The sequence below is a fragment of the Rhodanobacter sp. G1 genome (assembly GCF_055397855.1).
This window is the reverse complement of record NZ_AP039674.1, coordinates 743,806-800,241: the sequence shown is the minus strand read 5'-3', so window position 1 is coordinate 800,241 and position 56,436 is coordinate 743,806. Positions and strand designations below refer to the sequence as shown.

The 56,436-nt window shown below is 64.9% G+C and carries 48 protein-coding genes (1 of these 48 only partly in view); 28 read left to right on the top strand and 20 right to left on the bottom strand.

Going from position 1 to position 56,436, the window contains the following annotated elements; genetic code table 11:
* Positions 1-31: 31 nt before the first annotated feature.
* The 5 genes from ACZ5Z2_RS03360 to ACZ5Z2_RS03340 all read left to right on the top strand — a co-directional run bounded on the left by ACZ5Z2_RS03360 (position 32) and on the right by ACZ5Z2_RS03340 (position 4,579).
* Positions 32-610, top strand: a complete 579-nt coding sequence (locus tag ACZ5Z2_RS03360; RefSeq protein ID WP_464760567.1) for a TetR/AcrR family transcriptional regulator — start codon at positions 32-34, stop codon at positions 608-610.
* 156 nt (positions 611-766) lie between these two features.
* The gene (locus tag ACZ5Z2_RS03355) at positions 767-2,539 is read left to right on the top strand and encodes a phosphoenolpyruvate carboxykinase (GTP) (protein ID WP_464760566.1); all 1,773 of its coding nucleotides are present in this window, start codon (positions 767-769) and stop codon (positions 2,537-2,539) included.
* 129 nt (positions 2,540-2,668) lie between these two features.
* A complete protein-coding gene (locus ACZ5Z2_RS03350; protein WP_464761657.1) occupies positions 2,669-3,217 on the top strand; it encodes an RNA polymerase sigma factor in 549 nt (182 codons plus the stop codon).
* Positions 3,214-3,657: a hypothetical protein gene (locus tag ACZ5Z2_RS03345; RefSeq protein ID WP_464760565.1), complete on the top strand. Its 444-nt coding sequence runs from the start codon at positions 3,214-3,216 to the stop codon at positions 3,655-3,657. The genes ACZ5Z2_RS03350 and ACZ5Z2_RS03345 overlap by 4 nt, the downstream gene beginning before the upstream one ends.
* A gap of 16 nt (positions 3,658-3,673) precedes the next feature.
* Positions 3,674-4,579, top strand: a complete 906-nt coding sequence (locus ACZ5Z2_RS03340; protein WP_464760564.1) for a DUF4097 family beta strand repeat-containing protein — start codon at positions 3,674-3,676, stop codon at positions 4,577-4,579.
* 206 nt (positions 4,580-4,785) lie between these two features.
* On the opposite strand, the gene ACZ5Z2_RS03335 is transcribed toward ACZ5Z2_RS03340, so the two are convergent.
* Positions 4,786-5,697, bottom strand: coding sequence for a hypothetical protein (locus ACZ5Z2_RS03335; RefSeq protein WP_464760563.1), 912 nt, complete (start codon positions 5,695-5,697; stop codon positions 4,786-4,788).
* Between the two features lie 270 nt (positions 5,698-5,967).
* Here ACZ5Z2_RS03335 and ACZ5Z2_RS03330 point away from each other — a divergent pair, with 270 nt between their 5' ends.
* Positions 5,968-8,826: a bifunctional diguanylate cyclase/phosphodiesterase gene (locus tag ACZ5Z2_RS03330; RefSeq protein ID WP_464760562.1), complete on the top strand. Its 2,859-nt coding sequence runs from the start codon at positions 5,968-5,970 to the stop codon at positions 8,824-8,826.
* 76 nt (positions 8,827-8,902) lie between these two features.
* Here the strand turns inward: ACZ5Z2_RS03330 and hslO are convergent, their stop codons facing one another.
* Positions 8,903-9,793 (bottom strand): Hsp33 family molecular chaperone HslO, encoded by an 891-nt coding sequence (hslO, locus tag ACZ5Z2_RS03325; RefSeq protein ID WP_464760561.1) that lies wholly within the window; start codon positions 9,791-9,793, stop codon positions 8,903-8,905.
* Between the two features lie 99 nt (positions 9,794-9,892).
* On the opposite strand from hslO, the gene mtgA reads away from it, so the two are divergent.
* Positions 9,893-10,603, top strand: coding sequence for a monofunctional biosynthetic peptidoglycan transglycosylase (gene mtgA, locus ACZ5Z2_RS03320; RefSeq protein ID WP_464760560.1), 711 nt, complete (start codon positions 9,893-9,895; stop codon positions 10,601-10,603).
* Positions 10,604-10,774: 171 nt separating this feature from the next.
* Positions 10,775-11,203, top strand: a complete 429-nt coding sequence (locus tag ACZ5Z2_RS03315; RefSeq protein ID WP_464760559.1) for a CBS domain-containing protein — start codon at positions 10,775-10,777, stop codon at positions 11,201-11,203.
* 16 nt (positions 11,204-11,219) lie between these two features.
* Here the strand turns inward: ACZ5Z2_RS03315 and ACZ5Z2_RS03310 are convergent, their stop codons facing one another.
* Positions 11,220-12,494: an NTP/NDP exchange transporter gene (locus ACZ5Z2_RS03310; RefSeq protein ID WP_464760558.1), complete on the bottom strand. Its 1,275-nt coding sequence runs from the start codon at positions 12,492-12,494 to the stop codon at positions 11,220-11,222.
* Between the two features lie 193 nt (positions 12,495-12,687).
* Here ACZ5Z2_RS03310 and ACZ5Z2_RS03305 point away from each other — a divergent pair, with 193 nt between their 5' ends.
* Entirely contained in the window at positions 12,688-13,965 is a 1,278-nt protein-coding gene (locus tag ACZ5Z2_RS03305) for a serine hydrolase domain-containing protein (protein ID WP_464761656.1), read from the top strand.
* A gap of 72 nt (positions 13,966-14,037) precedes the next feature.
* On the opposite strand, the gene ACZ5Z2_RS03300 is transcribed toward ACZ5Z2_RS03305, so the two are convergent.
* From ACZ5Z2_RS03300 to ACZ5Z2_RS03265, 8 genes are all read right to left on the bottom strand, one after another.
* A complete protein-coding gene (locus ACZ5Z2_RS03300) occupies positions 14,038-15,069 on the bottom strand; it encodes an energy transducer TonB (RefSeq protein WP_464760557.1) in 1,032 nt (343 codons plus the stop codon).
* Between the two features lie 292 nt (positions 15,070-15,361).
* Positions 15,362-15,883: a met regulon transcriptional regulator MetJ gene (gene metJ, locus ACZ5Z2_RS03295; RefSeq protein ID WP_464760556.1), complete on the bottom strand. Its 522-nt coding sequence runs from the start codon at positions 15,881-15,883 to the stop codon at positions 15,362-15,364.
* A gap of 582 nt (positions 15,884-16,465) precedes the next feature.
* On the bottom strand, positions 16,466-16,861 hold the full coding sequence (gcvH, locus tag ACZ5Z2_RS03290; protein ID WP_464760555.1) for a glycine cleavage system protein GcvH: 396 nt from the start codon (positions 16,859-16,861) through the stop codon (positions 16,466-16,468).
* Positions 16,862-17,061: 200 nt separating this feature from the next.
* Positions 17,062-18,162: a glycine cleavage system aminomethyltransferase GcvT gene (gene gcvT, locus ACZ5Z2_RS03285; protein WP_464760554.1), complete on the bottom strand. Its 1,101-nt coding sequence runs from the start codon at positions 18,160-18,162 to the stop codon at positions 17,062-17,064.
* A gap of 74 nt (positions 18,163-18,236) precedes the next feature.
* Positions 18,237-18,854 carry an alpha-ketoglutarate-dependent dioxygenase AlkB family protein gene (locus tag ACZ5Z2_RS03280; RefSeq protein WP_464760553.1) on the bottom strand — a complete coding sequence of 206 codons (618 nt, stop codon included), beginning with the start codon at positions 18,852-18,854 and terminating at the stop codon, positions 18,237-18,239.
* 3 nt (positions 18,855-18,857) lie between these two features.
* The gene (gene cysC, locus ACZ5Z2_RS03275; protein ID WP_464760552.1) at positions 18,858-20,741 is read right to left on the bottom strand and encodes an adenylyl-sulfate kinase; all 1,884 of its coding nucleotides are present in this window, start codon (positions 20,739-20,741) and stop codon (positions 18,858-18,860) included.
* Complete coding sequence (gene cysD, locus ACZ5Z2_RS03270) at positions 20,741-21,658, bottom strand: sulfate adenylyltransferase subunit CysD (protein ID WP_464760551.1); 918 nt, start codon at positions 21,656-21,658, stop codon at positions 20,741-20,743. Before cysD ends, cysC begins: the two co-directional genes overlap by 1 nt.
* 235 nt (positions 21,659-21,893) lie before the next feature.
* Positions 21,894-23,291 carry an amidase gene (locus tag ACZ5Z2_RS03265; RefSeq protein WP_464760550.1) on the bottom strand — a complete coding sequence of 466 codons (1,398 nt, stop codon included), beginning with the start codon at positions 23,289-23,291 and terminating at the stop codon, positions 21,894-21,896.
* Positions 23,292-23,511: 220 nt separating this feature from the next.
* On the opposite strand from ACZ5Z2_RS03265, the gene ACZ5Z2_RS03260 reads away from it, so the two are divergent.
* A complete protein-coding gene (locus tag ACZ5Z2_RS03260; RefSeq protein ID WP_464760549.1) occupies positions 23,512-25,125 on the top strand; it encodes an electron transfer flavoprotein-ubiquinone oxidoreductase in 1,614 nt (537 codons plus the stop codon).
* 5 nt (positions 25,126-25,130) lie between these two features.
* Here ACZ5Z2_RS03260 and ACZ5Z2_RS03255 read toward each other — a convergent pair whose 3' ends face one another.
* Positions 25,131-26,057 carry a glycosyltransferase family 2 protein gene (locus tag ACZ5Z2_RS03255; protein WP_464760548.1) on the bottom strand — a complete coding sequence of 309 codons (927 nt, stop codon included), beginning with the start codon at positions 26,055-26,057 and terminating at the stop codon, positions 25,131-25,133.
* Between the two features lie 256 nt (positions 26,058-26,313).
* Here ACZ5Z2_RS03255 and ACZ5Z2_RS03250 point away from each other — a divergent pair, with 256 nt between their 5' ends.
* From ACZ5Z2_RS03250 to ACZ5Z2_RS03220, 7 genes are all read left to right on the top strand, one after another.
* Entirely contained in the window at positions 26,314-27,060 is a 747-nt protein-coding gene (locus tag ACZ5Z2_RS03250; RefSeq protein WP_464760547.1) for an electron transfer flavoprotein subunit beta/FixA family protein, read from the top strand.
* Positions 27,061-27,166: 106 nt separating this feature from the next.
* The gene (locus tag ACZ5Z2_RS03245; RefSeq protein WP_464760546.1) at positions 27,167-28,108 is read left to right on the top strand and encodes an electron transfer flavoprotein subunit alpha/FixB family protein; all 942 of its coding nucleotides are present in this window, start codon (positions 27,167-27,169) and stop codon (positions 28,106-28,108) included.
* Positions 28,105-29,085: a glycosyltransferase family 2 protein gene (locus tag ACZ5Z2_RS03240; RefSeq protein ID WP_464760545.1), complete on the top strand. Its 981-nt coding sequence runs from the start codon at positions 28,105-28,107 to the stop codon at positions 29,083-29,085. Before ACZ5Z2_RS03245 ends, ACZ5Z2_RS03240 begins: the two co-directional genes overlap by 4 nt.
* 1 nt (position 29,086) lies before the next feature.
* On the top strand, positions 29,087-29,851 hold the full coding sequence (locus tag ACZ5Z2_RS03235) for an N-acetyltransferase family protein (protein ID WP_464760544.1): 765 nt from the start codon (positions 29,087-29,089) through the stop codon (positions 29,849-29,851).
* Complete coding sequence (locus ACZ5Z2_RS03230; protein WP_464760543.1) at positions 29,848-30,222, top strand: DMT family transporter; 375 nt, start codon at positions 29,848-29,850, stop codon at positions 30,220-30,222. The genes ACZ5Z2_RS03235 and ACZ5Z2_RS03230 overlap by 4 nt, the downstream gene beginning before the upstream one ends.
* 29 nt (positions 30,223-30,251) lie before the next feature.
* Positions 30,252-31,382: a dTDP-4-amino-4,6-dideoxygalactose transaminase gene (rffA, locus tag ACZ5Z2_RS03225; RefSeq protein ID WP_464760542.1), complete on the top strand. Its 1,131-nt coding sequence runs from the start codon at positions 30,252-30,254 to the stop codon at positions 31,380-31,382.
* 35 nt (positions 31,383-31,417) lie between these two features.
* The gene (locus tag ACZ5Z2_RS03220) at positions 31,418-32,974 is read left to right on the top strand and encodes a hypothetical protein (RefSeq protein WP_464760541.1); all 1,557 of its coding nucleotides are present in this window, start codon (positions 31,418-31,420) and stop codon (positions 32,972-32,974) included.
* Positions 32,975-33,530: 556 nt separating this feature from the next.
* On the opposite strand, the gene ACZ5Z2_RS03215 is transcribed toward ACZ5Z2_RS03220, so the two are convergent.
* Positions 33,531-34,055 (bottom strand): hypothetical protein, encoded by a 525-nt coding sequence (locus tag ACZ5Z2_RS03215; protein WP_464760540.1) that lies wholly within the window; start codon positions 34,053-34,055, stop codon positions 33,531-33,533.
* Between the two features lie 359 nt (positions 34,056-34,414).
* Here ACZ5Z2_RS03215 and galE point away from each other — a divergent pair, with 359 nt between their 5' ends.
* Genes galE through ACZ5Z2_RS03200 form a run of 3 tightly spaced genes read left to right on the top strand, consistent with a single transcriptional unit; the run spans position 34,415 to position 37,606 of the window.
* On the top strand, positions 34,415-35,425 hold the full coding sequence (gene galE, locus ACZ5Z2_RS03210) for a UDP-glucose 4-epimerase GalE (RefSeq protein WP_464760539.1): 1,011 nt from the start codon (positions 34,415-34,417) through the stop codon (positions 35,423-35,425).
* A 1-nt stretch (position 35,426) separates the two neighbouring features.
* Positions 35,427-36,161: a glycosyltransferase family A protein gene (locus tag ACZ5Z2_RS03205; RefSeq protein ID WP_464760538.1), complete on the top strand. Its 735-nt coding sequence runs from the start codon at positions 35,427-35,429 to the stop codon at positions 36,159-36,161.
* The gene (locus ACZ5Z2_RS03200; protein WP_464760537.1) at positions 36,158-37,606 is read left to right on the top strand and encodes a glycosyltransferase family 4 protein; all 1,449 of its coding nucleotides are present in this window, start codon (positions 36,158-36,160) and stop codon (positions 37,604-37,606) included. Before ACZ5Z2_RS03205 ends, ACZ5Z2_RS03200 begins: the two co-directional genes overlap by 4 nt.
* 7 nt (positions 37,607-37,613) lie before the next feature.
* On the opposite strand, the gene ACZ5Z2_RS03195 is transcribed toward ACZ5Z2_RS03200, so the two are convergent.
* The 5 genes from ACZ5Z2_RS03195 to ACZ5Z2_RS03175 all read right to left on the bottom strand — a co-directional run bounded on the left by ACZ5Z2_RS03195 (position 37,614) and on the right by ACZ5Z2_RS03175 (position 45,646).
* Complete coding sequence (locus ACZ5Z2_RS03195) at positions 37,614-40,025, bottom strand: hypothetical protein (RefSeq protein ID WP_464760536.1); 2,412 nt, start codon at positions 40,023-40,025, stop codon at positions 37,614-37,616.
* A gap of 5 nt (positions 40,026-40,030) precedes the next feature.
* The gene (locus tag ACZ5Z2_RS03190) at positions 40,031-42,178 is read right to left on the bottom strand and encodes a glycosyltransferase (protein ID WP_464760535.1); all 2,148 of its coding nucleotides are present in this window, start codon (positions 42,176-42,178) and stop codon (positions 40,031-40,033) included.
* On the bottom strand, positions 42,175-43,590 hold the full coding sequence (locus tag ACZ5Z2_RS03185; RefSeq protein ID WP_464760534.1) for an ABC transporter ATP-binding protein: 1,416 nt from the start codon (positions 43,588-43,590) through the stop codon (positions 42,175-42,177). The genes ACZ5Z2_RS03190 and ACZ5Z2_RS03185 overlap by 4 nt, the downstream gene beginning before the upstream one ends.
* Entirely contained in the window at positions 43,580-44,326 is a 747-nt protein-coding gene (locus ACZ5Z2_RS03180; RefSeq protein ID WP_464760533.1) for an ABC transporter permease, read from the bottom strand. Before ACZ5Z2_RS03180 ends, ACZ5Z2_RS03185 begins: the two co-directional genes overlap by 11 nt.
* A 150-nt stretch (positions 44,327-44,476) precedes the next feature.
* Entirely contained in the window at positions 44,477-45,646 is a 1,170-nt protein-coding gene (locus tag ACZ5Z2_RS03175; protein ID WP_464760532.1) for a trans-sulfuration enzyme family protein, read from the bottom strand.
* Between the two features lie 196 nt (positions 45,647-45,842).
* Here ACZ5Z2_RS03175 and rfbB point away from each other — a divergent pair, with 196 nt between their 5' ends.
* Genes rfbB through ACZ5Z2_RS03150 form a run of 5 tightly spaced genes read left to right on the top strand, consistent with a single transcriptional unit; the run spans position 45,843 to position 50,679 of the window.
* Complete coding sequence (rfbB, locus tag ACZ5Z2_RS03170) at positions 45,843-46,892, top strand: dTDP-glucose 4,6-dehydratase (protein ID WP_464760531.1); 1,050 nt, start codon at positions 45,843-45,845, stop codon at positions 46,890-46,892.
* On the top strand, positions 46,889-47,773 hold the full coding sequence (gene rfbA, locus ACZ5Z2_RS03165; protein WP_464760530.1) for a glucose-1-phosphate thymidylyltransferase RfbA: 885 nt from the start codon (positions 46,889-46,891) through the stop codon (positions 47,771-47,773). Before rfbB ends, rfbA begins: the two co-directional genes overlap by 4 nt.
* Positions 47,770-48,327 (top strand): dTDP-4-dehydrorhamnose 3,5-epimerase, encoded by a 558-nt coding sequence (rfbC, locus tag ACZ5Z2_RS03160; protein WP_464760529.1) that lies wholly within the window; start codon positions 47,770-47,772, stop codon positions 48,325-48,327. The genes rfbA and rfbC overlap by 4 nt, the downstream gene beginning before the upstream one ends.
* Positions 48,324-49,253: a dTDP-4-dehydrorhamnose reductase gene (gene rfbD / locus ACZ5Z2_RS03155; RefSeq protein WP_464760528.1), complete on the top strand. Its 930-nt coding sequence runs from the start codon at positions 48,324-48,326 to the stop codon at positions 49,251-49,253. The genes rfbC and rfbD overlap by 4 nt, the downstream gene beginning before the upstream one ends.
* A 13-nt stretch (positions 49,254-49,266) precedes the next feature.
* Positions 49,267-50,679: a mannose-1-phosphate guanylyltransferase/mannose-6-phosphate isomerase gene (locus ACZ5Z2_RS03150; protein WP_464760527.1), complete on the top strand. Its 1,413-nt coding sequence runs from the start codon at positions 49,267-49,269 to the stop codon at positions 50,677-50,679.
* Positions 50,680-50,692: 13 nt separating this feature from the next.
* On the opposite strand, the gene ACZ5Z2_RS03145 is transcribed toward ACZ5Z2_RS03150, so the two are convergent.
* A complete protein-coding gene (locus ACZ5Z2_RS03145; protein ID WP_464760526.1) occupies positions 50,693-51,475 on the bottom strand; it encodes an SURF1 family protein in 783 nt (260 codons plus the stop codon).
* Between the two features lie 58 nt (positions 51,476-51,533).
* Complete coding sequence (locus ACZ5Z2_RS03140; protein WP_464760525.1) at positions 51,534-52,859, bottom strand: MFS transporter; 1,326 nt, start codon at positions 52,857-52,859, stop codon at positions 51,534-51,536.
* A gap of 200 nt (positions 52,860-53,059) precedes the next feature.
* Here ACZ5Z2_RS03140 and cyoA point away from each other — a divergent pair, with 200 nt between their 5' ends.
* From cyoA to cyoC, 3 genes are all read left to right on the top strand, one after another.
* Positions 53,060-54,058: a ubiquinol oxidase subunit II gene (cyoA, locus tag ACZ5Z2_RS03135; RefSeq protein ID WP_464760524.1), complete on the top strand. Its 999-nt coding sequence runs from the start codon at positions 53,060-53,062 to the stop codon at positions 54,056-54,058.
* Between the two features lie 75 nt (positions 54,059-54,133).
* Positions 54,134-56,122, top strand: a complete 1,989-nt coding sequence (gene cyoB / locus ACZ5Z2_RS03130; protein ID WP_464761655.1) for a cytochrome o ubiquinol oxidase subunit I — start codon at positions 54,134-54,136, stop codon at positions 56,120-56,122.
* A protein-coding gene (cyoC, locus tag ACZ5Z2_RS03125; RefSeq protein WP_464760523.1) for a cytochrome o ubiquinol oxidase subunit III crosses the window boundary here: on the top strand, positions 56,119-56,436 show its 5' portion. The gene runs 300 nt beyond the window's last position; 318 of the gene's 618 nt are visible here — the first part of the coding sequence; the start codon lies at positions 56,119-56,121; its stop codon lies beyond the right edge, outside the window. Before cyoB ends, cyoC begins: the two co-directional genes overlap by 4 nt.

Sequence of the window (56,436 nt, the reverse complement as noted above, 5' to 3'; positions counted from 1 at the left end):
CAAAGCCCGGCGCAACGGCTACCATACGCGTATGGATTCAAGCCAGAAACCCGAACGTACCCGCCTCACCGCGGAGGACTGGGAAGTCGCCGCCCTGCAGATGATCGCCGACCAGGGCGTGGGCGCACTGGCCGTCGAGGCCCTGGCCCGCCAGTTGGGCGTCACCAAGGGCAGCTTCTACTGGCATTTCCGCACCCGCGAAGCCCTGCTGCAGGCCGCGCTGGAGCGCTGGGAGCAGTACGGCGAAAACGAAGTGCTGGGCCGGATCGAGCAGATCGCCGACCCGCACCAGCGCCTGCCCGAACTGTTCCGCCGCGCAGCGCACGAAGTGCAGCCGCACCGCGTCTACGCCGCCCTGCTCAAGGCGCTGGATCACCCGCTGGTGGTGCCGGTGATGGCTCGCGTGTCGCAGCGGCGCACCGAGTTCCTCAACACCGCCTACCGCGAGGCTGGCCTGTCGCCGCGCGAGGCGCTGAACCGCGCGCGGCTCACCTACGCCGCCTACGTCGGCTTCCTGCAGCTCAACTTCACCCTGGGCCTGCCGCGCCTGAACCACGAGGAGTTCGACGCCTACGTGGAGCACATGATCGCCACCCTGATCCCGGCCTGACCCCGCCGCGCCAGTCGCTCCGCACGGCGCCTTTTGGCGCCGTTTTTCGTTGCGGAACAAGGCTCCAGGCTATTCATGCTGCGCCCATCCTTGCAATGCCAGTGCCCGCAAACTACGGTTCTTCCACCTTTTTTCCTGAAGACCAGTGAGGACACGATGGCAAGCAACCTGGAAGCGCTCAAACGCTGGGTGGACGACGTGGCGGCGCTGACCCGCCCCGCGGCGATCCACTGGTGCGACGGCTCGGACGCCGAATACCAGTCCCTGGTGCGGCAGATGCTGGCCGACGGCACCCTGATCGAGCTGAACCAGCAGACCCACCCGGGCTGCTACCTGCACCGCTCCCACCCCGGCGACGTGGCGCGCGTCGAGCACCTCACCTTCGTCTGCCACCAGGATCGCGAGGACGCCGGCCCCAACAACCACTGGATGGCCCCGGCCGAGGCGCACGCGAAGATGGACGCGCTGTTCGACGGTTGCATGGAAGGCCGCACCATGTACGTGATCCCCTACTGCATGGGCCCGATCGATTCGCCGCTGTCGCGCTGCGGCGTGGAGATCACCGACAGCCCCTACGTGGTCGCCAACATGCGCATCATGACCCGCATGGGCACCGCGGCGCAGGCGCGCATCGAGCGCGAGGGCTCGTTCGTGAAGGGCCTGCACTCCACCGGCGAGCTCGATCCCGAGCGCCGCTTCATCATGCACTTCCCGGAAGAACGCACGATCAAGTCCTACGGCTCCGGCTACGGCGGCAACGCACTGCTGGGCAAGAAGTGCCATGCGCTGCGCATCGCCAGCCACCAGGCCCGCGACGAGGGCTGGCTGGCCGAGCACATGCTGATCGTGGGCATCGAGAACCCGCAGGGCGAAACGCACTACATCGCCGCCGCCTTCCCCTCCGCCTGCGGCAAGACCAACCTGGCCATGCTGATCCCGCCCGAGGGCTACCGCCGGAACGGCTGGAAGGTGTGGACGGTAGGCGACGACATCTGCTGGATGCGCCCCGGCGCGGACGGCCGCCTGTACGCGATCAACCCCGAGGCCGGCTTCTTCGGCGTGGCGCCAGGCACCAGCACCGCCACCAATTCCAACGCACTGCAGTCCATCGCACGCGACACCATCTTCACCAACGTCGCCGTCACCGCCGACAACCAGCCGTGGTGGGAGGGCCTGCCCGGCACGCCGGTCACCGACTGGCAGGGCCGTCCGTACGACCCCGCCAACGGCCCCGCCGCGCACCCCAACTCGCGCTTCACGGTAAGCGCCAGGCAGTGCCCCACCTGGTCTTCGATGTCCGAGGACGCGCAGGGCGTGCCAATCAGTGCCATCGTCTTCGGCGGCCGCCGTCCCGCGCTGTTGCCGCTGGTGATGGAAGCGCGCGACTGGACGCATGGCGTGCTGATGGGCGCCGCGATGGGCTCGGAGACCACGGCAGCCGCCACTGGCGCGGTGGGCGTACTGCGCCGCGACTCGATGGCGATGAAGCCGTTCTGCGGCTACCACTACGGCGACTACTTCGCGCACTGGCTGTCGTTCGACCAGCCCGGTGCGAAGCTGCCCAAGGTCTTCCACGTCAACTGGTTCCGCAAGGGCAAGGACGGCAAGTTCCTGTGGCCGGGCTTCGGCGACAACCTGCGCGTGCTGGAATGGATGATCGCGCGCGTGGAAGGCAAGGCGCGTGGCGAGGAAACGCCCATCGGTATCCTGCCCGCTCCTGGCGAGCTCAAGCTCGACGGCCTGAACCTCGACCGGCTCACGCTGGCCGAACTGCTGGCCGTGGATCGGATCGGCTGGCAGGACGAACTCGCCGCCATCGGCGAATACCTGGACAGCTTCGCGCCGCGCATGCCCGCTGCCCTGCACGAGGAACAGCAGCGCGTGGCGCGCGCACTGGAAACCACCGAGCGCGAGGCCGCCACGGCCTGAATATCCGCCGCTCCTCCCGCTGAAGGGCATCGCCGCAGGCTGCGCACCTGCGGCGATGCAAACCCTTTCGGCACGGCGGGCATCCAAGCTGGCAAGATGATCGCCGCCTGTCCCGCCACCGACCGCTCGATGCCGCCAGCCTCCGCTGCCGCCGACAACGACACCGACGATGCACGCGCAGCCGCCGCTGGCGACCGCCATGCGTTCCAGCGGCTGTACCGCCGGCACGTCGAACGCATCCACGGCGCACTGTACCGGCTGGCCGGCTACGACCACGGTCGCGCCGAGGATCTCACGCAGGAAGCCTTCGTGCGCGCATGGCAGAAGCTGCCCGGCTTCCGCCACGAAAGCGCTTTCGGCACCTGGCTGTACCGCCTGGCCGTCAACCTGGCGCTGATGGAAATCCGCGCCCGCCGCGCCGACCCGGTGGGTTTCGTGGACGAAGAGCAACTCCCCGAGCACGGCGATACGCCATTCTGCGCCGCCGAGCGCGAGGAACTCGAACGCGCCATCGGCATGTTGCCGCCGCGCGCCCGCGCCGTGCTGGTGCTGCACGACGTCGAAGGCTGGCGGCACGAGGAAATCGGCGCGGAACTGGACATGGCCGTCGGCACGTCCAAAGCGCAATTGCACCGCGCGCGGCAACTGCTGCGCCGTGCCCTGGGAGCAAGCTCATGAACGAATTCGAATGGCGCCAGCAGATGCGCAAGCTGCGCACGCCCGTCGCAGCGCGCCGCGACCTGTGGGAATCCATCGATGCCGCGCTGGAAGACCGCGATGCGAGTGCGCCGCCAACGCCGGCCGCCCATCGCGCATCGCCACGCCCATGGCTGCTGGCCGCCGCACTGGCCGGCGTGTTCCTGCTGGCCGGCGGCATCGGCTTGCACCAGCACCTAGCCACCGACGGCGCACCGGGCAACGTGCCCGCACTGGCCAACGCATCGTGGAAACCATCCGATCCGCGCCTCAGCGGCGCGGCCATCGAACTGGACGCCGCCCGCATCGAACTGCAGCAAGCCATGCAGCAGTCCCCGGATTCGCCCTCGCTGCAACGCCTGCTGGCGCGCACCGAGCGGCAACAAACGCAATTGCGCCATTTCGCCCAGGAGGCCGGCTGATCCAGCCGGACACGACATGAAAACCGCCCGCTACGTTCCATTGCTGCTGTGCCTGTGCGTTGGCCAGGCCTTTGCCGGTACGTCGATCAACCTGCAGCATGCCGCCACGCTCACCGCACAGATCAGCATCAGCAACGTCTCCGGCGAAGTGCACGTCACCGCGTGGGATCGCCCCTCCGTGCAGGTGGAAGGCCAGCTCGGCGACGGCGCCAAGCCGCTGGCGATCACCGGCAGTGACGACAAGCTCGCCATCGAGGTGCAGCCGCAAGGCAACGGCGGCAGCTGGTTCAACTGGGGCGGCGACAACCGCATGGGCCCGACCATGCTGGATCTGCACGTGCCGCGCGGCGCCACCCTGGACGTGCGCGTGGTCAGCGCGCCACTGGTGGTCGACGGCATGGACGGCGGCAAGATCTCCGTCAACACAGTGAGCGGCCGCGCGCGCATCAACGCCAACAGCCCATCGCTCGACATCGAGAGCGTCAGCGGCAACATCGAACTAGCCGGCCATGCCGCGCAGGCCAACCTGCAAACAGTGAGCGGCGACATCCTCGCTCCCGTACTGGGTAACCAGGCGAAACTGCAGACCGTTTCCGGCCGCATCCAGGCCAGCGGTGGCCCCTGGAGCCAGCTCACGCTGAGCACGGTGTCCGGAGACGTGCAGCTCTCCGGCAGCCTCGCGCCGGACGGCAAGCTGGCCGTCGACAGCATGAGCGGCAACGTGCAACTGCAATTGCCAACCGCCACCAACGCCACGGTGCACGCCAGCAGCTTCAGCGGCGACCTGCGTAGCGACACGGGAACGGCGCAGAAATCCGAACACGGCCCCGGCAGCAAGCTCGACGCCACGCTGGGCAACGGCAAGGGCACGATCAACGTTGAAACCTTCAGCGGCGATCTGCGCATCCGCACGTCGAACTAAAGCTGTCTAGTCCGATCCGATCACTTCGCCATCGCGCGCCCTGTCGATCCACACGCGCGCGACTAGGCCAGTGGCGCAGCTACGAACGGCAGCTGGAACCCTTGCGGCTGGCGCTGGAAACGCAACAACGGATGCGTACAGCCTGACCACACGGCAAAACGCCGCCACATGGCATGCGGCGGCGTTTTTGTTTGCGAACCCCCGAATCAGAGATCCTGGTGGTACTGCACGTAGGGCGTACGCGACTGATCCGGCTCGGGACCGACCGGTGTGTTGGTCGGCGCGCCAGACGACCACAGGTTCTGCGCGCCCACGCTCACCGAGCCCTGCCATGGCAGATGCCAGGTCACGCCAAGGTCGATGCTGTTCCAGCGGCGGTCGGGGCTGTAGCCGTTGCCCGGCACACCGGCCAGCGGCTGCATGGTGCGGCCGATGATGGAGCCGCTGATCGGGCCGTGGTCGACGCCAAAGCTGATTGCCTTCTGATCCAGCGTGCTGATACCCAGCAGGTTGCCAGGCAGCAGATGGATGCGACCGACGCTGGCCCCCACGTCCACGCCGCTGTTGGTGCCCAGCGCCAGGCGTCCGCGCGCATTGAACTGCGAGCTGCTGTCGAAACCGGAAAGGCCATCGACGCTGGGCGTCACGCCGGGCAGCACGCGCGGCAGGCTGGGGCTGTTCGGCGTGCTGCTGGTACCCACGCTCACGCCCAGGCTGTACGGCCCATTGAGGTAGGTGGCGCCCACTTCGCTACCGACCACGCGCAACGGGCTGTTGAGCCAGGAGTGCTGGCTGACATCCGCGTTCGCCTGCCAGTTCGGCGACAGGTTGTACTGCAGGCCGGCGCTCATCACACTTTTGGCGTCGACCGCATGGAAGGACAATGGCGCATCGCGCTGCGCCAGGCTCCCGCTGCGATTGTCGGCCTTGAGCACGAACAGGCGACCATCCGCCCCGCGCCACAGCGGCACCATCAAGCCCGGCTGCACCTCGGCCATCTGCGCCGGCGGCTGCTTCAGCAATTGCACGGCCAGCTTGCCGTTGGCGTCGTCCACGCCCTGGCCGACCGCCGCGAACGGCAGCAGGCACAGCAACAAGGGGACGAGCAAGCGGCGCATGATTGATAGACCTAAATGAGGTAACAGCTAGCAGCCGGATTCGGCAGGGAAATTCAACTTCATTTTACATTTAACTAACACCGATACAAGAGCCCGGTACAGTTACCCTGCCCATGCTGTGACCGGCTTCTCGATAGACCCGCACTCCCGGGGCCGGGTTCCTGCTGGCGGCGGCGCCAAGCGCAGGATATAAGGGACGCCTTGCCCAGCACGCTTCACCTGTCGTCCTGCTTGATGAATCCATTCTCTTCCACGCCGCGTCCCGCGCCCATGCCCCTCAAGGCAGAGGATCTGACGGGCGTGCCGGCAGCCATCGAGCAATTGCTGAAGGCCCAGGACAGTGCGAGCGTGCTGGAAATCTGCAAGCGCATCCTGGGCGACTTCGGCATCGTCGGCCGGCTGCACTGGCAATCGCCAGCGGGCCGTGCCGCAGAATCATCCGGCTGGCACCATGATCTTGCGGAAGACGTCCAGCACCAACTCGTACTCACGCTGAGCCGCGACGAACCGGTTGCCGTGCCGCTGCGCGGCCACCTGGCCTGGCTGGGACGGCTGGCCGACGCCCGCCTGCGCCAACTGGCCGAATCGAGCCGCCTTTATGAAGCGATCTCGCGGCTGGCGCTGGCCGAGCGCCTGCAACGCGCGCTGTACGCCATCGCCGAGCAGGCCAACACCGAACAGGACATGCCGGCGCTGATGCGCTCGCTGCATACCATCGTCAGCAGCCTGATGTATGCGGAGAACTTCTACATCGCGCTGTACGACTCCGCCAGCGACAGCGTGCGCTTCCCGTATTACGTCGACGCCCTCGACACCGACCCGCCCACGCCCGAACGCAGCGTGCCGCTGCACGAGCTGCTGCACGGCATCACCTGGAACCTGCTGCGCCACGGCCGCCCGCTGTTCGGAGCCACCGACGAGCTGGCGCAGGAACTGGGCGGGCAATTCCGCCTGCACGGCCCACGCTGCGAACACTGCATCGGCGTGCCGCTGTTCCGCACCGGACAGGTGGTCGGCTGCATCGTGGTGCAGAGCTATCGGGCCAGCGTGCGCTACACCCGGCACGACCTCGACCTGCTCAGCTACGTGGCGCAACACGTGCAGACGACGATAGAGCGGCGCGGCGCCCACGTGGAACTGGAGCGCCGCGTGGCCGACCGCACCACCGCGCTGCGCGAGGCCAACCGCGTGTTGCGCCAGCAGGTGCTGCAGCGCCAGCGCGGCGAACGCCTGCAGGCGGCGCTGTTCCGCATCGCCGAGCTGGCCGGCACCACCGACAGCCTCGACGACTTCTACCCCGCCGTGCACCGCGTGATCGGCGGCCTGCTGTACGCGCGCAACTTCTACATTGCGCTGATCGACGAGGAAGACCAGCTCATCACCTTCCCCTACTCGGTGGACGAGGTGGACAGCGAGCGCCTGCCGCGCAGCCACGGCGGCGGCGCCACCGAATACGTGCAGCGCACCGGCAAGCCACTGCTGGCCGACGCGGCGACGATAGACCGCCTGCTCGCCAGCGGCGAGATCACCCGCTTCGGCTCGCGCTCGGTGTGCTGGCTAGGCGTGCCGCTGAGCTGGGGCGACAAGGTGCGCGGCGTGCTGGCGGTGCAGAGCTACAGCCCCGAGCACACCTATACCGAGCGCGACCAGGAACTGCTCACCTTCGTCAGCTACCACGTGGCCAACGCGCTGCAGCGCAAGCACGCCGACGCCGCGCTCAAGCAGGCCTACGCCAGCCTGGAGCGGCGCGTGGCGGAGCGCACCCGCGCACTGGGCCTGGCCAACCGCGACCTGCGCGAGCAGATCGCCGAGCGCGAGCGCATCGAGCGCCGGCTGAAGTACGAGACCCTGCACGACTCGCTCACCGGCCTGCCCAACCGCACGCTGCTGCTGCAGCGGCTGGAACAGGCGCTGCAGCGTTACCACGTGAATCCCAAAGAACAGTTCGCGGTGCTGTTCATCGACCTCGACCGCTTCAAGGTCATCAACGATTCGGTGGGCCACCTGGTCGGCGACGACCTGCTGTTCCAGGTCGGCGGCCGCGTCCGCGCCTGCCTGAAGACCCGCGACGTAGTGGCCCGCCTCGGCGGCGACGAGTTCGCCGTGCTGCTGGAGCACGTGCCCGACATCGGCGCGGCGCAGCACGTCGCCACGCTGGTGCTGAACGAGCTGCAGACGCCGTTCCGGCTCGGCACGCGCGAGATCTTCACCTCCGCCTCCATCGGCATCGCGATGGTCGATCCGCACTACCGCCAGCCCGAGGAACTGCTGCGCGATGCCGACGCGGCCATGTACAACGCGAAGGACGGCGGCCGCCATCGCGTCGCGCTGTTCGACGACCGCCTGCGCCGCGAGGCGCTGTCGCAGCTGCGCATGGAAGGCGACCTGCGCCACGCGCTGACGCGCCGCGAGTTCGTGCCGTTCTACCAGCCCATCGTGTCGCTGGCCGACGGCCGCGTCGCGGGGTACGAGGCGCTGCTGCGCTGGAACCACCCCGAACGCGGCCTGATGCTGCCGCAGGATTTCCTGCTGATCGCCGAGGAAGCCGGCTGCGCCGAGGCCATCGACTGGCTGATCTTCGAGCAGGTCTGCGCGCAGGCCACGCAGTTGCTGGGCGGCAAGGGCACCATCAGCATCAACGTGTCCGGCCTGCACTTCCGCCACGCCGATTTCGACGTGCGCCTGCTGGCGCTGCTGGAGAAGCACCACGTGTCGCCCAGCCGCATCCGCGTGGAGGTGATCGAGCGCACCCTGCTGGACAATCCCGCCCAGGTGAAGCAGATGCTGCAGAACCTGCGCCAGAAGGGCATGGGCATCGCGCTAGACGATTTCGGCACCGGCTACTCCTCGCTGAGCTACCTGCACCAGTACCCGTTCGACTCGCTGAAGATCGACCGCTCTTTCGTCACCGAGCTGGACAGCGACCGCAACGACCAGGGCGCGGCGGTGATCCGCGCGATCCAGGTGCTGGCCGATGCGCTGGGCATGCAGGTGATCGCCGAAGGCATCGAGAACGCCGCGCAGCAGCAGACCCTGCTCGACCTCGGCTGCCGCTACGGCCAGGGCTTCCTGTACGCGCGCGGACAATCGGCCGAATACTGGCTGCGGCCGGAAAACCACCTGCCGTAAGCGCATCCCGCGCGCGACAGGCTTCCGCCTTGACCGAAGCGCCGGCAGACCGCGCATCGAAGACGTCCGCCCGACATCACGCCGTGCCGAAAACGCCTCCCGAACCACGCAGCAACTGCTCCGCATCGATGCCGTCGAACTCGTAGCGCTGCGCGCAGAACTCGCAGTTCACCTCGATGCGGCCGCCCTGCTCGGCCAGCGTCGCCTCCACTTCCTCGCGGCCCAGCGAGCGCAGCATGGCCGCCACGCGCTCGCGCGAACAGCTGCAGCCGAAGGCCAGCGGGCGCGGCTCGAACAGGCGCACGGACTCCTCGTGGTACAGCCGATACAACAGTTGTTCCGGCGCGGTGGCCAGCAGTTCCTCCGCGCCCAGCGTGGCGGTGAGGTGCATCACGCGCGTCCATGCGTCCTCGTCCTGCGCCGCGCCGTGGCCGCCTTCGTCGGGCAGCTTCTGCAGCATCAGGCCCACGGCATGCTCGCCGTCGGCGGCCAGCAGCAGGCGCGCGGGCAACTGCTCGGACTGCGCGAAATAGTTTTCCAGCACGCCAGCCAGATCCGCCGCGCGCAACTCCACCAGCCCCTGGTAGCGCTGGCCGCGCTCCACGTTGCCGATGGTGATCGCCATCACCGCCTGCGGCAGCGATTCCAGCAACAGCGGCTCGGGCAGCGGCGCGTCCCAGCGCGCCAGTCCGCGCAGGCGTCCCTGGTCGGTGCATTCGGCGAACAGCAGGCGCAGCGCGCCGGCGCTTTTCAGCTGCACCGACAGTTCGCCGTCCAGCTTGATGTTGGCGGTCAGCAGCGTGCTGGCCGCCAGCGCTTCGCCGAGCAGGCCGCGCAGCCCGGCTGGATAGTCGACACGCCCGGCCACCTCGCGCCATGCCGGCCCCAGCCGCACCAGCGCGCCACGCACGCCGGCGCGCTCAAGCAGGAAGCGATGCAGCACGTCTTCGACAAGTACGGTTTCCACGGGATGCACCTCACAAGACAATCCCCGCATGATGGGGGCGAACGGCCGCCGCGCAATGGCAGCACCTATACTGCGGCAACCGCCCGCCGCCTGCCCGCCATGCTCCCTCGCCCTTCCCTTCGCCGCCTGCTGCGCTGGATCGCGTTCGCTGGGCTGGCGTGGCTGGGGATCACCTGGCTGATGGTGCTGGTGCTGCGCTTCGTGCCGCCGGTCACCTCGGCGATGATGCTGGAACGCCGCGTCGGCGCATGGGTGCATGGCGAACACGGCTTCCGCCTGCGCCAGCACTGGGTGCCGTGGTCGCAGGTGTCGCCGTGGGTGCCGCTGGCGATGGTGGCCGGCGAGGATCAGCGCTTTCCCTACCACCACGGCTTCGATTTCGATTCCATCCAGAAGGCCATCGATGCCGCCGACGAAGGCCATCGCCTGCGCGGCGCCAGCACGATCAGCCAGCAGACCGCGAAGAACCTGTTCCTGTGGAATGGCCGCAGCTTCGTGCGCAAGGGGTTGGAGGCGTATTTCACCGTGCTGATCGAGCTGACCTGGCCGAAGCGGCGCATCCTTGAGGTCTACATGAACATCGCCGAGCTGGGCGACGGCATCTACGGCGTGGGCGCGGCCAGCGAAATCTATTTCCACGAGCCGCCCGCCCGGCTCGATCCCGCGCAGGCCGCGCAACTGGCCGCCGTGCTGCCCAACCCGCGGCGCCTGCACGCGGATCGCCCCAGCGCCTACGTGCAGCGCCGCGCCGGCTGGATCGAACGGCAGATGCGCCAGCTCGGCGGGCCTTCCTACATCGGGCGGAACTGACCTCTGCGATCACCCCTGATCGCGAGGATCAAACAGGCAACCATCCATGGCTGCACTTTCCAATGCCTTTGCGATCACCCCGATCTTCAAACAAGGCCGCTTCACGACACGGCAACACCCACCGTGCATGGCGGCGCTAGACTGACGACGCCCCACCATCGGAGATCAGGCATGCGTCAGGTCAGGCATCTGCTGGAAAGCAAGGGCGGCACCATCTACAGCATCGCGCCGGACGCGCCGGTGCTCGAGGCGATCAAGCGGATGGCCGAGCACCGCATCGGCGCGCTGCTGGTGATGCGCGACGAACAGCTGCTTGGCGTGGTGTCCGAGCGCGACTACGCGCGCAAGGTGATCCTGCAAGGACGTTCCTCGTCGCAGGCCACGGTGGGCGAGATCATGCACAACGATCCGCTCACCGTAGGGCCACAGACCAACGTGCTCGACTGCATGCGCCTGTGCACCGACAGCCGCGTGCGCCACCTGCCGGTGCTCGACGGCGACAAGGTGGTCGGCGTCATCTCCATCGGCGACCTGGTCAAGGCGGTGATCGACGCGCAGGCCGAACAGATCGAGCACCTGGAGCGCTACATCACCGGCTGAAGCCGCGGGCGCGCCGTCAGCCGGCGCGCTTTTCCTCGGGCGCGAGATCCGGCGACCAGCCGGCGCGCGCCGACACCCAGGTGGCCAGCGCAGCCACGCCGGCGCCCGCCAGCGCGAGCCCGGCGATGCCCACACCCAGCAGGCGCAGGCCGCTCACCGCGCTGGTCACCGCCAGGTCGCCGAAGCGCCACACCGCGGTTTCCACGAAGTTCTTGCCCTTGTAGCGCGTCTCGCGCGGCACGCGCGTATACAGCGCGTCCACCGCCGGCTTGGTCATGCCGTAGGCGAAGCCACGCGTGGTCACCATCATCACCGCCAGCACCGGCACCGCGGCGCCCAATATCACCACGTTGCCGTGGCCGGCCACCATCACCGTCAGCAGCAACGCCACGTTCACCAGCGAAGGCAGCACCAGTCCCCAACCGGGGCCGAAGCGCACCAATAGCCAGCGCGTGAGCGTGAGTTGCAACACCACGCCCAGCGTGTTGGTGGCGAGGTCGAGGTCGTTGTAGAACGCGGTGCGCGCCACGTTGCCCGTGAAATGCAGCTTCGCGTAATCGGCCACCAGTGCGTAGGCCAGCGTGCCGATGCCGTCGCCGAACAGCATCAGCAAGGCCATGTAGCGCAGGAACGGCCGCGACCACAGCTCGCGCACGCCCGCCCAAAGCGAACCGCCGATCGCCTCGCCGCCCTGTCGCTGCTCGTGGCTTGCGGAAAGCCGCAACAACAGCGCCAACGCAGCCGCCAGCGCCAGCGTCGACGCCACCAGCAACGGCGCCACGCCCAGCCAGCGCACCAGCACGCGCGTGAGCAACGGGCCGCAGATCGCCCCGCCCATGCCGCCCAGCGCAATCAGCGAGAACACCCGGCGCGCCCTTCCGCTGGAGAAGATGTCCGCCATCACACTCCAGAACAGCGACACCACGAACAGGTTGAACACGCTGCCCCAGGCGAAGAACACCACGCCCAGCTCGCGCGCGCCGATGCGATCCTGCGCCATGAAGGCCGGCACGAAGGCCAACTGGCAGACGGCGAAGAAACTGTAGCTCCAGCCCAGCAGGCGCCGCCGCGGGAAGCGCGCCACCAGCCAGCCGAACACCGGGGTGAACAGCAGCATCACCGCGAACACCACGCCGTAGAACAGCGGCAGCGACTGCGATCCCACCGCGCCGCTCAACTGGTCGCGTACCGGCCGGATGATGTAGTACGACGTCATCACGAAGAAAAACGCCAATGCCGCCAGCGCGGGTTCTGCACCCTCGCGCATCGCGGCGGAACGGATCGGGTTCAACTGGGGCATCCGGCGCGGGCAAGGCCCGGGAGGACGCAAGGCTAGCACGCGTTCCCGCGCACCTGCGATCCGCGGGCGCCTGCATTGTCCCCGCCCGCGAAGTGCCCGAGAATCGGCGCTCCCGCGCGGCCGCATGGATCCCGTCCGCGCATTCCGTCGCGGCGACGCCGCCTCGACCTGCCTTGCGAAGAAGATGCGGATTCGATACCTCGCCCTTGCCTGCTCCATAGGCTTTGCCGTCAGCCGACTCCACGCCGCGCAGGCCGTACCCACAACCAGCCCGTCGCCGCCCGCCGCGCAGGATCCCATCCCGGCCGCCTTGCCGCCGGCGCGCGTGCAGGCCACGCTGGACGACTACCTGCATTGGCTGGATCAGCTCGACGCGCGCCACGGCGCCGCCGGCCTCGCCACGGCAGTGGTGATCGGCGACAAGGTGGTGTTCGAGCACACGCAGGGCTACGCCGACGCAGCCACCCAGGCGCCGGTGACGCCCGACACCGTGTTCCGGCTGGCCTCGCTGTCCAAGGCGTTCGCCAGCGCGATCACCGGCCTGATGGTGGACGACGGCAAGCTGAGCTGGGACACCAAGCTGGCGAACGTGCTGCCCGGTTTCCAGCTCAAGAATGCGCAGTACACCGAGCAGGCCACCGCGGCCGACGTGCTCGGCCAGCGGCTGGGCCTTCCGCACAACACCTACGACAGCCTGCTCGAAGGCCACGTGCCCTACGACGAGCTGACCGGCATGCTGGCCGAGGTGAACGACACCTGCGCGCCCGGCCAGTGCTACGGCTACCAGAACGTGGCCTTCAGCCTGATCGGCGACGTGCTGTTCGCGTGCACCGGCCATGCGTTCGAGCAGCTCGTCGAACAACGCATCTTCCAGCCCCTGCACATGCAGGACGCCAGCTACGGCCTGGCCGCGCTGGAATCCAGCCCGAGCTGGGCGCGCCCGCACCACGCCGGCAAGCGCCACAGCTGGATCCCGTTCAAACCGAACGACACCTATTACCGCGTGGCGCCGGCTGCCGGCGTCAACGCCAGCATCCGCGACATGGAGTCGTGGCTGATCGCGCAGATGGGTGGCCGCCAGGACGTGCTGTCCACCGCGCTGCTCGACGTGTTGCACGCGCCCGGCGTGGACACGCCGACCGAAGTGCGCGCCACGCCGTGGCGGCGCGCGCGGCTCGACGGCGCGGAGTACGCGCTGGGCTGGCGCGTCTACACCTACGACGGCGAGACGCTGATCTTCCATGCCGGCGCGGTGGCCGGCTACCGCACCATGATCGGCTTCTTTCCGAAATACCGCGCCGGCGTGGTCACGCTGTGGAACTCCAGCGGCGCCATGCCCAGCGGCCTGATGCCGATGGTGTTCGACGACCTGCTCGGCCTGCCGCACGTGGACTGGGCCAACCTGGAAAAACCCGACGAGCCCACCAGGGCCAAGCCGGCGCGCAAACGCAAGCGGCGCTGACGGATGCTTCAAACGGAAACGGCGCATGCCTCGCATGCGCCGTTTCCGCCGGTGCGCGTTGCGCAACCCCGATCAGCGACCGGTGCTGAACTCGACCTTCTGCTGGCTGTTGCTGTCCACCGGATTGCCGTCGCGCATCGCTGGCTTGAAGCGATAGCGCTCGATCGCTTCCATGGCGGCGCGATCGAACACGTGGCGCGGCTGCGCATCGATCACGTGCACGTCCTTGGTACGGCCGTCCGCGGTGATCGTGAAGCCCACAATCACCCAGCCGCCCTGGCCGGCGCGCAGGGCCCCGGTCGGATACCTTGCCTGCACGGCCTTGAGCAGCACCGCGTCGCTGTTCTGGCCGCTGGCCGCCGCGGTCGGTGCAGCTTGCTCTGCCTTCGACGCCGCAGACGACGATTGCTGCTCGGCAAGCTTCTGCTGCTTGGCCTTGGCCTGCTCGGCGGCCAGCTGCTGTTGCTGCAACTCGGCCTGCTTTTCGGCCGCCGCCTTGTCCTCGGCGGCCTTCTGCGCGGCGAGTTGCGCGGCTTTCTGCTGATCCTGCGCCTGCTGTTGCTGCTGGTCGGCCAGCTTGCGCTGCGCGTCGAGCTTGGAACGCAGGATGGTCAGCGTGAAGTTCGCCGGATCGGCCTTGGCCAGCAGGTCGATCTCGCGCTGCGCCTCGTCGAAGTTGCGCGAGTTGACCGCCTGTTCGGCATCCGACGCGGCATACGGGAAGGTTTCGCGCAGTGCGCTGGTCGCCACCGGATTGTCCGGCTGCTTGGCCAGCACGCGCAGGTAGAACTCGAACGCATTGTTGCCGGCGGGCGCCAGGTAGCGCTGATCCTTCAGGGCCTTGCTGGCTTCGTCCAGCAGCTGGTTGACGTCCAGCGCCTGCAGGTTGGCCGGCGCTGCGGCGGCCTTGTTGCCGTTGCCGGCCACTGCGCTCGCCACGGGCACGCCGCCGCCGTCCAGTTGCCGCTGCTCGATCACGCGGCGAATGATCAGGAAGTAGGCGGCGGCGGCCAGCGCGGCAATGATGGCGACGATGGCGACGGCTTCCAGCTTGATGGCTCCGCGCGCGCGGCGCCGAGCGATGAATGTATTTCGGGTATCCATGGCTTCTCGCTGAGTATCGGCAGATACCCGCGCTTCCCCCCTGTGTATCCAGGATGCGGTCGTCGTCGTCGACGCCGCGGCGCGGATGGGCAAAAGGTACCCGCATGCGTCAAGGTGCGCAAATCGCGACGGGCGCCTCGGCGGCACGGCGCATATTCTGCTGGCGCGGCAGCGGCAACCGGAGGCCGGAAACGAAACGTCCCGGCATGGCCGGGACGAAGTTTCGAATCGGCCTCCCCGCGCTGGGCATCGCAGGGAGGCAAGTCGACAATGACGCTTGTTGTTGTGTCGCTTACTTCTTCGCAGCGGTCTTGACGGCCTTCACCACCTTGGCGGCGGCAGGCTTCTTCGCAGCAGCCTTCTTGGCTGCCGGCTTCTTGGCAACCTTCTTCGCAGTGGCCTTCTTGGCAGCCGCCGGCTTCTTGGCGGCAGCCTTCTTCGGGGCAGCCTTCTTGGCAACCTTCTTCACGGCGGCCTTCTTGGCGACCGGCTTCTTGGCGGCGGCCTTCTTGGCGACCTTCTTCACGGCGGCCTTCTTGGCAGCCGGCTTCTTTGCAGCGGATTTCTTGGCAGTGGCCATGGTTCGTCTTAGCTCCTCATCGGTTGGCAGTGGTTGCCCAGTAAAAGCGTGGAGGAACGCCTCGACCAGCAGGTCGCTGTTCGTGGCGTGCCTCAAATTCTTCACCTGACGTTCCGTGCGCAGGTCGGACAGCGTTCGCAACACGTGGAGCGGAATCGAAACGGTGATCTTGCGTACTGCATTCGCTTTCTCGCCGTGCTCCACGTAAGGCTTGATGAATTTCGGTGATGCCATGTTGCCGTTCCCCGTGAACTTGGGCGAAAGCTATTCCGTAAGATTTCGGCTGTCAATGGATTTTGATTGGCGAATCAAACCCTTTCGGCGCATGCGGCGCCACGCGCACGCCGGACACGCTCCGGCGACGCCATCCCGGCTTTTTACGTTTGGATGTCTGGACGTCCAAACGCATATTTCGTCGAAACATGCGCCTATATGCGAATAGCGCTTTAAACAAAGGGTTTCCCGTTTCAACGGCGCATGCGTCCCGAGGCACGCACACGCGCACGCTCTAAATGGAACCGGAGCCGCCGCGCGGTCGGCGGAAGCTTCTCGGGGAGATGAACAGGTCGCGACCGGAATTTTCCGGGGCGGTCGCCGCCGGACGCTTTTCCCGGTCGTCATGGATGCCGAACGCGCGCCATCGGCACCCGGCGCACCGGCGGCGACGCTGCGGCAGCGTTGGTCAAATCAGTGCCTGCGCACGATGCCCGACGCTGCAAATGGACGTCCATTCGATCTTGCCAATCCACGCCCTCCGTCCGGAAACGACGACGGCCGCGCGAGGCGGCCGTCGTCGGAACATGCCCGGACGATGGGTCAGTGATCTTCGTTCTCGACCAGCTCCTCGTAGGCGCCTGCGTCCAGCAGCTGATCCAGCTCGGCGCGGTCGCTCATGCGCACCACGTAGATCCAGCCCTCGCCCCAGGCATCCTCGTTGATCGTCTCGGGCTTGTCGTTGAGCATCTCGTTGACTTCCACCACCTCGCCGGAAACCGGCGAGTAGATGTCCGAGGCGGCCTTCACCGACTCCACCACGGCGGCGGCGTTGCCGGCGGTGACGCTGGCGCCGATTTCCGGCAGCTCCACGTAGACCAGGTCGCCCAGTTGGCCCTGCGCATGGTCGGAGATGCCCACGCGCACCAGGCCGCCGTCCTCGATGCGGGCCCACTCGTGGGATTTGTTGAACTTCAGGTCGCCGGGGATCTCGCTCATGGTCGGGTCCTATGTCGGGGCTGGAAAGGGTCGGAGTCGGGCGGCCATTCTAGCCGCACGATGGCTGATGGAAGAACGCGGTCCATGGATGGATCGCCCGCCGGACAGGTGCGCAAGCGCCTGGTCGGCGGAGCCGGATCGGGCATGCGCCGGACTCGGCGAGCCGGGAAAGTGCAAGGAGGCACTTTCCCGACATTGACTCAGATGCCCTCGCAGGGCTTGCCGTCGCGCACGAAGGGGTACTTCACCAGGCGCACCGGCAATTCGCGCCCGCGGATGTCCACGCGCACCGCGCCCGGCTCGCCGGCGGGAATGCGCGCGAAGGCGACGGCCTTCTCCAGCGTGGGCGCGAAGCTGCCGGAGAGTATCTCGCCCTCGCCGTTGGCGGTGAGCACCTTCTGGCCGTGGCGCAGCACGCCCTTCTCGTCCAGCACCAGGCCCACCATCACGCGCTTCACGCCCTCGGCCTTCTGCTTCTCCAGCGCCGCGCGGCCGATGAAGTCGCGGCCTTCGTCCAGCGCGATGGTCCAGCCCAGGTTGGCCTCCCATGGCGAGACGGTTTCGTCCATGTCCTGGCCGTAGAGGTTCATGCCGGCCTCCAGGCGCAGCGTGTCGCGCGCGCCTAGGCCGGCCGGCGCGACGCCCTCGGCGGCCAGCGCTTCCCACAAGGCCACGGCATGTTCGGACGGCACGACGATCTCGAAACCGTCCTCGCCGGTGTAGCCGGTGCGCGCCACGAACAGCGGCATGCCGTGCGGGCCCTGCGCGGCGGCGGCGGCGAACTTGCCGAGCTTTTCGATGCGCGGACGATCCACCGCGTGCAGCAGGGCGAGCACCTTGGCGCGGGCGTTCGGGCCCTGCACGGCGATCATCGCGAACTCGGGGCGCTCCTTCACTTCCACGCCGAAGGCCGCGGCCTGCTTCTCGATCCACGCCAGATCCTTGGCGCGGGTGGCGGCGTTCACCACCAGGCGGTAGTGCTCGTCGCCGAGAAAGTACACGATCAGGTCGTCGATCACGCCGCCCTGCTCGTTGAGCATGCAGGTGTACAGCGCCTTGCCGTGGACTTTCAGCTTGTCCACGCTGTTGGCCACGAGGCGGCGCAGGAAGTCCTTGGTGCGCGCGCCGTGCAAGTCGATCACGGTCATGTGCGAGACGTCGAACATGCCGGCGTCGCGGCGCACCGCGTGGTGTTCCTCGATCTGCGATCCGTAGTTGATCGGCATGTCCCAGCCGCCGAAATCGACCATGCGCGCGCCCAGCGCGCGATGGGTGGCGTTGAGTACGGTCTTCTCGGTCATCGCAGGGGCGCCTCGTGGGGAAGTCAGACGCCCATTATCCCCTGCCCTGCCGCGGCAAGCCACGCTGCAGGGCGTCAAGGCGGCGACGTATCGACCCGGCGGAAGGTGAGGTTGATGCGGGCTTCGGCCAGATGGCGCATGCGCGGCAGTTCGTGCTTGTACGACTGCTGCGTGTCGCCGGCCATGCGCAACAGGCTGCCGTGCGGCAGCGGCAGCTCGAAGGTGTCGCCGGGCTGCGCCGGCTCGCCGCGCGCGCGGCGGCGGCGGAAACGGAAGCGGCGTTCCGCCCCAAGGCTCAGCGAGGCGATTACCGGCTGCGCGCCCAGTTCCGGTTCGTCGTCGCTGTGCCAGCCCATCGCGTCGCTGCCGTCGCGGTAGAGGTTGGCCAGCACGCTGTTGAAGCGCGTGCCGCAGGCCTGCTCGATGCGCGGCCGCAGGGCCGCCAGCGCCGCCGGCCACGCCTGCGGCTCGAAGCGGCTGCGCGAATAGGTGTAGGCGGCGCCGGGATCGCCGATCCAGCAGCTCAGGCGCGGCGATGCGACCTCACGGCCGAACAGGCGGATGCGATGGCTTTCCCACGCAACCGCCTGCTTCAATTTGATGAACAACGCATCCGCCTCGGCCATTTCCAGCCAGTTCGGCCACAACGCCACGTCGGCGCCCGGCAGGACGATGCGTTGCCAGCCGGCCATCGCTCAAATGGCGTCATCGTCGCCGTGCACCGGCACGGCGATGCGTTCCAGCAACTGCGCTGTCACCTCCTCGGCCAGTTGCTCGGCGCGCAGGCCGGCGGTGTGCAGGTGCACCTCGGGCGACTCCGGCTGCTCGTAGGGCGCGTCGATGCCGGTGAAGTTGCGGATCTCGCCGGCGCGCGCCTTGCGGTACAGGCCCTTGGGGTCGCGCTGCTCGCATTCGGCCAGCGGCGTGTCGACGAACACCTCGACGAACTCGCCCTCATCGAACAGCTCGCGCACCGAGCGCCGCTCGCTGCGGTAGGGCGAGATCGCGCTGACCAGCACGATCAGGCCGGCGTCCACCATCAGGTGCGCCACCTCGCCGATGCGGCGGATGTTCTCCACGCGATCCTCGGGGGTGAAGCCCAGATCCTTGTTGATGCCGTGGCGCACGTTGTCGCCATCGAGCAGGTAAGTATGGTGACCCAGCACGTGCAGGCGCTTCTCCACCAGGTTGGCGATGGTCGACTTGCCCGCACCGGACAGGCCGGTGAACCACAGGCACAGCGGGCGCTGGCCCATGCTGGCGCCGCGCACCGCCTTGTCCACGTCCACGTGCTGCCAGTGCACGTTGGCGGAACGCGTGAGCGCGAAGTCGATCATGCCGCAGGCCACGGTGGCATTGGTCTGGCGGTCGATCAGGATGAAGCCGCCCAGCGTGCGGTTGACGGCATAGGACTCGAACGCGATCGCCTCGTCCAGGCCGATGGTGCAGTAGCCCACCTCGTTGAGCGAGAGATGGCGCGCGGCCAGCTTGGCCTGCGTGTTCACGTCCACCTTGTGCTTGATCGACATCACCCGCGCGTTGACGGTGCGCGTGCCGATCTTCAACGCATAGGTGCGGTTGGGCAGCAGCGCGTTGTCGCCCAGCCACACCACGTGGCAGGCGAACTGGTCGGCCACCGGCGCGGGGCGCAGCGCATCGGCGATCACGTCGCCGCGGCTGGCGTCCAGCTCGCGGTCGAGGCACAGCGTCACCGCCTGGCCTTCGCCCGCGCTCTCCAGGTCGCCGCCGGCGACGACGATGCGCTCGATGCGCGCGCGCTGCACGCCCGGCTGCACCACCACCTCGTCACCGCGCGACACGCGGCCGCCGCAGATCGTGCCGGCGTAGCCGCGGAAACTCTGGTCGGGCCGGTTCACCCATTGCACGGGCATGCGGAAATCCTCCGCGCGCGCCGGCGCGGCATCGGCGGATTCCAGCAGTTCCAGCAGGGTCGGCCCCTGGTACCACGGCAAGCGCGCGGAGCGCGTGCCCACGTTGTCGCCGCCCGGCGCGATCACCGGCAGGCAGTCGACCCTGGCGATGCCCAGCGCCTGCGCCAGTTCGCGATATGCTTCGACGATGCCGCGGTAGACGGCCTCGTCGCAACCGACCAGATCCATCTTGTTCACCGCCAGCACCACCTGGCGGATGCCGAGCAGGCTGCAGATGTAGGTGTGGCGGCGCGTCTGCGGCAGCAGGCCCTTGCGCGCGTCCACCAGCACCACGGCCAGCTCGGCGTTGGAGGCGCCGGTGGCCATGTTGCGGGTGTACTGCTCGTGGCCGGGGCAGTCGGCCACGATGAAGCTGCGCCGCGCGGTGTGGAAATAGCGGTAAGCCACGTCGATGGTGATGCCCTGCTCGCGTTCGGCGTCGAGTCCGTCGGTGAGCAGGGCGAAATCCAGCGCGCCGCCCGCCTCGGCGTGCAGCTTGCGGCTGTCGCGCTCGAGCGCGGCGAGCTGGTCGTCCGGCACCATGCCGGCGTCGTACAGCAGGCGCCCGAGCAGGGTGCTCTTGCCGTCGTCCACGCTGCCGCAGGTGATGAAGCGCAGCAGGCCCTGGTTGGCGTCGAGGGCGGCCATCAGAAGTAGCCCTCCTGCTTCTTACGTTCCATCGAGGCGGTGGGGTCGTGGTCGATCACCCGCCCCTGCCGCTCGGAGCTGCGCGACGCGGCCATCTCGTCGATGATCTCGTCCAGCGTGCTGGCGGTGGATTCCACCGCGCCGGTGAGCGGGTAGCAGCCCAGCGTGCGGAAACGCACCGTGCGCATCTCCACCTGCTCGCCTTCGCGCAGGACGAAGCGCTCGTCGTCCACCATGATCAGCGCGCCGTCGCGCGCCACCACCGGGCGCGGCTTGGCGAAGTACAGCGGCACCACCGGGATGGCTTCGCGGCGGATGTACTGCCACACGTCCATCTCGGTCCAGTTGGAGATCGGGAACACGCGCACGCTCTCGCCCTTGCGGATCTGCGTGTTGAAGGTGTGCCAGAACTCCGGGCGCTGGTGCCTGGGATCCCAGCGGTGCTGCACGTTGCGGAACGAGAACACGCGCTCCTTGGCGCGCGACTTCTCCTCGTCGCGGCGCGCGCCGCCGATGGCCGCGTCGAACTGGTACTTGTCCAGCGCCTGCTTCAGCCCCTGCGTCTTCATCACGTCGGTGTGCACAGTGGCGCCGTGGGTGAGCGGCGAGATGCCCTGGCGCAGGCCGTCCTGGTTGACGTGCACCAGCACCTCGACGTCGCCCTGCGCGGCCACCTGGTCGCGGAAGGCGATCATCTCGCGGAACTTCCAGGTGGTGTCCACGTGCAGCAGCGGGATCGGCGACTTCGCGGGATAAAACGCCTTGCGCAGCAGGTGCAGCAGCACCGATGAGTCCTTGCCGATGGAGTAAAGCATCACCGGCCGGCGGAAGCTGGCGGCCACCTCGCGGAAGATGTGGATGCTTTCGGCCTCGAGTTCGTCGAGATGATCAGTGCGCGGAGCGAGACGTGCGTTCATGGAATGCCGACTTCGGAAACGATGTGCAGCCCGCCACCCGCGAGGCCGAACGGGCATCCTACGCGAGCGCCGCCGATTGCCCAAACAACCAAGCCGGCGGATCAATGCACCGGAAGGCATAACGGCCAATGGTTTGGCACGTCATCCCGGCGCAGGCCGGGATCCAGTAGCGATCACGCCTGCTCAAACCATGCCGTCACTGGATTCCGGCCTGCGCCGGAATGACGAGCCTGAATCAAGCCATCGCGGGATACGCCGGATCGGCATCCAGCGTGGCGGAGCACACCGCGGCCAGTTCCAGCAGGCGCAGGTCGGAGCCGCGCGCGCCCACCAATTGCAGGCCCACCGGCAGGCCGTTCGGCAGCGTGCCCATCGGGATGCTCACCGCGGGGCAACCGGCGAGGCTGGCGAAGCTGGTGAGATCGGCATGGCTGTCGGGCTCCGCGCTACCCAGGGCATGGGCGCCGCACGGCGTGGTGGGCAGCACCAGCACGTCGATCTGCGCGAACAGCCGGCGCATCTTCAATGTAGCCGCGTCGAGCACACGGTCGGCCTTCGCGTAATCGGCCGCGCTCTTCTGCCCGGCATAGGCCAGCATTTCGCGGAAGCGCGGCGACACCGGATGCGCTGCATCGTCCAGGTCGGCGGCGAAGGTGCCCAGCATCTCCGCTTCCATCAGCAGCAGGCCGGCGCGGCGGGTGCGCGCGAAATCCCAGTCGGCGAAATCCACGGTGCGGCGCTCGCCCAGCGCGTGCGCGATCTTTTCCACCGCCGACTCGAACAGTGCCGCCACCTCCGGCTGCACGCCGACCGCGGCGAGATCCGGCAGCAGGCCGCTGCGCAGCTTGCCCGGCTCCCAGTCCGGCAGATCCAGCGCCACGCGGCGGCGGCGCGAGCGCGCGTCGTCGGCGTCGTAGCCGGCCAGCACCTGCAACAGCACGGTGAGGTCGGCCACGCTGCGCGCGATCAGGCCCACCGCGTCCAGTCGCCGCGCGGCCGGCACCAGGCCGCGCGCGGAGATTTCGCCATGCGTGGGCTTGAGCGCGTACACGCCGCAGTAACTGGCGGGAATGCGGATGGAGCCCAGGCTGTCCGAACCCACTGCGGCGGCGGCCAGGCCGGCGGCCACCGCGGCCGCCGCGCCGCCGGAGGAGCCGCCCGCGCTGAAACCCAGCTTCCACGGGTTGTGGGTGGGGCCGTAGTGCGGATTGTCGGTGGCCGCGCCCAGCGCGCCTTCGTCCATGTTGGTCTTGCCGGTCAGCACGGCGCCCGAGGCGCGCAGCCGCGCCACCGCATGCGCGTCTTCCGTCGCGGGCCTGTCGCGGCCCGGCAGGCCCGCACGCGTGGGCCAACCGGCAATGTCGAGGTTGTCCTTGACCGCCACCGGAATGCCGTCGAGCCGGCCGATCACGCCGTCGCGGCGGCGGTGCCCGGCGGTGCGCGCCTGCTCCTGCAACAGGGACGGACTCAGCCCCACATAGGCATTGAGTTGCGGGTTGATGCGCCCGATCGCCTCGGCATAGGCCTCGGCCACGGCCTGCGGGTTGGTGCGGCCAATGGCCATCCAGTGCAGCAACTGGCACACGGTGGCGCGGCGCAGGTCCAGGTCGGCGATCGGCGGCAACGAGCTCATCGGCACTCCTTGGGTTGTGCGTTCATCCATGAACGCGAAGATCAAGAAGCGGCCATCCTTGGCCGCACTCCTCAATGGGCGTGGGCGGATTATCGCCATCACCCGTGAAGTCTGCGCAAGCCCGGAGCGCCGGGTTTGCCGCGCAGCGCGCGAAAACGGACAATACCGCACCGAATGTGTCGCACGGGCGACACCATCCATCTTGAATGCCGGGGAAGCCATGAGCGAACGCGAAACCATGGAATACGACGTCGTCGTGGTCGGCGCCGGGCCGGCCGGGCTGTCGTTCGCGATACGCCTGAAGCAACTGCAGCCCGACACCACCGTATGCGTGATCGAGAAGGCCTCCACCATCGGCGCACAGATCCTCTCCGGCGCGGTGATCGAACCCGGCCCGCTGGACGCCCTGCTGCCCGGCTGGCGCGACGCCCCGCCGCCGATCTGCGTGCCGGCGACCGAGGACGAGTTCTGGCTGCTCGGCAAGACCGGCGGCCGCAAGCTGCCGGTGCCGCCGGGGATGAACAACCACGGCAACTTCATCGTCTCGCTGGGCGCCATGTGCGCGTGGTTGGCGCCGCAGGCCGAGGCGCTGGGCGTGGACGTGTTCCCGGGTTTCGCCGCCGCCGACACCGTGTTCAACGAGGACGGCTCGGTCGCCGGCGTGCGCATCGGCGACATGGGCGCGGCGAAGGACGGCTCGCACAAACCCGGCTACACGCAGGGCATCGACATCAAGGCCAAGGTCACCGTGCTGGCCGAAGGCGCGCGCGGCAGCCTCACCAAGCAGCTCATCAAGCGCTTCAAGCTCGATGCCGACAGCGATCCGCAAAGCTACTCCATCGGCATCAAGGAGCTGTGGCAGGTACCCGCCGGCCGCGCGCAGCCCGGCAAGATCGTGCACAGCTTCGGCTGGCCCGCCGACAACCACACCTACGGCGGCAGTTTCCTCTACCACCTGGACAAGGATCGCATCGCGCTGGGCTACGTCAGCGGCCTCGACTACAGCGACCCCAACTACCAGCCGTGGGAAGCCTTCCAGCAGTGGAAAAACCACCCGCACGTGAAGGATCTGCTCGAAGGCGGCAGCATCCTCTCCGCCGGCGCGCGCGCCATCGTCACCGGCGGCTGGCAGTCGCTGCCGAAGTGCGAGATGCCGGGCGCGCTGCTGATCGGCGACACCGCCGGCCTGCTCAACGTGCCCAAGATCAAGGGCACCCACCAGGCGATCCGCAGCGGCATGCTCGCCGCCGAGCACCTCGCCGCGAACGGCCTCAAATCCGAGGGTTTCGATGCCAAACTGCGCGACTCGGAAGCCATGGCCGAACTGAAGAAGGTGCGCAACATCAAGCCCGCCTTCAAGAAAGGCCTGTGGTTCGGCATGTTCAACGCCGCGTGGGAAACCATCACCGGCGGCCGCTCGCCATGGACGCTGAAGAACAAGGCCGACTGGTCGTCGCTGCACAAGCTCGGCCAGTGCGAGGAGCCGAAGCGCGACTACGTGCAGCCGCGCGAACTGCCGCCGCGCGACCGCCTCGCCGGCGTGTACTTCGCCGCCACCGAGCACGACGAGGATCAGCCGATCCACCTGCAGGTGGCCGACACCTCGGTCTGCGTGACCAAGTGCGCCGAGGAATACGGCAACCCCTGCACCCGCTTCTGCCCGGCCAACGTCTACGAGATCGTCGCCGATGCCAAGGCCCTCGCCGGCAAGCGCCTGCAGATCAACGCCGCCAACTGCGTGCACTGCAAGACCTGCGACATCAAGGATCCGTACCAGATCATCAACTGGGTCACGCCGGAAGGCGGGTCGGGGCCGAACTACCAGAACCTGTAAAACCTTCAGTCGCGTGCCCGCCATGGGCACGCACCGGTGCGACCACGCACGCCGTCCGCCAACCCGCGCAACATGAGATGCAGATTGCGCAGGCGCGGGCCAATCAGCACACCGAACAGAAGCAGTTTCAACACAACGCGCGGCACATCCTGCGCAATCCATACCCTTGGCGTGTGCGGCAAACGATACAACCGCATGCGGTTGCGCATCATGTAGTAAAGCCGCACGGGGCCATGCACCACCACCTGCCCCAAACCCAGCGGCAATATATGCCGCGCATCGCCGAGCCGGTGGTGCATGACTGCAGCACAGACACCGTGCAAGCCAAAGCCCTTGGCACGCGCTCGGAAGCACCACTCCAGATCGACGTTGTCGATGAACAGTCCCGCATCCATGCCGCCGACCGCATCCAGCACGTCCATCGGAATCAGGCTGCCGGAGCCGATCAGGAAGTCGCAAGGCACCGTTTGTCCCTCCCGCTCGCACCAGAGCTTGCGGTTCAACGGAAAACCGATACGCACGAACGGTGCGGCGCGATCCTCCCGCAGGTCATGAAAGCACGGGCCAACGGCTGCCACCTTTTGCGCACGACTTGAATGCTCCAGCGCATCGAGCAATGCGGCCACCATGCCCTCACCGGGCAAACTGTCCTGATCCAGCAACAAGACGTGCCGAAATCCGTGCCGCCGAGCCCAATCCACTCCAGCGTTCTGCGCGGCTGCCAGACCCACGTTGTCATGCTGCGAGAGCAAATGAACTGCTGGTGGCACATCGCACTCGCCCCCTCCCGACGAACCGGAAGGGGTGTTATCGATCACTACGACCGCGCCAACCTGTGTCGATACGGCACGCAGCAAATCCCGCAGCGCCACCGAATCCGGACAATACACCACCACTACGGCGCAAACCGACCCAGTGCCCGTCTCAATCATGACGCTTCAAGTACCGCAGGGCCACATACGATCATCGGGAATTTCAGACACGCCATCCAATCGAACGATTCGGTGAAAGCATGATGCCCGAAGTCGATTCAACATGCGCGGCATCACGATCACGTTGACCATCAGCGAAGATCACCACGTAACCACCATGCGCAAACGCGCAGGATACCGAACCCGGTTAGAATAAGTGTTTGCATGAAACTTTTGGCACCCCTCACATGGGTGCCACTCAGCCTGAGGATCTCCCATGAAGATACTGGTCGGCTACAAGCGCGTCGTGGACTACAACGTGCGCATCCAGGTGAGGCCCGACGGCACCGGCGTGGTGACCGACGGCGTGAAGCTCTCCGCCAACCCGTTCGACGACATCGCGCTGGAAGAAGCCCTGCGCCTGCGCGAGAAGGGCATCGCGGAGGAAGTGGTCGTCGTGGGCATCGGCCCGGCCGATCTCACCGCGCACCTGCGCAACGGCCTGGCGATGGGCGCCAACCGCGCCATCCACGTCACCACCGCCGACGCGGTGCAGCCGCTGACCGCCGCGCGCGTGCTCCTGAAGCTGGTCGAGAAGGAGCAGCCTGGCCTGGTGATCCTGGGCAAGCAGGCCATCGACGACGACGCCAACCAGACCGGCCAGATGCTGGCCGCGCTGTGGGATCGACCGCAGGCCACTTTCGCCAGCAAGGTCGAGATCACCGGTGGCAAGGCCACGGTGACGCGCGAGGTGGATGCCGGCCTGGAGACCATCGAGGTGGAACTGCCTGCGGTGATCACCAGCGACCTGCGCCTCAACGAGCCGCGTTTCATCAAGCTGCCGGACATCATGAAGGCCAAGAGCAAGCCCATCGACGTGTTCGAGCTCGCCTCGCTCGGTGTCGACAGCGGCGACCATCTCAAGACTACCCACTACGCCGCGCCTGCCAAGCGCAGCAAGGGCGTGATGGTGAAGAATGCGGCCGAACTGGTCGCGGCGCTGAAGCAGAAGGGTTTGCTTTGATCGCTCGTCATCCCTGCGCTTGCAGGGAGCCAGCGACTCTAGTCCACACCAAGCCAAAGACACCGGATTCCGGCATCCGCCGGAATGACGGTACGAGGAATCGAACATGTCCAAAGTCCTAGTTATCGCCGAACACCTGGACGGCAAGCTGAACTCCTCCACCGCGCGCGCTGTAAGTGCCGCCGCGGCCATGAAGCCCGAAGCCATCGACGTGCTGGTGCTGGCCGACAACGTCGCCGCCGTGGCCGTCGAAGCCGCTAAGCTCGATGGCGTCAGCCGCGTGCTCACCGTCGAGTGTGCCGAGAACGCGCATCCGCTGGCCGCCGTGCTGGCGCCGCAGATCGCTAAGGCCACCGCCGGCTACAGCCACGTGTTCGCACCCTCCACCACCTTCGGCAAGGACGTGACGCCGCGCGTCGCCGCCCTGCTCGGTGTGGCCCAGGTCAGTGACGTGATGAGCGTGGAAGGCGCGCACACCTTCAAACGTCCGATCTACGCCGGTAACGCCATCGTCACCGTCGAGGCCGAACCCGCGCACACCGTGGTGGCCACCGTGCGCACCGCGTCGTGGCCGGTGGCCGCGGCGGGCGCGAACAGCGCGCCGGTCGAAGCACTCACGCTGGACGTCGCCCTGCCCGGCCACACCCGCTACATGGGCCTGCAATCGGGCAAGAGCGACCGCCCCGACCTGCAAAGCGCCAGCAAGGTGGTTTCCGGCGGCCGCGGCGTGGGCTCGAAGGAAAACTTCGACATCATCTTCAAGCTCGCCGACAAACTCGGTGCCGCCGTGGGTGCCTCGCGCGCCGCGGTGGACGCCGGCTATGTGCCCAGCGATCTGCAGGTGGGCCAGACCGGCAAGATCATCGCCCCCGAGCTGTACATGGCCATCGGCATCTCCGGCGCCATCCAGCACCTCACCGGCATCAAGGACGCCGGCACCATCGTCGCCATCAACAAGGATGGCGAGGCGCCGATCTTCGAGGTGGCGGACTTCGGCTTGGTGGGGGATCTGTTCAAGATCATTCCGGAACTGGAAGCCGCGATTTGAATACAGCAGCCACTAATAATGTAGCGTCATTGCAACAAGGTGAACGCACAACCGACGTGTCGGTGGTAGTTCCAGTCTACGGCTGCAAGAACTGTCTCGAAGAATTGGTTCAGCGCGTCTCTCATTCGCTGAAGAAGATTGATCGCCAGTTCGAGATCGTTCTCGTAGACGATAGCAGCCCCGATGACGCATGGCCTCGCATCACCGAGCTTGCCGACATGTACCCTCAAGTCCGAGGCTTACGCTTGTCGCGCAATTTTGGGCAGCATGCAGCCATCTCGGCAGGCCTCTCTCATGTAGCCGGCGAGGTCACCATCGTCATGGATTGTGATCTCCAAGACATCCCCGAGGAAATACCCTCCCTGTTGGCCGCCATGTCTCAGAAAGACATAGAAGTTGTTCTTGGCCAACGCATCGACCGACAGGATGGCTGGTTCAAAAGGCTGGGTTCCAAACTTTTCTACCAAGCCCTGGGATGGCTGACAGATACACGCTACGACCACACCACCGCCAATTTCGGGGCATATAGCCGCCAGGTGGTTAATACAGTCAACCGCATGCCCGAATTGGATCGCTTTTTCCCGCTGCTGGTTCGGTGGACTGGTTTCAAGACTGCACGCGTCACGGTTTCCCACGGACAACGCAGCGAAGGCAAAAGCAGCTACAGTTTCAGAACCCTGTTGAAGCTGGCCTTACGGGTAGCATTGTCGTTCTCCGACAAACCATTGCGACTGGTCATGAATGGCGCATTGCTGCTGGCTGCCGTGGCCATAGGTATCGTCGGTTTCTCCGTATACCAGTACTTCACCGGCAATGTGAGGGTTGCCGGCTTCACCAGTATCGTCGCCTCCATCTGGCTCGTCGGCAGTGGCATCATGTTCAGTTTGGGTATCTTGGGCCTCTACCTTGGCCGTCTGCATGACGAAGCCAAAAGGCGCCCTCAGTACATCGTCTGGCAAGACACATGGAATCCGTGAGATGAACAGCGCCAGACTCCTGAACGACTCCATGCTCGACTCCTGTCGTTTCGGCATCAAGGTGATGCGCGGCGTCGTGCCGGCAAATTCGCCGAATTCCAACATCATCAGCGAAATCTCCAGCAGCAACGCCGACCTGATCATCCTGCGCACCGACGCCGGCGACTCCAGCGCCATCGTCCAACTGCAACGCCAAGGATGGCCGGTGATTCATGCAGACACTCTCGTCTATTACGGCATCGACCTGTCCTCCCTGCCCCCAGGGCCAATGCCCGAAGGCGTCCGGCCAGCCACCTATGCCAACCGAGATGTCATTCACGAGATTGCCGAAAACAGCTTCACGGGCTATCGCGCGCACTACGCTGTCAACCCACTGCTGCCACAAGACAAGATCCTTGCGGGTTATGTCGAATGGGCAAAAAGCCGGCTCTCGCCAGAAACTCCGGGAAGCTGCACTTGGGTCGTGACGGCAAAAGATCGCATAGCCGGCTTTGCAAGCTGCGACCTTTCTGCTGACAAGAGCAAGGTCGAGATCGTGCTCAATGCGGTTCATCCGCAGTTCTCAAGGCAAGGACTGTACGGACGGTTGCTCAAGGGCATCCTGCACCACTACGCTGGCCAGTCATACCAGCGGCTCGTCATTTCTACCCAGCTATGGAACTACACGGTACAACGCCAATGGACACGAGCCGGGCTGTCCCTGGAGCGGGCCTACGACACCTACCATATTGACCGTCGGCTCCGCGCACCGGAGATATCGCCGTGAATGCCGCGTTTTCCTGGCTCATGGTCGCCATGACCATTCTGCTCACCTGCTACGGCCAGCTCGTCATCAAATGGCAAGTCGGAGCCTTCAAGGCTGCCACCCATGGCCTGCTCTCCCGACTGCCCCCTTTGGCACAACTGTTGTTCCAGCCATGGATCATCTCGGCCTTTGTCGCAGCATTCGGGGCTTCGCTATGCTGGATGCTTGCCGTATCCAAGCTTGAACTGAGCAAGGCCTACCCATTCATGGCGCTGAACTTTCTCATCGTCTGCCTGGTTGCCGTACCGCTTTTCGGTGAATCCTTTTCGGCGACCAAAGCGATCGGACTGCTCACGGTAGTCATCGGCCTGGTCATCATGAGCCAAGCCTGATTCTTGCATTGCATTACAGGACACCCAACATGATTCCTTTCAATCGTCCCCACATGACAGGACGCGAACTGTCCTACATCGCCCAGGCCCATGCAAACGGGCACCTGTCCGGCGACGGCCCTTTCACCAAAAAGTGCCACCAGTGGCTGCGCGAACAGAGCGGTGCCCACGTGGCGCTGCTCACGCACTCGTGTACCGCCGCGCTCGAAATGGCGGCACTGCTGTTGCGGCTGCAACCGGGCGACGAAGTCATCATGCCGTCCTACACGTTCGTGACCACGGCCAGTGCCTTTGCGCTGCGCGGCGCCGTACCTGTATTCGTGGACATTCGATCCGACACACTCAACATCGACGAAACGCTGATCGAGGCTGCCATCACGCCCAGAACCAGGGCCATCTGCGTGGTTCACTACGCGGGCGTTGCCTGCGAGATGGACACCATCCTCGCCATTGCCGCCAAATACGGTCTGCGCGTGGTGGAGGATGCGGCCCAAGGCATCATGTCCACCTACAAGGGCAAGCCACTCGGCGCCATCGGCGACCTGGGCGCCTACAGCTTCCATGAAACCAAAAACGTCATCTCCGGCGAAGGCGGCGCCCTGCTCTGCCGCGACCAGGATTTCGCCGAGCAAGCCGAAATCGTACGGGAAAAAGGCACCAACCGAAGCCGCTTTTTCCGTGGACAAGTGGACAAATACACCTGGGTTGATCTTGGTTCCTCGTTCCTGCCAGGCGAAATCACGGCAGCCTTCCTCGCTGCACAGTTGGAAATGGCCGAAAGCATCACCGCGCAACGATTGGCGCTGTGGGATCGCTATCACGCCTGGGCGAAAAAACACGAAGACAACGGGTTGCTGCGCCGCCCAATCGTCCCTTCACACTGCCAGCACAATGCACACATGTACTACATGCTTCTACCGAGCCTGGAAGCCAGAACACAGTTCATCGCAAAGATGCGCGAACAGGATGTGCAGTGCGTATTCCACTACATACCGTTGCACTCCTCTCCCGCCGGGCAACAATTGGGACGCACGGCCTCCGGCATTAACGTTACCAACGACATCAGCGATCGCTTAATCAGGATGCCGCTGTGGCTGGGGCTGGAAACTCACTTGGAACGTGTATTCCAGGCAGCAGATTCTGCATTGGCAAGTAATTAATCAAGACAACCCTACGGAATCAGGTGGAAATCCCCATGAATTCTCGTGCAATAACATCCACCGAAAGCCCCGACTCTCTCACAATTGACAGTATCACTCCATCTCATGAAGCCAGCACGCACCCATCAATAAATGGAGAAAATCTACTCCATCGCCGTGATTTCTGGTTGCTTTGCTTGGCAACTTTCGTGGCCGTAATACTGAGCAAGGCCGGGGCATTACTACCGGGAATGTCTATCGATGACTATTCATTTGTGTTTGGCAATGCAACAGGAAACACGACATACAATTTGGTTGCTCAAGGACGCGGCCTCAATGCGTTGCTTTTTCTTGCCTTGGGCTACCTGAACACATCCTTCACCAGCATCAATGAATTTTCGTTTGTACTTGCGTCAGCAATGATCTCGCTAGCAATCGCGGGATCAATAACCCTTATCAAACACGAAAAAATCAACCGCCCCTACCATTATGCAAGCGCCGCACTTGCCGCCACCCACCCATATCTAACGTCCTACTTTCTCTTTCGCATGAGTTTGGTCAATCATGCTTGTGTGTATGCCACGTTATTTGCATCACTTTGTCTCATAGCCGGACGGAAGACCCTTTTACGCCAACTTACCTGCATAGTACTCCTAGTCGCATGTAGCCATATAAGCCAGATCATCCTGATTCTATTTTCAATCAGTGCTGGCGCGTGGTCACTGGCGCGTTATTGCCGTGAACGCAAGAGCGGAGCCCCGCCCCTTGATGCAGTTCAAGGAATCATTTCGCTTGTTGTTATCTTGGTTGCGGCCACTGCCCTATATTTTCTCAGTAGCGCCTTGATTCGCTCAATCATGCATGTAAACGCAACACCAATTTACTCCATTCATGTAAATGGAAATATCCTAAATTCCATACAAGTCATAATTAAACTTGCATGTGACGCACTACTTTTCAATGAGACAATCATTCCATACGCATTAAAGTTATTTTTGCTAACGGTTATGGCCGTATCAATCGCATTGTGCTTTGCGAAAGATTTAAGACAAGGCATATCATGCCTCGTCTTGCTAACGTGCGGCACGGTCGCCACAGTTAGCACAATGGCGCTTTCGTGGGGATATCTTGTCCCCCGCACATTTTCCCCGATCGGACTTTGCCTGGCATTAACCTATTGCTTGGCATGCAATCATATTAAGCCAAATACAGCACGAATCCTGTCCATTGCATTGATAATACCAACAATCTCCTTCTGCTTTATTGGATCCTCTCTCTTTTACCAGCAGATGCTTCTTACACAATGGGATCAGCGTACTGCCGTAGCCATCTACAACCGCTTTACTCAACAGGTACCCGAAGATACCCCCATTTACATAGTTGCATCATGGCCAATCCACAAACAACCACTGTCATATAACGCCCCAGGCATCAACGAGTCTGCATTCCTAGACAAGTGGGCTTATCCCGGTCTCTTTGCCACAGCGACGGGAGAAAAGCTAAATGTTAAAGGCGGCGATCGAAGCATGTGCAACGGCATCCCAGCCTGGCCAGACCCAAGTTCCATGAAGCGCCTTGCCAATGGCTCAACGTTAGTTTGCATGACGAAATAACTCCCTTCCTACAGCCGTGCCGTTCTCGTTTTTCCGAATCTGACCTACTCCATGAAAACGTACCACGCAACGCCAAGTAAAGACCGTCAAAACAATGAGGGTGGGCATGCGTGTCATCGGATTTTTTGAAAGGCAATTTGATGCAGGCATGGCAATGGGCGAGTTATACCGCAAGCACGGCTTCAATCTGATCAGCCTCTACCAGTGAACGCGGTGGCATGAAGGCAACCGAGAAGCAGCATCTGCGGGATGCTATAAATGAAGAACGACAGACACAAATCGCTGCTGGTCGAAGCGCATCTGAAGATCGAGGCACTCAAGTGTGGACTTCGGGGTAAAACACTTTTCATGCCCCAGCCGAACCCTCAGCTACTCTATCGACACTTCCTTGGCCAAGGATGACGAGCTGCACATGCCCGTATCTGGAGTCTGGCAAACCATCTTCTCGCCGGGCACCAACTCCCCGCTTCCACCGTATTCATCCCGTGGCGTTCATGCAACTCGCATCCCTAACTCAACGTTGGCAGGGGATGCGCGCTCATGCCTTCCTGAAGCACTACTTCTTGTTGACGACGAGGTTGCAACCGAAATTGTTCTTGGCACCATCGGCCATATGCACCCCGAGTACCGCCGTGCCCGTCTGTGCATCCCAGCCGTCCAGCGTCGTGGTTCCGCCTTTGTATTCACCGCTGGCCAACTGCTTGCCATCGGCGGACTTCAACTCGTAGTCGATCGGAAATTGGCACTGCGAGCCTTCAGCCGCAAGAGTGTAGCCGGCAGCGTTCGGCGCCAGCTTGACCGACACCGGCTGCTGGCTCGCGCCGGGATAGAACGGCGTGATGCGTGCGGAGTCCTTGCCATAGGCCAGGAATACCGGATAGTTGAGCTTCAACGCGGCCTCTTGGGCCGCCGATGGGTAATCCCGCTGCACAGCGCCTTGCGCAGCCGTTGCCGCTGCAGCCGGCGCCTGAATCTGCGGTGCCGCCGTGTCAGTCGAGGCATCGTGACCGCCGCCGCACCCGGTCAGCGCCAAGGCAAATGCCGCAGATGCCAGTAACGCCGCCTTGCCATGAATAGTCATGCCTTGTCTCCGCTGTGATGGTTGAATGACGGCCACGCCTTCGCGCGATCCGTAACGCTCTCTGCCATACAGCCTGAGCGACCGGCCACAAATCGGCATTGCGCCAGATACTCGTATGGTCAGAAAATGTCGCCGTTGCGCCATGGCCGATGCCTTGCACAGCCGCGGCAGTGCATCTTAACGCATCGCTCCATGACCCGACAGACAAACCCTGATCCAGCCCGGCAACCCTGTCGGTTTCCGTGCTCCCCGCCTGCGCAAGCCTGCGGCACCACGCCTCATCCATTGAACGGAGTCAGCATGCGCCACACCCGCGCCACCACGATCCCCCGAGCCAGTCTGCCGCGGAGTACAAGCGCATGAAGGTTCTGGTCACCGGCGGCACCGGCTTCATCGGTTCGCACACTTGCGTGGAACTGATCGAACGCGGGCACGACGTGTTCATCCTCGACAACTTGTGCAACAGCAAGGCAGACGTGGCCGAGCGGATCGCCAGTATTTCCGGACGTATGCCGATCCTTGTGACCGGCGACATCCGCGACGAAGAAATCACTCGGCGCCTGCTCGATGACGCACACATCGAGGCAGTCATCCATTTTGCGGCACTGAAGGCCGTGGGCGAGTCCGGGCAGCAGCCCCTGCGCTATTTCGACAACAACATCACCGGCACGTTGACCCTGCTGCGCGCCATGCAGGCAATCGGCACACGGAAGTTCGTGTTCAGTTCCTCGGCCACCGTCTATGGCGAACCGGATACTTGCCCCATTCCCGAAACGGCGGCCACCCGGGTTACCAACCCTTACGGGCGCACCAAGCTGGTCTGCGAACAATTGATCGGCGACCTGGCTGCGGCGCAACCGGATTTCCATGCCGCCACGTTGCGCTATTTCAATCCCGTGGGTGCCCATCCGTCCGGCCTGATCGGCGAGGATCCTGCCGGCATCCCCAACAACCTGATGCCTTATGTGGCGCAGGTGGCCAGCGGGCAGCGCGGGTTCCTGCAAGTGTTCGGCAATGACTATCCCACCCATGACGGCACGGGTGTACGGGACTACATCCACGTGGTGGACCTCGCCATTGCGCACGTCCGTGCGCTGGAGTTTCTGGACAAGGAGCAACGCGGCCTGACCGTAAACCTGGGCACGGGGCGCGGCTACAGCGTGCTGGAAGTCGTGCGCGCCTTCGAGCACGCAAGCGGCATGCCGATTCCGATGCGCATCGTGCAGCGGCGTCCCGGTGACGTGGCCAGTTGCTATGCCGACCCCACCCTGGCCAACCAGTTGCTGGGCTGGCACGCGGAGCGCGGACTTGAGCAAATGTGCCGCGACGCCTGGCGCTGGCAGTCCCGGGTTTCCGCCCAGGCGGCCTGACATGCCGCCGATTGCGCCCGATGTCAGCGCGGTCATCACCTTCCATCGGGAAGGGCTACTTGCGCACAAGAGCCTGCTGTCGCTGGGCCGGTGCTGCGCGGCAGCCGCGCGTGCCGGCATTTCGGTCGAGGTCGTCGCCACGCTCGACCGCCCCGACCCGGAAACCACGCGCGTCGTGAAAGCATTTCAAAGTGCTGGAAAACCGGATCGCCTGCTGCACCTGGATACTGGCGACCTGGGCCTTGCCCGCAACGCGGCGGTCGCGGAAGCCCATGGCCGCCGGATACTGATCTGCGATGGCGACGATTACCTGTCGGCCAATTTCATCGTGCGCTGCACGGAAGCACTCTCGAACGCCGGCGACAACGCCATCCTTCACCCCGAACTGGTGATGACTTTCGAGGCCGAGCATGCGCTCTGGTGGCAAATCGGCAGCGACGCGCCGGATTTCGATCCCGCCTGCATGCTGGCGATGAACCCGTGGAACTCGTGTTGCTTCGCGGCGCGGGACATCTTCCTCCGGACGCCGTACGTGCGTGCACGCCCCGGCGAATCCGGCTTCGGCTTTGAAGACTGGCACTGGAACTGCGAAACCTTCGCCCTGGGGCATCCGCACCTGATCGCTGCCAACACCGTACATTACGTGCGGAAGAAAGCCGCAGGCTCGCTCAACCGCGCACATGCCGCCCATCAGGCGCTGATTGCGCCCACCCGCCTGTTCGACATCGCACGATGATTTCGCAAAGCCGGCTGGGGCGTGCCTACCGCCTGTTCGATTACCTGTTGCTGTCGCGGCTGCCGACAACCGTGCAACACGCCGTGGTCGGCCATCTGCTTGCCCTTGCCAGGCGCCTGTTTCCGGGTCGTGCCTGGCCGATGTCGCCCGATCGGTTACTGGCGCGCCGACTGCTCCGGCGCGCTCCCCGGAAACAACGCGGTATGCCGGCATGGGCACGCACGGACATGGAGGATCTAGCGCTCCATGTCGATCCGATGCTTGCCCCGGAGCCCTTCCTTGCGCAGCGCCCGGCAGCGGTACTCGCCCCCATCCACTGGACGCAGGCGGGCGCCGCCTACGCGCGACTCTGCTCCCGCATCCACGGCATGTCGTTCGATACCGTGCTGCTGGTACCTTGGCTGATTCCGGGCGGCGCCGATCTGGGCGCGCTGCATCACGCGCGCGCCTGCCACGAGGCGTTTGGCCAACGCACGCTGGTCATTGCCACCGAATGGCTGAATTCCCCCTGGGCCAGCCGGTTGCCAAACGGCGTGCATTTCCTGGAGGCCGGAGCCGAACTCGGCGCATTGAGCGATCCCAATCTGGAGCCGGAAAGCGTGCTGGCGCGGATGCTCGTCCAGTTGGCACCGGCCCGCATCCACATCATCAATTCACAACTCGCCTGGCGCACCATCAACAGGTTCGGCAAGGCCATCCGGCAACGCAGCCGGATCTTCGCGTCCCTGTATTGCGACGAACGCGATGCGCTTGGTCGGCGCACCGGACTGACCCAAGCTTATCTTCCTGCAGCGGCGCGATGGCTGGACGCCGTCATCACAGACAACACGGCATCCCCACTGGAATGGCAACGCACACTGGGAGTCAATCCTGCGCTGTTCCATGCCGTGCATTTTCCCAGCCCTTTGGCATGGGAGCCGGCATCGACTTCCACGCACCGGAACCGGCTGCTCTGGGCAAGTCGCATGGAACCGCAGAAACGCCCCGAGCTGCTGGCCAGGCTCGCCGCCGCGTTGCCGGAGTTCCATTGGGACGTATACGGCGCCCACCCACCTGGCCAAGCACGCCTGATCGCCATGCTCGCCAAGCAGGGCAATGTCACGCTTCACGGGGCCTACGAACGTTTCCAGGACATCATCCAACCCGAACACCTTGCATTCATCCACACCAGCGCCTGGGAAGGCATGCCCAACGTGCTGCTGGAGGCAGCCAGTGCCGGGCTGCCCATCGTCGCTCCCGACATTGGCGGCATCCGCGACCTGATCCCGACCGAACGGCTGATCCATCCCGATGACGACGTGGCCCGCTTTGCCCAGGCGATCCGCGCATTGAACGACCCGGCAACACGCAGTGCATGGGTGCAATCGCAACAGGCACGCCTGTCCCGTTTCAGTTGGGAAGCATTCCTCGACGGCTTGCGGGCGATACCCGGTTACGCGGGATGAACCCGCCTCAACGCCTGCGCCAACGCCTCAGCAGACGCCCCAACGCGGATCGCCACCGACCCGGAACAGGCAATTTGCGCCCGACGATCTGTGCGGCACCGAACCAACCCACCTGCCCCGCGGGATCGAAACGACCGGTTCTGACGAAGCGGTTGCCCACCCGCATCCAACGAGTCCACCGCCAGGAACGGCTTTGCAGGACAACCTGGAGTTGCGCAGAAAGTTCGCGCTCACGCGCCGAGACATCTTGCAGGCTCGCATGCGTCGAGCTGTACTCGTCGCGATAGTGGCGCGCATCGTGCCCCACGATGGTGAGCTGTTCATTGCATGCCAGCAGCCGTTCCGACAATTCGTTCTCGCGTACTAAGGCCCGCTGCAAGCCGGCATGCGTCTGAGCACATTCCTCACGATAATGCTGCGCATCGTCACCCACGACCGTGAGCTGCTCACTGCATGCCTGCAAGCGTTCCGACAACTCGTTCTCACGCGCCAAGCCAGCCTGCAAGTCGACATGGGCACGGCTGCATTCCTCGCGGAAATACCGTGCATCGTTGCCCACGATCGTGAGTTGCTCGCTGCATGCCTGCAAACGCTCCGACAATTCGCTCTCGCGTATCGCCGCCGCCTGCAAGTCGGCTTGGGCTTGGGCGTATTCCTCGCGACAACGCTGCAACTCATCGCCCATGGCCGTGAGCTGCTCGCTGCATGCCTGCAAGCGTTCCGACAATTCGTGCGCGCGAGCCCACGCATCCTGCAATTCCGCGTGCGCTCGTGCGCGCTCATCACGATGATGGCGTGCATCGTTTTCCGCCGCGGCAAGTTGCTCGCTGCAAACATGCAGGCTGGCGCGGGCTTCTTCCAACAATCCATCCTGTTCCATGACGCGCTGTTGCCGGTCTACAAGCAACTGGCCCAACTCGTTCGCACGCCCTTCCACGCCAAGAAGCTGCACCTTCAACTCGCCACGCTCCTCCGCCGTGGCTTCGATTCTTGACAGCAGGCTGGCTCGCTCCGATGCGTGCTCCTCCAGACGCACACGCAGGATATCCGTCTCCGAACGATTCGCCGCGAGGCTGGCCTCCGCCGCCGTCAGCCTTGCACTGGCATCCTCGAGGGCAGCACCCAGCCGCGTGATCTCATGCTGACCATCTTCATAGGCCTTCCATGCCTCCCGCACTTGCTGCTCGAATCGAGGTTCGCCCTTGAAATGGAATTGACGCGTTGGCACACCGTCATCGGGCAACTCCCACTCGATCCGGTTCGTTGCCGGCTTGATCGACACCATGACCTGCTGAAGCTTGTCCAGCCACAGCGCACGTGCGCGCAGGTTCTCGCCATGATCGGGGCACTGCATGCGCTCGAGGAAATCCTCGAATCGGCCTTCGATATCCAACGCTTTCCGCTTCTGCTCGTAGTACTTGTTGCTGCCGCGCAACCAGCATGGGATGCCACGCAACTGGAGCCAGAGCGTCACGTGGTACGAACTGGAGTAGCCGAAGCGCCCGGTCAGCACGCGCGGCGCGCCACTGTCTTCGTCACCCAGGATGGCCCGCACCAGCAAGGCGGTTTCAATGTCGGAGAACGGAAATCCGGTTTCCAAGCGCTTGACGGTTTCGATGGAATCGACCACTGCTTCCCGCGCATCCTGAAACGCTTGGAAAAGTACGGGATGGCCACTACTCCCGACACGGGTGGCCACCAGGCGCAAATGGGCCGCCATTTCGGCCAACGCCGCATCGTTCCCCGTATAGCCGGATGTGTTCAGATGAAGGAATGCGCCATCGCCTTCTCGCAAGTCCAACTTGCGGTGCAGTTCAAGCAACTGCTCGACCGCATCGTCGAAGGAAAAGTCGGCAGGCATGCCACCCGCAATCGCACGATCGAGCGATGCGCTGTCGCGCATCCCCACGAGCCGTGGCCTGAACTTCTCCACATGCTCCCGAGTCTGTTGCACGAAGCCGGCGGACAGCTGTTGCCCGGATATCACATACGGAACATCGACGAGTTGCCCAAGGAACTGTTCGGCAGGCTGTAGAACGGAGTCCCCCCACATTTCATTGAGGTATCCGCCGCCGTACAGATACACGAAGGACACATTGCAGACGACATGGGTCAGCCGCAAACCGAGCCTTGCTGCCTCATCGGGCTTGATTGGCGCCTCTGAGGCGAACAGCAACGCATCCACCCCATAGCTTTTGCGCAAGGATGCGGCATCGACCTGCCGGGACAAGGCTTCCAGCATGAACAACGACACCACGGCGAGATCCGTCCACGCCCGAACCAGCTTCACCGCACCGAGGTGCTGAAGCACGTCGCCAAAGTTGCCGTAGCCAAAGTCGCTGCCGATCAACAACGCCTTCGGGCGCGCTGCAGCAAGCAATTCGGCGCTTTCGTTGTCTGCGTACAGATAGAACTGCATGGGGCTCAAGCCATCTCTTTTGTCTTCGTCACGGTCTCACCGAGACCAAAAACGTCTGCAACACGCGATGCGAAAGCCGTTGCCCCATGCTGGCTTTCCATCAGGCGGCGGCCACTGGTTGCGATGTCCGCCGCTGCATTCCAGTTTTCGTAGAAGTGCCCTATGGTGCGGGCATAAGCCTGTACCAGAGCCTGCTCATCGGCCCCCTCGACCAGCCAGCCGGTGATGCCGGACCTCACGACCTCGCCGATGCCGCCCACGTCCGGGGCAATGACGGGCAAGCCCGCCGCCAGGGCCTCGAGCAGGATGTTGGGAAGTCCGTCATAGCCGCTGGTGTAAAGGAACGCATCGCAGGATTCGATGGGAAGCTCCTCGAACGAGGAGAACTTGCCGTGATAGGTGATGCCAAGCGAGCGATCCCCGAAGACGGTTTTCGGGTCGATGCCGGCATCCGGTGTACCGTAGGCCTCGATCGAGACATTATCCAGTCCGGCCAGCTTGAGCGCCCCGGCGATGCCGGCAAGCAACCCCGGGCGTTTCTGTGGACAGATCCGCGAAGCCCACAGCAGGCGACGCACCGGCTTGTGACCATGCTTCACCATCGGCGGTAATTCGCAGCGCGTGTAGATCGTCTCGTATTTCGACTGCAATGTGCCCAGGACATCCCGATCGGCCTCCACGGTGGCAACGCAATCGCTGACGACCTTCCAGAAACCGGGAAGATGCCGCCGCATCACCTTGACGCCCCACGGGCCACGCAGCGACAGCTCCCGCCAATGGCAGGTGTCGTCGCAGAAACGGTAATAGACGGGCCGGAAGTGGCCAGCCAATACGGGCGCATAGGCGTCCAGCAACCGATGGGCGAACACCGACGACTTGACGTGCAAGCGCGCGCCTTCATTCGACACGGCCAGCATCGCACGCATCAGCATGGCATCACGCGCCGCGTCGTCGAGCGAGGGGAAGGCATTGTAGATGTCGATGAAAACGGTCGACTTGGGAAGCTTGGTCGCCCATTCGTGCCGGCTGGCCGATTCTCCGGCAATCACCAGCAACCGGGTATCGGGCTGTTGCCGGGTGATTTCCTCGAGGATGTGCAGGATGTATTTCTCCGCACCACCCGGCCTCAGCCAGGGCAACAGTACGACATCCGTGAACTTGCCTGCGCCAAGCATGCGGTACAGGCTCTCCATCTGCATGCCCCAATGCTTCGGATCCCAGGGCAGGGGGCAATAGCTGTGCGTCGACTCGACCCGATGAGGTTCAATCTCCGGCTCGAGCCGCGCGGCATCCCGGAGGTAGCCAACCAACCGTCCGGACTGCATCAAGCTCCGGGTGTTGTCGGCGTGAAAAACCTCCTGGCGCCGGCGCATGAATTGTTGCCAGTCGCCTACCCGTTCACGGCAAGCCCGCATGTCCGCCAGGAATGGCTCGACATCGAAGAGTCTGCTGTGGGGCACCAGGCGCGCCGATGCCGCATCTGCCTGGCGCAGAAGGCTGCCCGCCCGCTGGCGGTAGAAGAACACCGTATCCGGCGCCACGGCCATGTCGTACCCCATGGCGCGCAATTCGCAATTGATATACCAGTCTTCGTAGGCAAAGCCCGAAGTGACGCGCAAATCGTGGTAGCGGATCGACTCGAAAGTGGATCGGCTCACGAAGATCCGCGATACATAAGGGTGCTGGAAAGCGAAGTCCGCCGCCGTCAGGTATTCGGAGCCTACGTAACGGCAGTTGAAGTACTTGTCGCCGAAGGCGCAAAGATACTCCAGAAAAACCACTACCTTGGGATTTGGGTGCTGGCGCGCGGTATCCAGCAGGGAGACGATGCAATTGGACGACACCAGATCGTCGGCATCGGACGTCCAGATGTACTCACCCTTGGCCTGCTCGATGCCGGCATTCCTCGCCAAGCCAAGTGAGCCGAGGTTGACCTCCACTTCCACCACACGGCAGTAGGCGGAAAGCTCGACCGAACGGAACACCTCCCGCGTTGCGTCGTCGGCGCAGTCGAAAACTGCCACCAACTCAACGACGATACCGGCAGCAACCGCTTCTTCGGCGCACTGCTGCAACGAGCGCAGGGTTGGCTCAAGCATGAGCGCCTCGCGGTGCATGTTGAGGACAACGCTTACGTCGATTCCATTCGTCATTGGTAGGTCACCCGGAAAGGCATCTTGAACTTGAACCACATGGGATTGTCGTTATCGGAGAGCACGTCGAAAACCAGCGCCAGCTCGTCCGCGTAGATGACGACGTTATCGCTGCGATCCCACTTGCTGACCTTGTTTAGGCGGATAGCAACGCTGTAGGACTGGCCTCCACGCAACAGCATGCTCGACGAGAAGCGGAAACGAACCAGTTGCCCTTCGCCAACATCCAGGCTCCTGCGAAAAGTATTGAAGACACTTTCGCCGGTAAGCTCCTGGCCGAACTGATCCTTGATCAGGAACCCCGCGCTGATGTTCCGCATAGCCTTGTGGAACAACACGTCGACAGCGAGCGTGAACTTCTCCCCTTGCTCAAGCTTGGTCGTTGGCAACCCCTTGGCATCGAGTACCTGCAGCGATACGACACGCAACACGGATTCATCGCCCGGTGTAGGCGAGGCCATCCAATGATCGAAGGAAGCCTCGACGGCCGGGATCGGGGCGATTTCTGCCGGCGCGATCTCGTCGCAGGTATCCGACCCGACGCTTCCGCCGAACTCGACTGGCACTTCGGCTGCATGACCGTCATGGGCTGCTTCACTGAAGACTTCAGCCTCATCCGAGGCCCCGGATCCGGCATGGTCATCCATCGACTCCAGCACGATGCGATTGTGCTCGATGAACACTTCGTTCATGTAGGCATTGGTGACTTCGGTGACGCCGCCCTGCATTTTCACCCTGCCGCCTTCGATCCATATGGCGTGATCGCAGAGCGCACGCACGGCGTCGATGGAGTGGCTGACGAACAGCACCGTGCAGCCGCTTTCCATCAACCTGCGCATGCTGGCCATGCTCTTGTGCTGGAACCAGGCATCGCCGACGCTCAGGGCCTCGTCGACGATCAGGATGTCCGGCTCCACGTGGATCGTCACCGAGAACGCCAGGCGGGCGAACATGCCGCTGGAATACGTCTTGACCGGCTGATGCACGTGGTTGCCGATGTCGGCGAAGGCGATGATCTGATCCAGCCTCGCGTCCACCTCGTCCTTTCTCAGGCCGAGGAGCTGGGCATTCATGTAGATGTTTTCGATGCCGGTGAATTCCGGATTGAACCCTGAACCCAGCTCCAGCAACGCCGCCACCTTGCCCTTGACCGCTACCGTGCCCGTGGTAGGCGCCAGCGTGCCGCAGACGATCTGCAACAGCGTTGATTTGCCGGCCCCATTCTTGCCGAGGATCCCGTACACCTTGCCCTTGGGAATGCTGAAGTCGATATCCTGCAACGCCCAGAATTCCTGGTAATAGCGTCTTTCGCCCCGGCCAAACAGCATCTGCAACAGCCGGTCACGCGGCGTTTCGTAAATCTGGTAGCACTTGCTGAGACCATTGATCTCGATGGCGTTTTCAGATGACATCGGCAAATCCTTTCCGGGTCTTCTGGAACCAAGCGAACCCCAGGGCGGCGATGGTGAGCGACACCAGCATCACCTTGCACCACGCCACCCAATGCATCCCCTTATCCCACACCAGCAAATCCCTGGTTTGCTCGACGAAATAAGTGACCGGGCTTATGTACATGTAGCCGCGATATTTCTCGGGGATCGAATCCATCGAATAGAAAATGGGCGACATGAACATCACTATCGTGGTAATGACCCCGATGACCTGGCCCACGTCCCGCAAATAGACGCCAAGCGACGCCAGACCCCACGATATCCCGATTGTGAGCAACGCCAAGGGCAGAATGACGACGGGGAACCAAAGCGCATCGACGGACGGCAACCCGAAGACGACAAGATAAAACACCAGCCAGACCAGCACGCTCACGAAAAAATGGAACAGCGCCGAACCGAACGCGACCACCGGCAGTATTTCAAGAGGAAATACGACCTTCTTGACAAAATTCGGGCTGGACAGCACGAGGCCTGGCGCACGATTGATGCACTCGGAAAACAGGTTGAACACCATCATGCCCGCAAAAAGAATCACGGCGAACTGGGATCGCGAGCTTGTACCCCCCACCCAGCGTGACTTGAACACCACGCCGAACACGAAAGTATAGACGACCAGCATCAGTATCGGCGTGAAGAACGACCAAAGCAGCCCCATCACGGCCCCCCGATAGCGGCCGACCACTTCGCGCTTGATCATGTCGTAGGTGAGCCGCCCATGCCGAATCAGGGATTGACCTGCATACAGCAGACTGGTCGGATATGTATTTCCAGAGTTCACATGCAATTCCTTCCTGAAACACCCACTACTTTCAATTGCAATCAAGGCAATGTGCAGGCAGCACCGGGATCACTTGGCCAGCGCATCATTCAACTCGTCGCGCAAATCAGCGATGTCCTCCACCCCGACCGACAATCGCACCAGACCATCACTGATGCCCAGCCGCTTGCGGTTGGCAGAGGGCACCGAGGCATGCGTCATGATCGCCGGGTGTTCGATCAGGCTTTCCACGCCACCCAGCGATTCGGCCAGCGCGAACAGTTCGCAGCGCTCCAGCATGCGGCGCGCCTTCTTCAGGCCGCCCTTCACTTCGATGCTGATGATGCCGCCGAAGCCCTGCATCTGGCGCTTCGCCAGCGCTTGTTGCGGGTGGCCTTTCAGGCCGGGGTAGATCACGCGCTCGATCGCCGGATGTTTTTCCAGCCAGCCGGCCAGTTCCAGCGCGCTGGCGCAGTGCTGGCGCATGCGCAGGTGCAGGGTCTTCAGGCCGCGCATAGCGAGGAAGGCGTCGAACGGGCCGGCCACGGCGCCCACCGAGTTCTGCAGGAAGGCCATCTGTTCGGCCAACACCTTGCTGCCGGCGACCACGATGCCGCCCACCATGTCGGAGTGACCATTGAGGTACTTGGTGGCGGAGTGCAGCACCAGGTCGGCTCCAAACTCCAGCGGACGCTGCACCATCGGCGAGCAGAAGGTGTTGTCCACCACCAGGATCAGGCCGTGCTTCTTCGCGAAGGTGGCGACCTTGGCCAGATCCACCAGCTTCAGCATCGGGTTGGTGGGCGTCTCGGCCCAGATCATCCGCGTATTCGGCTTCAGCGCGGCCTTCAGTGCCGCACCGTCGTTGAGGTCGATGAAGCTGAAATCCAGTCCGGCGGAACGACGACGCACGCGCTCGAACAAGCGATAGCTGCCGCCATAGAGATCGTCCATCGCAATCACGTGGCTGCCCGAGTCGAGCAGATCCAGCACGGTGGCTGCCGCCGCCAGGCCGGAAGCGAAGGCGAAACCGGCTACGCCGCCTTCGAGATCCGCCACGCAGCGCTCGTACGCGATGCGCGTGGGATTTTGCGTGCGCGAATACTCGTAGCCCTTGTGCTTGCCGGGGCTTTCCTGCACGTAGGTGGACGTGGCGTAGATCGGCGTCATGATGGCGCCGGTCGAGGGATCCGGGTGCTGGCCGGCGTGGATCGCGCGGGTACCTAGGCCGAGGCTGTCGACAGGCGTCTTCTTGGGCATGACCGGGAACCGTGCTGGGCGGCAATCGCCGGAAACCGGCCACCGCGTGTGAGTTAATCGCTCATTGTACCCGCGAGGCCGGGATTTGCCTTAACCAAAGCCGGCATCCGTTCCGGACAAGGCATGCTTGCGTATTTGAGTCGCGGTGCGGGCATGCAAAAATGAGGTTCTGCCGCTACATGGATCAAGCGTCCTCATGCAAACCCTACTTGTCACCGGCGGCGCCGGCTTCATCGGCGCTAACTTCGTGCTGCAGGCGGTGGCCGACGGCCTCGCCGTGGTGAACCTCGACAAGCTCACCTACGCCGGCAACCTCGACACCCTGGCCTCGCTCGATGGCAATCCTCGCCACGTGTTCGTGCAGGGCGACATCGGCGACCGCGCGCTCGTGGCGAAGCTGCTGGCCGAGCACAAGCCCGATGCCATCGTGAACTTCGCCGCCGAATCGCACGTGGATCGCTCCATCGACGGCCCCGCCGAGTTCGTTCAGACCAACGTGGTGGGCACGCTGGGCCTGCTGGAATGCGCCCGCGACTACTGGCGCGGGCTGGAAGGCGCCGCGCGCGACGCGTTCCGCTTCCTGCACGTTTCTACCGACGAGGTGTATGGCTCGCTGGGCGAAACAGGCATGTTCACCGAAACCACGCCGTACGCGCCGAACTCGCCGTATTCCGCGTCGAAGGCCGCCTCCGACCATCTGGTTCGCGCCTTCCACCACACCTACGGCCTGCCGGTGCTCACCACCAACTGCTCGAACAACTACGGGCCGTTCCAGTTCCCCGAGAAGCTCATCCCACTAGTCACCGCCAAGGCGCTGGCCGGCGAGGCACTGCCGGTCTACGGCGACGGCCTCAATATCCGCGACTGGCTGTTCGTGGGCGATCACTGCTCAGCCATCCGCCGCGTGCTGGAGGCCGGCCGCGTGGGCGAAACCTATAACGTGGGCGGCAACGCCGAGCGCACCAACATCACCGTGGTGAAGGCGATCTGCGCCTTGCTGGACGAGCGCCGTCCGCTGGCCGATGGTCGCAAGCGCGAATCGCTGATCACCTACGTGAAGGATCGCCCCGGCCACGACCGCCGCTACGCGATCGACTCCTCCAAGCTGCAGCGCAAACTGGACTGGAAACCTTCGCAGACCTTCGAGAGCGGCATCGCCGCCACGGTGGACTGGTACCTAGCCAACCAGCCGTGGGTGCAGCGCGTGCTGGACGGCAGCTACCGCATGGAGAGGCTCGGCCAATGACCACCAAGGGCATCATCCTCGCCGGAGGCTCCGGCACGCGGCTGCACCCGATCACCCGCGCAGTGAGCAAGCAGTTATTGCCGGTGTACGACAAGCCGATGATCTACTACCCGCTGGCCACGCTGATGCTGGCCGGCATCCGCGAGATCCTTGTCATCAACACACCGCACGAACAGGCGATGTTCCAGCGCCTGCTCGGCGACGGCTCGCAATGGGGCGTCGAGATTCACTATGCCGTGCAGCCTTCGCCGGACGGCCTGGCGCAGGCCTTCACCATCGGCCGCGATTTCATCGCTGGCCAGCCCAGCTGCCTAGTGCTGGGTGACAACATCTATTACGGACACGGCTTCACCGAGCGCCTGAAGCGTGCCGCGGCGCGAGAGCATGGCGCCACGGTGTTCGGCTACTGGGTGAAGGATCCCGAGCGCTACGGCGTGGCCGAGTTCGACGCCAACGGCAAGGTAGTCGGCCTAGAAGAAAAGCCTGCCAAGCCCAAGTCGCACTATGCCGTCACCGGCTTGTATTTCTACGATGCCCGCGTCTGCGACTACGCCGCCTCGCTGAAACCCTCGCCGCGCGGCGAGCTGGAAATTACCGACCTCAACCGCTGCTACCTCGAGGACGGTTCGCTGCACCTGGAACAGCTCGGCCGCGGTTTTGCCTGGCTGGACACCGGCACGCATGAGTCGCTGATGGAGGCCGGCAACTACATCGAGACCATCGAGAACCGCCAGGGTCTCAAGGTCTGCTGCCCCGAGGAGATCGCCTACATCAACGGCTGGATCAATGCCGACCAGTTGGCCGCGCTGGCCGAACCGTTGGCCAAGACCGGCTACGGCCAATACCTCCAGCAGTTGACCCGGCAGGGGCTGGTGCGATGAAAGTGTTCGAGACCCGTCTGCCCGGTGCCGTGGTGATCGAACCCCAGGTGTTCGGCGACGCCCGCGGCTTCTTCTACGAAAGCTACAACGAAGCGAAGTATCGTGCTGCCGGCATCGACCGCACGTTCGTGCAGTCCAACGTATCGCGCTCCGCGCGCGGCGTACTGCGCGGCCTGCACTACCAGTGGCCGAACCCGCAGGGCAAGCTGGTCAGCGTGCTGGAGGGCGAGGTATACGACGTGGCGGTGGACATCCGCCGCAGCTCGCCCACTTTCGGCCAATGGACAGCAACGATGCTGACCGCCGAGAACCACCGCCACTTCTGGATACCGGAGGGTTTCGCTCACGGCTTCTGCGTGGTGTCCGAGTTCGCCACCTTCAGCTACCAGTGCACGGCGCTGTACGACGCCAAGGCCGACGCAGGCATCCGCTGGAACGACGCCGCGCTAGGTATCGACTGGCCGATCAGCGCGCCGCTGCTGTCGGACAAGGACACCAAGACGCCGTTGCTGGCTGACCTGCCTGCCGAACGCCTGCCGGTGTACGCAGCATGAGGATCCTGTTGCTGGGCGCGAACGGCCAGCTTGGCCGCAGCTTCGTCGAGGATGGCGGACTGGCCGCGCGCGGCGAGTTGTTTTCCGCCAGCCGGGACGGCCAGCGCTACGACGGCGCTGCCATCGAGACCGCCGATCTGGCGAAACCCGATGCGCTGCCAGCCCTGCTCGACCGCGTGCGCCCCGAGGCGATCCTCAACGCCGCCGCCTACACGGCGGTGGATCGGGCCGAGCAGGAGGAAGCGCTGGCCACGCGCGTCAACGGCCAAGCAGTCGGCGTGCTGGCGCGCTGGGCTGCCGCGCACGGCGCACTGCTGATCCACTACTCCACCGATTACGTGTTCGACGGCGCAGCCAGCGCGCCCTACCCCGTGGATGCGCCCACCGCAGCGTTGGGCGCCTACGGTCGCAGCAAGCTGGCCGGCGAGCTCGCCCTGCGCGACAGCGGCGCGGCGCATTTCATCTTCCGCACCGCCTGGGTGTATGCACCGCATGGCCACAACTTCCTGCGCACCATGCTGCGCGTGGGCGCCGAGCGCGACGAGCTGCGCATGGTGGCCGACCAGATCGGCGCGCCCACGTCCACCGCGCTGATCGTGGCCGGCACGCTGGCCGCACTGGATGCATGGCGAGCCGCCGACACCACACAACGCCGCACGCTGGAAGGCACGCACCACCTGGTCGCCAGCGGCTACACCAGTTGGCACGGCTTCGCCACCGCGATCTTCGAAACGGCGCGCGCCTGCGGCCTGCTGCCGCGCGTACCGCGCGTGGTGGCCATCACCACCGCCGATTACCCCACGCCAGCCAGGCGCCCAGCGTGGTCGGTGCTGGACAACTCGGGCTTTGCCGAACGCTTCGGATATGCTCCACCGGATTGGCAAGGCGGCTTGCGCGACGTCATCAATACACTTTGCTCAAACTAAGGACGGCAGAACGATGTTGATCCCTTTGATTCTCAGCGGCGGCAGCGGTACCCGCCTGTGGCCCGTGTCGCGCCGGAACCTGCCCAAGCAGTTCCTCTCGCTGGCCGGCCACGGCACGCTGTTCCAGCAGACTGTGGCGCGCACCCGTGAGCTGCCCGGCATGGCCGCACCCATCGTGGTGGCCAGCGAGGATCATCGCTTCCTCGCCGCCGAGCAGTTGCGCGAAGCTGGTGTTGACGACGGCACCGTGGTGCTGGAGCCGCTGGCGCGCAACACTGCTCCGGCGATCGCGCTGGGCGCGCTGGAGGCGCTGAAGCGCGATGCCGATGCGGTGCTGCTGGTACTACCGGCCGATCACCTGATCGCCGACACCGCTGCCTTCGTCGATGCCGTGCAGCGTTCGCTGTCGACCGCCCGGCAGGGTTGGCTGGTCACCTTCGGCATCCGCCCGGACCGCGCCGAAACCGGCTTCGGCTACATCCGCCGCGGCGAGGCATTGGGCGAAGGCGCGTTCCGCGTGCAGCGCTTCGTGGAGAAACCCGACCTCGCCACCGCCGAGGGCTACCTCGCCGATGGCGGCTACGACTGGAACTCCGGCATGTTCCTGTTCCGCGCCGACCGCTACCTGGAAGAACTGGGCCAGCATGCGCCCGCGATGCTGGCCGCCGTGCGCGCCGCGCACGCCGCCGCACACGCCGACCTCGACTTCGTGCGCGTGGACAAGGAGACCTTCGCCCAGGTGCCGGAGGATTCCATCGACTACGCGGTGATGGAAAAGACCGCGCGTGCCGCGGTGGTTCCGGTGAGTTGCGGCTGGAGCGACATCGGCTCGTGGTCGGCGCTGTGGCTGGCCGGCGAGCGCGACGCCGAGGGCAACCTGCGCGAGGGCGACACGCTCGCGGTGAACACGCGCAACTCGCTGCTGCGCTCGCACGGTCGCCACCTCGTCGCCGCTGTCGGCGTGGAGGATCTGGTCGTGGTCAGCACGCCCGACGCCACCCTCGTCGCGCACCGCGACGCCGCGCAGGACGTGAAGAAGATCGTCGAGCAGCTCAAGGCCGATGGCCGCAGCGAGCATTCCTTCCACCGCGTGGTACATCGCCCCTGGGGCAGCTACGACTCGCTGGAGGCCGGCGAACGCTTCCAGGTGAAGCGCATCGTGGTGAAGCCGGGCGCCAGCCTCAGCCTGCAGATGCACCACCACCGCGCCGAGCACTGGATCGTGGTCTCCGGCACCGCCGAGGTCACCTGCGGCGACAAGGTGTTCCTGCTCGGCGAGAACCAGAGCACCTACATCCCGCTGGGCAGCACGCACCGCCTGCGCAACCCCGGCAAGGTGGCGGTGGAGCTGATCGAGGTGCAGTCCGGCAGCTACCTGGGCGAGGACGACATCGTGCGCTACGACGACGTGTACGGGCGCGCCTGAGCGCCCGTCCCGACTACCGCTTACGCTGCCTCAGGTTGCGCCGCAGGCGGTATTCGTCCCGCGCCACGTACACCGCCGCGCCCAGCACCATCAACGCCAGCACGTACCAGGTGATCAGGTAGTTGAGGTGGTGGTTCGGGAAATGGATCACCGTCATCCCGCCGCGCGGCCATGCCGCTGCATCCGCGCCGGCATCCGCATCGACGAAGTACGGCGCCACGTCGGTGAGGCCGCGCGCCCTGGCGATGGCCGCGACGTCGCGGGTGTACCAGGTGTCAGTGGCCGTATCGTTGTGGCGGAACAGTGCGGAGGGCTCGCTGATGCGCAGCAGGCCGGTGACGGTGACTTCACCCGGCGGCGGCGGCGGGCAATGCCCCTTGAAGTCGCACCAGCCGTCCGGTGCGAAGCCGCGGTTGACCAGCACGACGCTGCCGTCATCGCGGCGCAGCGGTGTGAGTATCCAGTAGCCGGAACCGGCCGCAGTGGCCGTCCACACCCGCGTCTGGTGGACGTCCATCCACCGGCCGTGGAGACGCACGCGCAGGTACTCGGCACTGGCCGGGGTGACAGTGGCCCACTGCGCCTGCCGCGGCGCCGGCACGGGCGGCGCATGCACACGCTCGTTGGTACGCGCGATCAGCGCCGTCTTCCAGGCCAGCCGGTGCACCTGCCAGGTGCCCAGCGCCACGAAGGCGGAGAACAGCGCGACGCCGAACAACGCCAGCAGCACCAGCGCCAGCGGGCCACGCACCTGGCGTTCGTTGCCGTCGGAAGGATTCGAGATGTCGGGATTCATGGCGGAAGATCGCCCGCCGCATGATGGTGCGACAGGCGATCGGCAGAGGCCTGATCCGTCAGTCGTTCGGCAGGCCACCCTGCCGGCTGAACCACAGCGCGGCCAGCGTGCCGGCGGCGCCCGACAGCAGGTACAGGCCCACGTAGGGCACGCCGGCGTAGATGGCCAGCGACAGCGCCACCAGCGGCGCGAAGCCCGCACCGATCAGCCAGCCCAGATCCGAGGTGATCATGGCGCCGGAGTAGCGGAACTCCGGCGGGAAGTTGGCGCTCACCGCGCCGGCCGCCTGCGCATGCGCGAAGCCGAGCAGGGCGTAGCCGACGATGATGAACAGGTAGCTGTTCACCACGCCGCCGGACAGCAGCAGCGCGGTCCAGCCGCTGTACACCGCGATCAGCAAGCTGCCCACGGCCAACGTGGTGCGGCGGCCGAAGCGGTTCGCCACCTTGCCGGAGATGACCATGCAGGGCATGGCCACGAAGGCGCCGACGATCTGCACCAGCAGGAAGCTGGTCACCGACTGCTGCGTGTAGAGCACCGCCCACGACAGCGCGAAGATCGTCACCAGGTGGAACAGCGCGTAGCTCGCCAGCGGCGCGAACGTGCCCAGGGCGACGTTGCGGCCCTGCTCGCGCACCAGCTGGCGCATCGACGCGGGTTCGAGGTCGCGCTCCTTGAGCTGTTCGACGTAGCGCGGCGCCACCACCATGCGCAGGCTGGCGAACAGCGACACGATGTTGATGGCGAACGCCGCGAAGAACGGGTAGCGCCAGCCCCACTGGATGAACTCCTGCGGCGTGAGGGCGGCCCAGATGTAGGCGAACAGGGCCGCGGCGAGGACGAAGCCGATCGGATCGGCCAGCTGCGGCAGCATGGCGTACCAGCCGCGCTTGTCCTTCGGCGCCTTGAGCGCAGCCAACGAGGCCAGGCCGTTCCAGCTGCCGCCCAGCGCGAAGCCCTGCATGAAGCGCAGCCCCGCCAGCACCAGGATGGCGGCCCAGCCCAGCGTGGAGTAGCCGGGCAGGAAGGCCGTGCCGGCGGTCGCCATGCCGAGCAGGAACAGCGCGATGGTCAGCTTGGCGGCGATGCCGAACTGGCGCTGCAGCACCACGAAGAACATCGAGCCCAGCGGGCGCGCGACGAAGGCCAGCGCGAACAGCACGAACGAATAGAACACGCCGTCCATGTGGTTGGCGAAGGGGAAGAACACCTCCGGAAACGCCAGCACGCAGCCCAGGCCGAACACGAACAGGTCGAAGGACTGGCAGATGCGGCCGATCACCACGCCGATGGCGAGGTCGCCCGAGGTGAGCTGGTCGTGGGGATTCGCGCCGTGCGCAAGGGATGCCGGGTGTGCGGCCGACTGGGCGTTGCTGATAGACATGGGGATTCCGTGGAGAAGCGCGTGCAACGGGTATTGTCGAACAAACCGGTTGTGGGCGGCGGCGATGCGACACCGAACCACATCTGGACGACCCCGTCCAGCCGGGAAACTCGACTGCGTTAGGGAGTATTATAGGCGCCCCCTGCGGGAGCGGTGTAAGCAGCTCCCCCGTTGCCTCCCTAGAAAAGACATACGCGTCCATGACAGTGAAACGTCTCCGCGGCTTGCTGCTGCTTCCGCTTGCGTCGCTTGCCGGCTGCCACCTCGCCCTGCTCGATCCCGCCGGCGACGTCGCGCGCCAGCAAAGCGACATGATGATCGTCACCACGGCGATCATCGCCCTGATCGTCGTGCCGGTGCTGATCGCGATCGGCATCATCGCGTGGCGCTACCGCGCCTCCAACAAGCAGGCCCGCTACGACGCCCACTGGGATCATTCGCCCAGCCTGGAGCTGCTGGTCTGGGCCGCGCCGCTGATCATCATCATCGCGGTCGGCGCGATCAGCTGGATCGGCACGCACCAGCTCGACCCCTACCGCCCGCTCGACCGCGTGGCGCCGGGCCAGCCCGTGCCGGCGGACGTCAAGCCGCTGGAAGTGGACGTGGTGTCGCTGCAGTGGAAGTGGCTGTTCTTCTACCCGCAGTACGGCATCGCCACGGTGAACCAGCTGGCGGCGCCGGTGGATCGGCCGATCCAGTTCAAGCTCACCGGGGACGCCATGATGGATGCGTTCTCCGTGCCCGAGCTGGCCGGCATGGTCTACACCATGCCCGGCATGCAGACGGTGCTGCACGCGGTCATCAACAAGCCGGGCCAGTACCAGGGCTTTTCCGCCAACTACAGCGGCGCCGGCTTCACCGACATGCGCTTCACCTTCGAAGGCCTGAGCCAGCACGATTTCGACGGCTGGGTGGCCAAGGCCCGCGCGGCCGGCGGCACGCTCGACCTGCAGGCCTACGACCAGCTGCGCCAGCCCGAGCGCGACGTGCCGGCGCGCTCCTTCGCCAGCTTCGACCCGGGCCTGTTCACGCGCATCCTCGAGCGCTGCGTCGACGCCAGCCAGACCTGCATGAACCCGGCGATGTCCGCCGACGCCCATGCCGGCGGCGCCATGCCCGACATGCCGGGCATGCACGACGACGACGCGTCCAACCATGCCGCGAAGCCTGCCGACGCGCAGGCCGCCAAGGCGCGCTGACCCGCGCACACCGATCTGTTTTCCGGGATCCAGACCATGCTTGAACCAATCAACCATCCCGCCGCCAGGAGCTTCCTGTTCGGCCGGCTCACGCTCGACTCGTTGCCGTTCCTGCAACCCGACCTCGAAGGCCGCATCGTCCTCGTCACCCTCTGCGCGGTGATGCTCGGCGGCCTGGCCGTGCTGGGCCTCATCACCAAGAAGCGCCTGTGGGGCTACCTGTGGAGCGAGTGGTTCACCAGCGTGGATCACAAGAAGCTGGGCATCATGTACATGATCCTCGGCACGGTGATGCTGCTGCGCGGCTTTGCCGACGCGCTGATGATGCGCGCCCAGCAGGCGATCGCCTTCGGCCCGAACATGGGCTACCTGCCGCCCGAGCACTACGACCAGATCTTCACGGCGCACGGCTCGATCATGATCTTCTTCGTCGCGATGGCCTACATCGTGGGGTTGATCAACTACGTGATGCCGCTGCAGATCGGCTCGCGCGACGTGGCGTTCCCATTCCTCAACAACCTGAGCTTCTGGTTCACGTTCTGGGGCGCGATCACCTTCATGGTGTCGCTGTTCGTGGGCGACTTCTCCACCGCCGGCTGGCTGGGCTACCCTCCCGTGTCCGAGCTGCAGCAGGGCCCGGGCGTCGACTACTACATCTGGGGCCTGCAGCTTTCCGGCGTGGGCACCCTGCTCAGCGGCGTCAACTTCGTGGTCACCATCATCAAGATGCGCGCGCCCGGCATGACGATGATGAAGATGCCGGTGTTCACCTGGACCTCGCTGTGCACCAGCGGCCTGATCATCGCCACCTTCCCGGTGCTCACCGCCACGCTGTTCCTGCTCTCGCTGGACCGCTACGTCGGCACGCACTTCTTCACCAGCGACTTCGGCGGCAACGTGATGATGTACATCAACCTGATCTGGGTGTGGGGCCACCCGGAGGTGTACATCCTGATCCTGCCGATCTTCGGCGTGTATTCGGAGATCGTGCCCACCTTCTCGGGCAAGCCGCTGTTCGGCTACTCGTCGATGGTGTACGCCACCTGCGCGATCATGATCCTGTCGTACCTGGTGTGGCTGCACCACTTCTTCACGATGGGCTCGGGCGCGGACGTCAACTCGTTCTTCTCGCTGACCACGATGATCATCTCCATTCCCACGGGCGTGAAGATCTTCAACTGGCTGTTCACCATGTACCGCGGCCGCGTGCAGTTCACCGTGCCGATGCTGTGGACGATGGGCTTCCTGTTCACCTTCACCATCGGCGGCATGACCGGCGTGATGCTGTCGGTGGCGCCGGCGGACTTCCTGCTGCACAACAGCCTGTTCCTGATCGCGCACTTCCACAACGTGATCATCGGCGGCGTGGTGTTCGGCGTGTTCGCGGGCGTCAACTACTGGTTCCCCAAGGCGTTCGGCTTCAAGCTCGACGAGTTCTGGGGCAAGTGCAGCTTCTGGTTCTGGCAGATCGGCTTCTGGCTGGCGTTCGGCCCGCTGTACATCATGGGCCTGATGGGCGTGACCCGCCGCCTGAGCCATTTCGACAACCCCGCGCTGCAGCCGTACTTCATCGTCGCCGGCATCGGCGCCGGGCTGATCGCGCTGGGCATCGGCAGCTTCATCCTGCAGATCGCCGTCAGCATCCTGCGCCGCAAGCAGTACGCGGTGGGCGGCGACCCGTGGAACGGCCGCACGCTGGAATGGGCCACCTCGTCGCCGCCGCCGGCCTACAACTTCGCGTTCGTGCCGAACGTGCACCAGCGCGATGCCTGGATGGACATGAAGCAGCACGGCTACCAGCGCCCGCTGGCGGGCTTCAACGACGTCCACATGCCGAAGAACACCGCCACGGGCGTGATCGTCGGCGTGCTGTCCTTCGCCTGCTGCTTCGGCCTGGTCTGGTACATCTGGTGGCTGGCCGTGGCGTCCTTCGTCGGCGTCATCGTCGCCAGCATCGTCCACACCTTCAACTACCACCGCGACTACTACATCCCGAAGGATGAAGTCCGCGCGTTCGAGCACAGCGGCAACTGGCAGGACGCGGCCCAGGGAGCAAACGCATGAGCAGCATGGCTGTCGATACCGCGCGGTCGCCGTTCCTCTGCCACGAGGAACCGCACGCGCACAACGGAACCCTGCTCGGGTTCTGGATCTACCTGATGAGCGACTGCTTCATCTTCGCGTCGCTGTTCGCCTGCTACGCGGTGCTCGGCACCAGCACCGCGGGTGGCCCCACCGCGGCGCAGGTGCTCGACCTGCACGGCCTGGCGATCAACACCGCCCTGCTGCTGGTCTCGTCGGTGACCTTCGGCTTCGCCATGCTGGAGATGGCGCGCAAGCGCAAGGGCGCCGTGATGCTGTGGCTGGCCGTGTCCGGC

What these genes read in the sequence shown, in the direction of transcription:
- mtgA (WP_464760560.1), top strand. Translation starts at nt 9,893, where the DNA reads ATGCTCCCTCGCCCTTCCCTTCGCCGCCTGCTGCGCTGGATCGCGTTC.
- ACZ5Z2_RS03180 (WP_464760533.1), bottom strand. Translation starts at nt 44,326, where the DNA reads ATGATCAAGCGCGAAGTGGTCGGCCGCTATCGGGGGGCCGTGATGGGG.
- ACZ5Z2_RS03330 (WP_464760562.1), top strand. Translation starts at nt 5,968, where the DNA reads ATGCCCCTCAAGGCAGAGGATCTGACGGGCGTGCCGGCAGCCATCGAG.
- ACZ5Z2_RS03280 (WP_464760553.1), bottom strand. Translation starts at nt 18,854, where the DNA reads ATGGCCGGCTGGCAACGCATCGTCCTGCCGGGCGCCGACGTGGCGTTG.
- rfbC (WP_464760529.1), top strand. Translation starts at nt 47,770, where the DNA reads ATGAAAGTGTTCGAGACCCGTCTGCCCGGTGCCGTGGTGATCGAACCC.
- ACZ5Z2_RS03175 (WP_464760532.1), bottom strand. Translation starts at nt 45,646, where the DNA reads ATGCCCAAGAAGACGCCTGTCGACAGCCTCGGCCTAGGTACCCGCGCG.
- ACZ5Z2_RS03265 (WP_464760550.1), bottom strand. Translation starts at nt 23,291, where the DNA reads ATGAGCTCGTTGCCGCCGATCGCCGACCTGGACCTGCGCCGCGCCACC.
- rfbB (WP_464760531.1), top strand. Translation starts at nt 45,843, where the DNA reads ATGCAAACCCTACTTGTCACCGGCGGCGCCGGCTTCATCGGCGCTAAC.
- ACZ5Z2_RS03300 (WP_464760557.1), bottom strand. Translation starts at nt 15,069, where the DNA reads ATGGATACCCGAAATACATTCATCGCTCGGCGCCGCGCGCGCGGAGCC.
- ACZ5Z2_RS03195 (WP_464760536.1), bottom strand. Translation starts at nt 40,025, where the DNA reads ATGCAGTTCTATCTGTACGCAGACAACGAAAGCGCCGAATTGCTTGCT.
- ACZ5Z2_RS03150 (WP_464760527.1), top strand. Translation starts at nt 49,267, where the DNA reads ATGTTGATCCCTTTGATTCTCAGCGGCGGCAGCGGTACCCGCCTGTGG.
- ACZ5Z2_RS03140 (WP_464760525.1), bottom strand. Translation starts at nt 52,859, where the DNA reads ATGTCTATCAGCAACGCCCAGTCGGCCGCACACCCGGCATCCCTTGCG.
- cyoA (WP_464760524.1), top strand. Translation starts at nt 53,060, where the DNA reads ATGACAGTGAAACGTCTCCGCGGCTTGCTGCTGCTTCCGCTTGCGTCG.
- ACZ5Z2_RS03220 (WP_464760541.1), top strand. Translation starts at nt 31,418, where the DNA reads ATGAATTCTCGTGCAATAACATCCACCGAAAGCCCCGACTCTCTCACA.
- ACZ5Z2_RS03305 (WP_464761656.1), top strand. Translation starts at nt 12,688, where the DNA reads ATGCGGATTCGATACCTCGCCCTTGCCTGCTCCATAGGCTTTGCCGTC.
- ACZ5Z2_RS03340 (WP_464760564.1), top strand. Translation starts at nt 3,674, where the DNA reads ATGAAAACCGCCCGCTACGTTCCATTGCTGCTGTGCCTGTGCGTTGGC.
- rfbA (WP_464760530.1), top strand. Translation starts at nt 46,889, where the DNA reads ATGACCACCAAGGGCATCATCCTCGCCGGAGGCTCCGGCACGCGGCTG.
- gcvT (WP_464760554.1), bottom strand. Translation starts at nt 18,162, where the DNA reads ATGACCGAGAAGACCGTACTCAACGCCACCCATCGCGCGCTGGGCGCG.
- ACZ5Z2_RS03250 (WP_464760547.1), top strand. Translation starts at nt 26,314, where the DNA reads ATGAAGATACTGGTCGGCTACAAGCGCGTCGTGGACTACAACGTGCGC.
- metJ (WP_464760556.1), bottom strand. Translation starts at nt 15,883, where the DNA reads ATGGCATCACCGAAATTCATCAAGCCTTACGTGGAGCACGGCGAGAAA.
- ACZ5Z2_RS03255 (WP_464760548.1), bottom strand. Translation starts at nt 26,057, where the DNA reads ATGATTGAGACGGGCACTGGGTCGGTTTGCGCCGTAGTGGTGGTGTAT.
- ACZ5Z2_RS03245 (WP_464760546.1), top strand. Translation starts at nt 27,167, where the DNA reads ATGTCCAAAGTCCTAGTTATCGCCGAACACCTGGACGGCAAGCTGAAC.
- ACZ5Z2_RS03215 (WP_464760540.1), bottom strand. Translation starts at nt 34,055, where the DNA reads ATGACTATTCATGGCAAGGCGGCGTTACTGGCATCTGCGGCATTTGCC.
- ACZ5Z2_RS03185 (WP_464760534.1), bottom strand. Translation starts at nt 43,590, where the DNA reads ATGTCATCTGAAAACGCCATCGAGATCAATGGTCTCAGCAAGTGCTAC.
- galE (WP_464760539.1), top strand. Translation starts at nt 34,415, where the DNA reads ATGAAGGTTCTGGTCACCGGCGGCACCGGCTTCATCGGTTCGCACACT.
- ACZ5Z2_RS03335 (WP_464760563.1), bottom strand. Translation starts at nt 5,697, where the DNA reads ATGCGCCGCTTGCTCGTCCCCTTGTTGCTGTGCCTGCTGCCGTTCGCG.
- gcvH (WP_464760555.1), bottom strand. Translation starts at nt 16,861, where the DNA reads ATGAGCGAGATCCCCGGCGACCTGAAGTTCAACAAATCCCACGAGTGG.
- ACZ5Z2_RS03205 (WP_464760538.1), top strand. Translation starts at nt 35,427, where the DNA reads ATGCCGCCGATTGCGCCCGATGTCAGCGCGGTCATCACCTTCCATCGG.
- ACZ5Z2_RS03355 (WP_464760566.1), top strand. Translation starts at nt 767, where the DNA reads ATGGCAAGCAACCTGGAAGCGCTCAAACGCTGGGTGGACGACGTGGCG.
- ACZ5Z2_RS03145 (WP_464760526.1), bottom strand. Translation starts at nt 51,475, where the DNA reads ATGAATCCCGACATCTCGAATCCTTCCGACGGCAACGAACGCCAGGTG.
- ACZ5Z2_RS03190 (WP_464760535.1), bottom strand. Translation starts at nt 42,178, where the DNA reads ATGACGAATGGAATCGACGTAAGCGTTGTCCTCAACATGCACCGCGAG.
- ACZ5Z2_RS03360 (WP_464760567.1), top strand. Translation starts at nt 32, where the DNA reads ATGGATTCAAGCCAGAAACCCGAACGTACCCGCCTCACCGCGGAGGAC.
- cysD (WP_464760551.1), bottom strand. Translation starts at nt 21,658, where the DNA reads ATGAACGCACGTCTCGCTCCGCGCACTGATCATCTCGACGAACTCGAG.
- cysC (WP_464760552.1), bottom strand. Translation starts at nt 20,741, where the DNA reads ATGGCCGCCCTCGACGCCAACCAGGGCCTGCTGCGCTTCATCACCTGC.
- ACZ5Z2_RS03235 (WP_464760544.1), top strand. Translation starts at nt 29,087, where the DNA reads ATGAACAGCGCCAGACTCCTGAACGACTCCATGCTCGACTCCTGTCGT.
- ACZ5Z2_RS03315 (WP_464760559.1), top strand. Translation starts at nt 10,775, where the DNA reads ATGCGTCAGGTCAGGCATCTGCTGGAAAGCAAGGGCGGCACCATCTAC.
- ACZ5Z2_RS03200 (WP_464760537.1), top strand. Translation starts at nt 36,158, where the DNA reads ATGATTTCGCAAAGCCGGCTGGGGCGTGCCTACCGCCTGTTCGATTAC.
- ACZ5Z2_RS03345 (WP_464760565.1), top strand. Translation starts at nt 3,214, where the DNA reads ATGAACGAATTCGAATGGCGCCAGCAGATGCGCAAGCTGCGCACGCCC.
- rffA (WP_464760542.1), top strand. Translation starts at nt 30,252, where the DNA reads ATGATTCCTTTCAATCGTCCCCACATGACAGGACGCGAACTGTCCTAC.
- ACZ5Z2_RS03350 (WP_464761657.1), top strand. Translation starts at nt 2,669, where the DNA reads ATGCCGCCAGCCTCCGCTGCCGCCGACAACGACACCGACGATGCACGC.
- ACZ5Z2_RS03260 (WP_464760549.1), top strand. Translation starts at nt 23,512, where the DNA reads ATGAGCGAACGCGAAACCATGGAATACGACGTCGTCGTGGTCGGCGCC.
- rfbD (WP_464760528.1), top strand. Translation starts at nt 48,324, where the DNA reads ATGAGGATCCTGTTGCTGGGCGCGAACGGCCAGCTTGGCCGCAGCTTC.